Origin of the sequence: Pseudoalteromonas sp. AS71 (assembly GCF_038900275.1) — a bacterium.
Taxonomy (GTDB): domain Bacteria; phylum Pseudomonadota; class Gammaproteobacteria; order Enterobacterales; family Alteromonadaceae; genus Pseudoalteromonas.
In genome coordinates, this window is sequence record NZ_JBBMQZ010000007.1 from 115,343 (window position 1) to 173,013 (window position 57,671).

Sequence of the window (57,671 nt, forward strand, 5' to 3'; positions counted from 1 at the left end):
CGCTATGGCTTGGAGTAACAGGCATTATCGGCCCTTTAAAGCCGCCTTGAAGCAAATTGCGCATAACCACAAAACCAGCACGAGTTGATATATTAGAGGCACCAATAACGGCCACTGAGCTTGGGTTAAAAAACTGGGTAATGCGCTTAAGGCTCATGGTTTTTCCTAGGCTGATTAAATTTTGCGTTATTTATAGTCTCAATGTACCCTGTTTACTGTGTTATTTCGAGCGTCTAGATGCTTATTATTGATATCAATCAAGGAGATTATTGTGAATAAAACCCCCGGTTTTTACATTGTTATAGCGGCTATTTGTTTAAGTATAGGCTTAATTAGCTTAGGGTTTATTTTAAAGAGTACAGCTTTGAGTGTAAAAGAGATGGAACGTACTGTGCAGGTTAAGGGGTTGGCCGAGCGAGAAGTAATAGCCGATACAGTAATTTGGCCTCTGCAATTTAGTGATGCCGACAATAATCTTGAAAAATTAGTCAGCCGAGTTGAGAAAAAAAATGATGCTGTAACTGCTTTTTTAAAACTGCATGGTTTTGACGACGATGAAATAACAATAGGCAGCCAGTCAGTTATTGATAAACAAGCACGTGAATATAGTAACGAAAATCAGCAATTTAGATACATAGTGCGCTCAAATATTATTGTTTATTCTGCTGCGCCAGATAAAGTACAAAACGCGCTGAGTAAAGTAAGCCAGCTTGCTAAACAAGATATCGCAATAGTGCAGGACAGCTACGAAACAAAAGTTGAATACATTTTTACAGGCCTCAATGATGTAAAACCTGCGATGGTGCAAGAAGCAACTGAAAAAGCGCGTGAAGTCGCTAATAAATTTGCTAAAGACTCTAATTCAAAATTAGGCAAAATAAAAACAGCTCGCCAAGGGCAATTTAGTATCAGTAATCGAGATTCAAATACACCGCAAATAAAAAATATAAGAGTGGTAACCAGTGTTGAATATTATTTAAATGACTAGGGCCTGTTGACCTTTCAGGATTAAAATTTGTTCAATCTAGGGGCGATTTAATCGCGGCGTGAGGTTTGTAACCTAGCGGGCTAAGTAAAAACCGAGCAAAGCTTCCGCGTCCTGCTCACGCCCCTTACCTACATCCATGTAGGCAACAAAGAGTAAATTGCCCCTAGGCAGAAACCTTCGGGCAGCGCATGTTTGGCATTTATTCCACGTTATCGCCTATTTATGGGGAATAACCACACTGCATAGGCTCTGCCTTGCCTAAATACCAAACATACTGCTGCAAATTTAACCTCGAAAGATAAACAGGCCCTAGGAAATAATATGTCAGAGTCTAAATATGGCCAGTTTGTACTGGCGCCCCGTTCGTATTTTTTTACTGCTATAGCGAGCGTAGTATTTGCGTTTATAGGCTTTAGTTATAATGCATGGCGAATGGAGGCAAGTGAAGAAAATAACAATACACGTATTGCTAGCTTTCAAATACTACAAGAACTAGCCGAGCTTGAGCTTATTGTATTTGCCGCACATTACGACAATAACAAAATAGATGGCAGCCCTAGAAAAGGCTGGGTTAAAGTTAACTTAATTCATGACTTAAGTTACTTAGCCGTTGATAAAGTACATTTAAAAACAAAAGACTTACAAAAGGTCTGGCAAACAAATTGGCCAAACATGGTTGATCACGAAAGTGCTGCGCAATCTATTACACATGCCATAGATAGTGTGCGTACAGAAGTTGTGAGTGAATTAAAGCGCCTTGATTAAGTGAGCAACTTGCACCGTCGAACGTTGCAAGTAAGCGGCGCTCAGTAAAATTGTGGTCTCGTTAACTTTTTGCCCTTTTAGTACGTTGGCAAGCTGCTGTTTTGCGTTCGGATTTTGTTTTTGTTCAATTTCCATTAACGCTAACAGGGCTGAAAATTCATGCTTTACCGGTGTGCTTGGTTTATTTGCGTAGGCAATGTAGCAGGCAACAGGTGTTAACCCCTCTGAGTTGGGCTGCGCAAGCGCTTTAACTAAGTCATCATTTGATTCAAACAACATTAAAGAACGCACATAGTTAAATGGCAGCTTTGTAGCATCAGCATGTTTAAATACATTGTGCAGTACGTTATTTCCTTGGGTATCTTGTGCTAAAAAGCCTTTATTTACTTTAAGCGCTGGGGTAAAAAAACTTAATGCATCAATATTAGTAAGTTGATTAATAAATGGTGTAGGTGCTGTATTAGTACCTAATATACGTGTAGCAATGTTTTGCATAAAATCATACTTAACACTCAATCGTTGAGCGCTTTCATATAAATGGTTTAGTTGCAAAGTTTGCTGAGCAGTGCTTAGCTTTTTAAAGTCGTTATCGAGCTCATTTAACTGATGCTTTGAAATGCGCGCGTTAAGTAGCTGTATGCTTAAATCCATTATTATTCTCAAAGATTTTTTATCACTATAAAACAAAAAAGGTCGCAAATGCGACCTTTTCAATTTAAACAATTGCTTTAAATGATATTAAGCTTTTTTGCTTGCTACCCATTCGTTAACAAAGTTTTCTAGTACATTAAGTGGCACCGGGCCATTTTTAAGTACTACGTCGTGGAACTGGCGAATATCAAATTTATCACCAAGTTGCTTTTTAGCGTCTTCACGAAGTTCTAAAATCTTAAGCATACCCACTTTATAAGCCGTTGCTTGAGAAGGCATTACAATGTGACGCTCAACCATTTTAACACCGTCAGATGTTGCATTAGGCGTGTTATTTACGTAGTAATCAATACCTTCTTGGCGAGTCCACTTCATCGCGTGAATACCCGTATCAACAACTAGACGACATGCGCGCCATAGCTCCATTGAAAGGCGACCAAAATCTGAGTAAGGGTCTGAGTACATGCCCATTTCTTTAGGAATGAACTCTGAGTATAAACCCCAGCCTTCAATATACGCTGTGTAGCCACCAAACTTACGGAACTTAGGAATACCTTCTAGCTCTTGTGAAATGGCTATTTGCATGTGGTGACCCGGAATACCTTCGTGGTAGGCAAGTGCTTCCATTTGGTACGTTGGCATTGCTTCCATGTCGTAAAGGTTTGCGTAGTAAACACCTGGGCGTGAACCATCTGGCGCCGGCTGTTGGTAAAATGCTTTACCTGCCGCTTTTTCACGGAACCCTTCAACTGCTTTTACTTTTAAATCAGCTTTTGGCTTAACAATGAATAGCTCATCTAAACGTGTTTTCATTGTATCAATAAGCCCAGTGGCTTCATCAAGATAGCGTTGTTTACCTTGTGCATCATTAGGGTAGTAAAATTGCTTGTCAGTTTTCATAAACTGCATAAACGCTTTTAAGTCGCCTTTAAAGCCAACTTTATCTTTAATTTCACGCATTTCATCATGAATACGTGTCACTTCAGATAGGCCAATTGCATGAATTTCTTTAGCGGTTAAATCAGTTGTAGTTGTGCGCTTAAGTGCGTTGTTATAAAACGCTTCGCCATCAGGTAATTTCCATGCGCCATCGCGATCATCAGCACGTTTTTCAAGCTGTGCAAGGTAATTAATTAGTTTAGAGTAAGATGGTTTAACAGCTGATTTTAATGCATCTGATGCATCGCTAATTAACGAGTCTTTTTCGTCTTGGCTAATTTCAAGCGCCGTTACTTTACGTTTAAAGTCAGCAAGCAATGTAGAATCATTGCCTTTTTCAAACGGTGCACCATGAATAATATTTTTGCTTGAATCAATAACATGTGGGAACACAAATTTAGGGGCAATGATGCCTTTTTCTGCACGTACAGTTAAATCAACGATAAGCTGATCAATAACACCAGTTACACCATTTAAACGAGAAATGTAGTCTTTAGCTTCTTTTACATTACTAATTTGATGCTGGTTAATTAAAAATGCAGGGATCATAGAATGCGTACCAAACATTTGGTTCACAGGGTAGTTATGGTAGCGCCATTTAAAGTCAGCAATTGAGCTTTCAAGATCTTGTTTTTTTAAGTCGTAACTCACTTTTGTCGCGTTATCTAATAAATCACGATTAATTGCTTTTAGTGTAACTAGATCCGCTTTTGTTTGTGCTAAATCTTTAAGCTTTCTTTCTTCGCTACCATCGTCCCATTTATCGTAATCTTGCTTAATTCCCATGTATGTTTGATATACAGGGCTGCTCATTACATCGCGGTTAAATGTATCTTCAAAAAATGCATTCGCTTTGTCTATTTCACTTTGTTGTGATTGAACTGCTTGTGCAACAGGAGCTGAAGTAGCTTGTTGTGTTGTTTGCTGGCAGCCAGCAAGTAGTGCAACGCTTACTGCGGCCGCAATAAAAGTGAGTTTACGCATTGTTTTCCCTTTTGTTGTTAGAAACCCATTAGGGTGATTTATATTTATTAGTTTTATATTGTTGTGCAGTGCCTTAGCGCTACACAAACAATTCTAGCAGGTCATTTAAAAAGCGATGACCTTTTAAGGTTACCTGCCAATGGCTGTCTGTTTGAGTCAATAAACCTTTATTTATTGCTTGGTTTAATGCACTTTGCTGACTTTGCAGCGGCAGTGTTGTTAGTTTATTAAAATCATTAATTGGGCAAGGCTCAACAAGGCGAAAGCGATTCATAAAAAATTCAAACGCTAAATCGTCCTGCTCTACATGCCAGCTTTTATACATATATGGTTTAATTAAATCCATATAGCCGCGTGGATGTTTAACCTTTTCGGTACGCGTTATAAGCCCTGTATTTGCATCAGTAACCTTACCATGTGCGCCGCAGCCAATACCGAGATAATCGCCAAAACGCCAATAATTTAAGTTATGTTGGCATTGATAGCCCGGTTTTGCATAGCCCGATATTTCGTATTGCACGTAACCTGCTTGCGCGAGTAACTCAACCCCTTGTTCTTGAATGTCCCACAGTGTTTCATCTTGTGGCAAGGTAGGGGGCTTTGAAGCAAACTGAGTATTGGGTTCAATAGTTAGTTGATACCAAGATATATGCGGAGGATCTAGCGCTATTATTTGCTTTAAATCACTCAGTGCATCGTCAAGTGTTTGCCCCGGTAAGCCGTGCATTAAATCAAGGTTAAAGCTGTTTAAACCGGCTTCTTTAGCTTGCTGCGCAGCATAATTAGCCTCGTCGCTGCCATGAATCCGACCAAGTGCTTTTAACTTGTCGTTTTGCATGCTTTGCACGCCAATAGAAATACGGTTAATACCTGCTTTTACGTAATCTTTAAAACGACCTGTTTCTACTGTGCCAGGGTTGGCTTCAAGGGTAATTTCGCAGTTGTCTTCAAGTCCAATTAGGCTATCGACTTCTTTAAGTAAGCGGGTGTAAGCTGCACCAGTTAATAAGCTTGGAGTGCCGCCACCAATAAAAATACTGTGAATTTTACGCCCTTGCACTAAGTGCAAATCAGCTTTTAAATCATCAATTAAATGCTGAACATATTCAGCTTCAGGTATTTCACCTTTTTGTCCGTGGCTATTAAAATCGCAGTACGGGCATTTTTGCACGCACCAAGGCACGTGCACATATAAGCTCAGTGGTGGAAGGTTCACAGGCCGCCTTTTTGCTTTAGCTCTAGCAATAATTTTTGTAGCGCTTGTCCGCGATGACTCACTGCATTTTTTTGCTCTTTTGTAAGCTCAGCACTCGTACAATTTTTCTCTGCTACAAAAAACACCGGATCGTAACCAAAGCCACCGTTGCCATTTTGAGTGAGCGTAATTTCGCCTTCCCAGCTTGCACTGCAAATAAGTGGAGTAGGGTCATCTGCGTGGCGCATTAATACCAGTACACACCAAAAACGTGCACTACGGATAGGGTTATTACCCAAATCAACGAGTAACTTATCAATGTTATCTTGATCGCTGGCACCTAGGCCTGCAAAGCGGGCTGAGTAAACACCGGGTGCGCCATTTAAGCCATCAACTTCTAAACCAGAGTCATCGGCAATAGCTGCCATGCCAGTAATTTTAGCGGCATGGCGTGCTTTAATAATGGCATTTTCAACAAAGGTAGTGCCGGTTTCGGCAACTTCACCTACATTAAAATCGCTCTGTGGGACTACATTAATATTCAGAGAGCTTAGCATGTTAGCTAGCTCTTTTACTTTGCCAGGATTACCTGTAGCAAGTACTAAAGTTTTGGTCATGTTATTAATCTACGTAAAATTTTTGCTGAAACTGTAATTTTTGAAATTGATTACTTTGTTGTATTTCAATCTCAAAGCGTAAAATCTCTTCGTTGGTGTAATCAACTTGGGCAAGGTAATAAATTGACTCACCTTCTTTTACTTCTTTAAAAGTAAGCGTTTGCTTGTTGCCAAGTAGGTTTTTAGCTGTGCCTGTAAGCTTTGCCGTTTGGGCTGTGTTTTCGGCATCATTTTTTAAAACAGAAATATTCACAATGCCTTTGTATCCGCTTCGCTCAAGGCCATACGCTTTCGCTATTTTTGGCTGAATAAAAGTAGAAGGAAAAGCGATGTAATGCACTTGCCAAGGGCCAAGCTCTTTGTATTGTGCGCCTTGCATTTCTTCGCTTTGCGCGTTAAATGCAAATGCTAAACAAGCAATAAAACAAAACTTAATTAAACGGTTCATCATGTATTCCTCAAAACATATAAAAAAGAGGCCTTTGGGCCTCTTTTACTCAAAAATTAAGTGCTTAGACTAAAAAGTCCATAAGCAACATTTGCAAAAACTGAATACCAATAATAAGCACTAAAACTGATAAATCTAAGCCACCCATTGATGGTAATATTTTACGAATTGGTTTTAGCATTGGTTCAGTAAGCTGATGGAAAACGGCTTCTATAGGGTTATAACCTTGGCTAACCCAACTTAAAATAGCGCGAATAATAAGTACCCAAAAAACTAAGTTAAGGCCTTCTTTTAGTACCGTTATAAGTGCTTGAATAAGTACAGGCTGTATTGCCCACGCATTATATATAACAAGCATTAAAGTACTAATTTTGGCTACAGCCACTATAAATGCCAGCAACAAAGATGCTAAATCAAGTCCGCCAAACCCCGGAATAATTTTACGCAGTGGTTTTACCGCAAACGACGTGGCTTTAACCACAAACTGGCTCATTGGATTATAAAAGTCGGCTTTTGCCCACTGCAGCCAAAAGCGCAGTAATACCACCATTAAAAACAAATCAAACAGGGTACTGATCAAAAATTGCATGGCATTCATAGTGTAACCTTCAATAAAAAAGTGGTTTTAAAGTTCTTTTTCCATTTGCATCGCACGCGCAATACACGCATCCATTGCATCGCCAACGGTTTTAGTTAAGCCTTCATCTTTTAAGTGCTCAACAGCTGCGTGAGTCGTACCGCCTTTAGATGTTACGTTTGAACGTAGTTGCGAAATAGTAATATCAGGTTGGCTAAGTGCCATTTCGGCGGCGCCAAGGGCTGTTTGTTGTACCAGGCGACGAGCGTCTTCATCATTAAAGCCCAGCGCTTTGGCTTTTTCTTCTATGGCTTCCATAAATAAGAAAAAGTAAGCAGGCGAAGAGCCAGTCACAGCAATAATGTCGTTAATTTGTGATTCTTTTTCAACCCATACAACAATGCCAGTGCATTCAAAAACTTGTTGTACAAACTCGTGTTCGCTTTGTGTTTCGCCCGCGCCATATAAACCTGATACACCACGGCCTAATAAAGACGGTGTGTTTGGCATACAGCGTACCATTTTAACGTCTTGACCTAGCATTTCGCGAAGGCGTTTTACAGTTAAGCCCGCAGCAACCGAAATGAACAGTTTGTCGCTAAAATCTACGCCCGAATCTTGAAACGATTTACATAAATCGCCCATCATTTGTGGTTTAACAGACAAAACAATTACATCAGCATCGCGCAGGGCTTCGTTATTGTCACGGGTGGTTTGCACCTTGAAATCGGCTGCTACCTTTGCAAGCTTTTCTTGGTTGCGGTTAGTCGCAATAATGTTACTTGCGTTAAAACCGTTTTTTACCATGCCACCAATAATGGCGTAGCTCATATTACCTGTGCCTATAAATGCGATTTTTTTATCTGACATAAATCTGTTATCACCTTTTAAGTTCGTGTTCCAAAAATGTCTGTGCCGACTCTTACCATGGTTGAACCCGCACTAATGGCAGCTTCAACATCACCGCTCATACCCATCGACAAAGTATCTACTTGAGGATATTGGGTCTTTAGTTTATCAAAGCAAGTTTGTAATTGCTCAAAAGATTGAATTTGCGTATCCAGATCGTCACTTTTAGCCGGAATTGCCATTAAACCGCGAAGTGTTAAGTGCTTACATTGGTTAATAAAATCGGCAAGTTCAGAAATTTGCCCAACACTACAACCCGATTTGGCTTCTTCTTCGCTTATATTTACTTGAATAAGTATATTAAGAGGCGATTTATCGTCTGGGCGCTGGGAATCTAATCGTTTGGCTATTTTTATACGATCAACACTTTGCACCCAATCAAAGTTGGCAGCCACTAAAGCACTTTTATTTGATTGAATAGGTCCAATGAAATGCCAAATGATATCGCTATATGACTGTAGTTGAGCTATTTTATCTATAGCCTCTTGAACATAAGATTCACCAAATTCGCGCTGGCCATGCTCATAAGCTGCAATAACATCTTCGCTTGGTTTAGTTTTAGACACTGCCAGTAAAGTGACTTCGTTAGTGTTTCGCTGTGCGTTTTTTGCCGCGTCTGCAATTCTAGCGTAGGCGGATGTGAGTCGTTCTGCTATTGTAACCATATATTTATCAGTTAGTTGTGGAGTCATAAATGGATATTACCGAATTATTAGCGTTTAGTGTGCAACACAAAGCATCCGATTTACATTTATCATCGGGTGTTTCACCTATGATACGCGTAGACGGTGATGTTCGCCGCATTAATATACCAGCCCTTGCAGATAAAGACGTAAACAGTCTGGTTTACGATATTATGAACGATAATCAACGCAAGGACTACGAACAAAATCTCGAAGTGGATTTTTCGTTTGAAGTGCCTAATTTAGCACGTTTTCGTGTGAATGCATTTAACTCTAATCGCGGGCCTGCTGCGGTATTTCGTACCATACCAAGTGAAGTGTTAACGCTTGATGATTTAGGTGCGCCAGATATTTTTAAAACAATCTCCGATACCCCACGTGGACTCGTGTTAGTGACAGGCCCAACGGGCTCTGGTAAATCAACAACACTTGCCGCTATGGTCGATTATATAAATCAAAATAAACATCACCATATTCTAACAATCGAAGATCCAATCGAGTTTGTTCACGATAATAAATTAAGCCTTATTAATCAACGTGAAGTACATCGCGATACACATAGCTTTTCAAACGCGCTACGTAGTGCACTGCGTGAAGATCCCGATGTAATATTAGTTGGTGAGTTACGTGATTTAGAAACAATTCGTCTTGCAATGACCGCAGCCGAAACAGGCCACTTAGTGTTTGGCACGCTACATACTACGTCTGCACCAAAAACCATTGACCGTATTATCGATGTATTCCCAGGTGAGGAAAAGTCAATGGTACGTTCAATGTTATCTGAATCTTTGCGTGCTGTTATTTCGCAAACACTGCTTAAAAAGATTGGCGGCGGGCGAGTTGCGGCACACGAAATTATGATTGCAGTACCTGCTATTCGTAACTTGATTCGTGAAGATAAAATTGCACAAATGTACTCGTCTATTCAAACAGGTGCGTCTGTGGGCATGCAAACAATGGATCAATGTTTAACTAATTTAGTTAATCACGGCATTGTTACAAATGCTGCAGCGAAAGAAAAAGCACAAGACAAAACACAATTTGGTGGGTAAGAAACTATTATGGCTTTATCTTTAAACGACTTTTTACTTATCATGATTGAGAAAAAAGGATCTGACTTATTTGTATCGAGTCAGCTACCTGTAAGCGCAAAAATAAACGGTGAGTTAATAGCTCTAAGCGATGATAGGCTTACTGATGAGCAATCGCTTGAGCTAGTTGAATCTGCAATGAGCGAAAAACAAAAAGCAGAGTTTCATACAACAAAAGAATGTAACTTTGCGATTGCCACCGACGAAGGACGTTTCCGTATTTCTGCTTTTTGGCAACGCGATAAAGCAGGTATGGTTATTCGTCGTATTGTGACGCAAATACCTGATGTGAGTGAGCTAGGTCTACCTTCAATTCTTACCGATGTAATTATGTCTAAGCGTGGCCTAGTATTGTTTGTCGGTGGTACTGGCACCGGTAAATCAACCTCACTAGCTGCACTTATTGGCTACAGAAACCGTAACCAACGTGGTCATATACTGACTATTGAAGATCCGATTGAATTTGTTCATGAGCATCGTAAAAGCATTATTACTCAACGCGAAGTAGGGCTTGATACCGAAAGCTTTGAGTCAGCACTTAAAAGCTCATTGCGCCAAGCGCCCGATGTAATTTTGATTGGTGAAATTCGCTCTCAAGAAACTATGGAATACGCACTAAGCTTTGCCGAAACAGGTCACCTGTGTGTTGCAACACTGCATGCTAATAATGCCAACCAAGCAATTGACCGTATTATGCATTTAGTCCCCAAAGAAAAACACGATAAGCTTAAGTACGATTTAGCACTTAACTTACGCGCCATTGTAGCTCAGCAATTAGTACCGACTGCTGATGGTGAAAGTCGTGTTGCAGCTATTGAAATATTGCTTAACTCACCAATGGTTGCTGAACTGATTAAAAACGGTGATATTGGTGGTATTAAAGAGGCAATGGCTAAATCGAAAGAGATGGGCATGCAAACCTTTGACCAAGCGCTATTTGAGTTATACAGACAGCAGCGAATTAATTACGCCGATGCACTGCATCATGCTGATTCGCCGAATGATTTACGCTTAATGATTAAACTGCGCAATAACGAACAGCAAGGTGCGGGCTTTTTACAAGGCGTTACTATTGATGGCCTTGACGATAAAAATAGCGATCAATAAACCAACGAATTTTCTATTAAGTATTAATACAAAAAAAGCGCCAATTGGCGCTTTTTTTGTATATAACGAGTTGTTTATATAGCAGGCTTATTCACCGTAACTAGACTCAAAAAAACTTTCTAAAATAATAACCGCAGACATATTATCTACGTTACCTTTGCCTAAGTTTTTATAGCCGCCACTTTCAAAAAGTCGCGCTTTAGCATCCGCGGTCGTTAAACGCTCGTCTTGTGTTTGCACAGGAATGCCATAATGATTATGCAATCTGTTGGCAAACTTTTTTGCTTTAAAGGTAACCTCTTGTGACGTTCCATCCATATTTAGTGGTAAGCCAACAACCATTAAGTCAGGCTGCCATTCGGCCACTTGCACAGCAATATGGTCCCAATTAGGAATACCATCTTGTGCTTTTACAGCCTTAAGGCTAGACGCGCTGCCTGTTAGCTCTTGCCCAATAGCAATACCAATACTTTTGGTGCCAAAGTCAAAGCCCATTACAGTGCGTTCGCCTTGCGGCTTAAGCGATTTTTTTGTCATGTGTATCTTGTTTAAATTTTAAGTTGTTATGCGTGACCAGCTTCAAGGCTGAGTTGGCTAATATCAAAGCCCAACATTGAAACTGCTTTTTCCCACCGTTTTTCAACGGGGGTATTAAAAATGATCTTTGGATCTGCTTCTATGATCAACCAGCTGTTATCAAGTAACTCTTGTTCGAGTTGTCCTTGCTCCCACCCTGAATAACCCAGTGTAATAATAAATTGCTCAGGTGCTTGTGCTGTGGTTAAGCTTGCCAAAACGTCTTTTGAGGTAGTGATCATAATATCGCTACTGAGCTTTTGACTTGCTGAATAACCCGGTTGAGGAGAGTGCAGTACAAAACCACGGTCAGTTTTAACGGGTCCGCCTGCAAACACACTTACTTTTGCTGCGTTTTGAGTTTTGTCGTTATCAATTTCTATTTTATCTAAAAGTTCGCCAACAGTAACATCAATAGGTTGGTTTATTACCAAGCCCATAGCCCCATCTTCATTGTGCTCACAAATATAGGTAACAGCACGTTTAAAAAAAGGGTCTTGCATCGACGGCATTGCGATTAAAAAATGATTTTCTAATGACTGCATAGACTTCACCCTTTTTAGTTAATGAACTTTGAGTATGGCACATACCTTTGTTTTTAAAACTAAAAAAGCACTCTCATACGGTTTAAAGATTAATAGTTAACAACTATATTAAAATTCATGACACGAAAGTGCTTTTAATAACGACAGGTAGATGTTTATTTATCTAACTTTCTTTCAATTGCATCAAACAAAATACCTGTAATAGAGATATCATAAGCAGCTTCAATTTCGCGCACGCACGTTGGTGCAGTTACGTTAATTTCAGTTAATTTATCGCCAATAATATCTAAACCTACAAATATTAAGCCTTTTTCTTTAAGCGTTGGCGCAACTGCTTGCGCAATTTTTAAATCAGATTCACTAAGTGGGCGCGCTTCGCCTCGACCGCCAACAGCTAAATTACCGCGTGTCTCACCATTTTGTGGAATACGCGCTAAACAATACGGAATAACCTCGCCATCAATAACCAATACGCGCTTGTCGCCTTGTTTGATCTCTGGGATGTAATTTTGCACCATAGCAAAGCGGCTGCCGTGCTCGGTTAGCGTTTCACAAATTACACCAATGTTGGCATCGTCTTCTCTAAGGCGGAAGATAGATGCGCCGCCCATGCCATCAAGGGGTTTTAAAATAACGTCTTTATGCTCGGCTAAAAACTCACGAATTTGTCTTTGACTGCGTGTAACCAGGGTATCTGGCGTATGTTCGCTAAACCATGCTGTAAATAGCTTTTCGTTAGCATCGCGAAGGCTTTGTGGCTTGTTAATTATTAACGTACCTTCTTGTTCTGCACGTTCTAAAATATAAGTCGCGTAAATGTATTCAGTATCAAAAGGAGGATCTTTACGCATTAAAATCACATCAAGATCGGCAAGCGCTATAGTGGCTTTTTCTTCAAGCTCGTACCATTTTTCTGCATTATTAAACACTTGCGCTTTAGACGCTGTAGCGTACGACTTCCCTTTACGAAGAGATAAATCATCCATCTCCATATAATAAATTTCGTAGCCGCGTTCTTGCGCTTGCATCATCATTGCAAAACCGGTGTCTTTTTTGATGTTAAATCCACTAATAGGATCTGAAATAATACCTAACTTAATTGCCATGCGCTGTGCCTTACTATAAATGTTACTGTTTATATGAGGGTGCTTTTAGTTATTTCAATTAGCTAAATCGCCAAATTGAAGTTGTAATGCACTTAAGACCGTTAAAGCGGCTGTTTCCGTTCGTAAAACGCGCGGGCCTAAGCGAATATCTACAAATTCTAGTTGTTTAGTTAGTGCCATTTCATCGTCGGTAAAGCCGCCTTCTGGGCCGACTAAAAAGCGTACGCCATCTTTAGGTACCGTAATGGTTTTAATGCTGTGCTCAGCACGGGGGTGGAGAGTGAGCTTAATTGCATTGGTTTGTTGTGCAAGCCATTGTTTTAAATCGACAGGAGGATGAATAATTGGCACAAAATTACGCCCAGATTGCTCTGCCGCTGCAATTGCAATTTTTTGCCATTGTTGGTGTTTTTTCTCAAGGCGATCGCCCATTAGTTTCACGCCACAGCGCTGACTAAAAAGTGGGGTGATTTCGGTAATGCCCAGTTCAACTGACTTTTGAATTGTAAAGTCCATTTTATCACCACGGGATACACACTGGCCTAAATGAATTTTAAGCGGAGATTCTACATCGTGGGGATTAAGCTCTAATGGCATTACGACGACTGTTTTTTTTGTTACTTCAATTATTTCACTAAGGTATTCGCCGCCTTCGCCATTAAAAATAGATACATGCTCGCCTACTTTCATGCGCAGCACTCTGCCAATATGCCCTGCAGCATCCTCATCTAAGGTTACAGGGGTGTTTAGGGCAATACTCGATGTTTGATAAATATGAGGAACTCGCATAGTGCGTCACTTACTACTTAGCATAAAAATATATACTGCTATGGTAAGTAAGCTGGGAGCTGTGCGCAATTATTTATTTTTATTAAGTTGCTCGGCGAGATCTATTAAATCTTGTGGTGTGTGTGCTATATCATGGTGATTTTGCGAAGGTTCGGTTAATGTTTCGTCAGTAACTCGGCTTAGTGTATAGCCTGTATCATCAAGGTTTATTAAAAAGCGTTTTTCATGTAAGGAGTTATAAATAAAGCGTTGTTTATCACTTGCGAGTAAGTAATCGGTATTATTAAAAAGTACTCCGTGTAAATCGTGATGCTCTTTGAGATAGTTAATTAATTCAGAAACGCTGATTTCGTTCTCAAGATCGCAATAACTATAGTCTTTAATAAGCTCGTCAAACATCATTTTTACTAACTGACGGGTATTATTGCCTGCTGCAATAAGCGTACTCGCTTTGGTTTTGCCATTATTAACATAGAATTCGGCAAATGCACGGCTAAATTCGTTGTCTATGTCAATTAACAAATAGTTAGTAGCTTCAAGTGGCATAGAGCTCGGGCCTTGTTACATTTAAGTAATTACCATTATTACTTAAATGCAGACGTTTTAATTGCTGTATTTTTAGTAAAAAGGTCTAAAGAGAAAACATGCTAATAAGTAAATAACCTATAGCACAAAAAACAGCAAACTCTATACATGCTACGCCAATATTATCTTGATGGTCTATTTCAAGAGCTGTATCAATATTTGGTAAAGAGATAACTTTTATAACATACGTTAAGCTGTAGAGTAGTATCCACATTACACCGCAATGCATAACGAGTGTAAATATGTTTTCTACCATTTTACCGTTTTGAAATGCTGCGCTAGATAAACCAGCGTATACAGATAATGCTAAACCGATTGATTTTCCAGCATATCTTATACCTATAGAGGTGTTTTCTAAGTTGAAGTTACTTTGTAGCGAAGCGCCTTGGTTTGCTTTGGCAAAACGATATTCTCGTATTTTACTATCCAGTGCAAACATTCCCTGAAGTGTAAAAAAGCTAACGCAAGCAATAAGTAAGTTACTAAACCCTTGGGTATGTGTCCACGTGTATAAACCAAGTGCAATAATACAGTTGGCGATTAACATGCCCGAATCCACCAGTGCAGCACATACATTTTGCTTTAATATTGCAGCTTCTTCATTAAACCTGTGCAATATCCATTTACGATGAATTAAGTGACCTACCTTAATAAATGTAAATAATAAAATAATAATGACCAAAACTTTTAATGGATTGGATTGCGCGGTGCTTATGCTTATTTCATCAAATAAGAAGGCCATAGTGGCTATGACAACTGATATTTCAGATGCGAAGCTAATACCCATGGCAAAGTTATCGTGCTGCGCAAGTTCATCTTTAAGCGCTTGTTTTGCCTTGATTTGAGTGACAACTCGTAAACTAAAAATAGTTATACAAATAACCGCAAAACTAATAGCAATCGCAATAAAACTAGTGTTAGATAAAGACAAATATGACATGGTGATCCTAATTAAGTGAACTTTTCTAGGTTTTAGTCATTCTAGTACGGTTATTGATGATATAAAAGAGAGGATTGATGAGTAACGTAAAGCAACTTCCTATTCAATTACAAAAACTTGGCTTAGAGCGCTTCGAACAATTATATCCACAGCAAAGTAATGAAAGCGAAGTTATACGATTACTCGCCTTGAGCGACTTTGCCTGGCGCTGTTTAGAATCACAACCAACGTTAAAAGACTGGCTGCTGTGCAAAGATGAAATTCAAAACAGGCATGTTACCTCTCCCTTTGATAGCATTGAACTTAGTGATATTGACGATGCTAAGTGTAATCAAATCTTACGAAAGTACCGCGAAAAATACTGGCTTAAAGTCGCCTTTTTAGATTTATGTTGTAATAACCCTATTGCCGATAGCATTAATTACATAAGCCAACTGGCTGATATGCTAATTGATAGCGCTAACCAATGGGCGCATGCGCAGGTGGCAAAAGTAAATGGTGAGCCGCTTGATGAGCAAAGCCAAGCAATGCCATTAATGGTTCTAGGGATGGGGAAGCTCGGCGGGCAAGAGCTAAATTACTCCTCTGATATTGATCTCATTTTTGCGTATCCGCGCAGTACAAAAACCCAAGGTGGTTGCAGAAGCCTTGAGGCCCAAGTATTTTATACCAAAGTTGCACAAAAGCTCATTGCATCACTTAACCAAGCCACCGGTGACGGGCAGGTATTTAGAGTTGATATGCGCCTACGCCCGTTTGGCGAAAGTGGCCCTTTGGTCATGAGCTTTAATGCTATTGAAGATTACTATCAGGAGCAAGGGCGCGACTGGGAACGCTACGCAATGTTAAAAGGGCGCCTAATTGGCACCCCTAATAAATATTGGGATGAATTTATTAAGCTTTTAAAGCCGTTTGTTTATCGCCGGTATATTGATTTTTCGGTAATTGAATCTTTGCGTAAAATGAAGTTAATGATTGCACAAGAGGTTCGCCGTAAACGCTTAACTAATAATATAAAATTAGGCGCTGGTGGTATTCGTGAAGTTGAATTTATAGTGCAAGCCCTGCAAATGGTACGAGGTGGCCGAGAGGCTAATTTACAAACTCAATCATTACTTAAAGCATTAAATGAGTTGGCACTTAGCCAAGTTATAGATGAGCAAGAAGCAAGTGAGCTTAAGCGCAATTATCTTTATTTGCGAAAAGTTGAGCAGTACTTACAAATATTTGATGATCAACAAACGCAAACACTTCCTGATGATGAATTGAATCAGCAGCGCTTAAATTTATTATTAGAACAAGCGGATTTTGCTGCTACTTTAAGCTCTATTGAAAAAGTGATGAAGCAAGTTAACGGTGAGTTTGCACTGGTCATTGGCGAGGAAACCGCACCACTTGATACTTGTGAAGGCGCATTTATTAGTGCTTGGGATCATGGTGATGTGGGGTTTTTAAAAGAGGCTAGAGATGAATGGCAAACTCCTCTTAACGATTTTAAATTAAGGCTGTCTAAGGTAAACATCGGTAACCGAGGGCGCGACACCCTTGATAAATTAATGCCTGTTTTATTAAGTCAGTTAAATGACTTTAATGCCAGCGAAGCTGCTTTTACGATGGTTTGCCAAATTTTTAATAAAATAATTTCACGCACTGCTTATTTAGAATTACTGTACGAAAACCAAGGTGCGTTAAAGCAACTCGTTTTACTTTGTTGTCATAGCAAATGGATAGGTGAGCATATTTCTCGCTACCCTATATTACTTGATGAGCTAATAGACCCAGCGGTTCTTTATAAACCGACACCATTAACGGCTTATAAAGATGAAATAAGACAGTATTTTTTACGAATAGAGCATGACGATTTAGAACTGCAAATGGAGTCGCTTAGGCAATTTAAGCAAACGCATCAATTACGAATTGCAGCTGCAGATGCAACCGGCGTTCTCGATGTAATGAAAGTAAGCGATCACTTAACCGTACTCGCTGAGGCGATTGTTGATCAAGCTGTTAATATTGCATGGCATAACACTGTTAAGCGTTTTGGTATGCCACCTGGCACTGATGATGAAAACAAAGGCTTTGCTGTTATTGCATATGGTAAAACGGGCGGCTTGGAAGTGGGGTATGATTCAGATTTAGATTTGGTGTTTGTGCATAATCATGATGGCTCAAGCCAAACCAATGGTGAAAAACCGATAGATTCTCGCCAGTTTTATTTAAAACTCGCTCAGCGCTTAATGCATTTATTTAATACTCGTACTGCATCGGGTATTTTGTATGAGCTTGATACGCGATTACGCCCTGAAGGTGCATCAGGTTTACTGGCTATCAATCTAGAGAGCTTTAATCACTATCAGCAAACTCAAGCGTGGACGTGGGAACATCAAGCACTTGTGCGGGCACGGTTGATTTTGGGCCAAAACGATCTCATAGATCGTTTTTCACAAATTCGTAAAAATATACTTTGCCAACAGCGCGATCATACAGTCTTAAAAGCAGATGTAATAAAAATGCGCGAAAAAATGCGCGACCATTTAGCGAAAGGAAATACTGAACAATTTGATTTAAAACAAGATGTTGGCGGTATGGCTGATATTGAGTTTATTACGCAATATTTAGTACTTAAACACGCAAACGAGTTTGAACAGCTTACAGTTTACTCAGATAACGTAAGAATATTAACGGATGCGGCAAATATAGGTTGTATTACTAAAGAGCAAAAGCAGCAGTTGATAAAAGCGTATATTGATTACCGCTCGTGTTATCACGTGTTGAGCTTGGAGCAAAAAGGCAAATTGATCCCGCGAGAAACGTTTTTACAAGATATTACTAACGTAACTAATATTTGGAATAGTATTTTTGAATTGAATTGAATTGAATTGAATTGAATTGAATTGAATTGAATTGAATTGAACTGAAAAACCCAAGCGCTTGCTTGGGTTTTTGTATGTGTAAACCCTTAAACCTTTAGTTTTAAACAGTTTGTACGTACAAATTCTGATGGTAACTCGGTAATAACCGCTGCTCTTTGTTTATGGCAAAAGTAAGTATAAACCTCATGCTCAAAGTCATCATTTATAGCGCGCCCAATTTGGTACAGTGCTGAAGTAAAGTTACTGTCTACTCTAAAATGATCTTTAACTACGTAATCTTTACTTAAGTACCAGTAGAGCTCAATCCCCTCGTTTTTAGCATATTGATTAAGTACATCTTTAAGAGTTGTGCCATTTTCAAAGCGCCTAGGTTCAACTTCTCCAGTCCAATTTGTAGGCATTGGATCTACTGTTCGCGCACGTTCAGCCAATACTCTATCCAAGGTTTGTTCTGGTGTTTTAAGTTTTAAAACAAATTGATCTCGTTCTTTATTACTTTTTACTTGGTTACGAATGGAGGAGTAAAAGCGTGATAATCCTTCGGCGGCTGCATTTTTAGATTTTTTAATATCAAATACAGAACCATCACCCACTAAGAAGTATACGGCGAGTGCTATTAGCACGGCTGCAAATGATAAATGTCTAATCCAAAACCACATGATTATTACCCACCTTATTTGTTCCTATTATTGTTATACCATTACTTTTTGTAAAAAGAAGGGGTATTTTTATCAGGTCGAGTTTTAAAGCGACGGTGTAGCCACATGTATTGCTCTGGTGCTGCATTAACAGATTGTTCCATTCGTTGATTCACACGCGTTACATCAGCCTTATCATCACCACTTGGGAAGTTTTCAAGCTCAGGTACTACCTCTAAATGATACTTTCCATTTTCGTCACGACGCGAGATTAAGCTCATAGTTTCGCAGTTTTTACTGCCAGCAAACATAAGAGTACCTGTTGTCGTTGCTGTGTCAGGGACGGCGTAAAATGGCACAAACTCACAGCGGTTACGGCCGTAATCTTGGTCAGGTAAGTAATAGCATACTTTTTTGTTTTTTAATGATTTTAGTAAACCTTTTACATCTTTTCGGCCAATTAGGTATTCGTTAGAACGAAGGCGGCCATTAGTTGTAAAGTATTCCATTAGAGCGTTGTTGTGAGGGCGGTAAAAGCCTAAACCTTGGCATTTTAATCCCATTACACGACTCGCCATTTCAAGATGCAGAATATGAGGTACAAGTAATAAAACACCTTTACCAGATGCCTGTACGCGCTCAAAGTGTTCCAAACCTTTGATTGAGCCATATACACTTTTTACTCGCCACTGCGGCCACCACCAAGCCATGCCGGTTTCAACCATTGCAATGCCGGTGTTTTCCATATTTTTGAGTACAAGGTCTTTTTGATCTGCTTCGCTCATATCAGGAAAACACAGCTTAATATTTACTTCTGCAATATGGCGACGGCGTTTCATAAATTTATGAACTAAGCGACCAAGCTGTTTACCCATTGCCAATTGTAGTTTTTGCGGTAACCAAGAAATTAAATATAAAAATAGAACGCCAATCCACGTTAACCAGTATCGAGGGCCTAAAAAAGATGCTTTAAAAGGAGATGAGGTGACCACAAAAATATCTCTGAGAATAAAAACGATAGTTTAACGCTAAGCGCTGTAAAATACAAAAAGCCAGCATTTAGCTGGCTTCCAATGTTTTTAACTACATGAATTATGCGATTTAAGCGGCTTTTAAACCTTGGTTTATAGCCACTAAATCTTCACTTGTTAATGTACCCGCAGCTTGCTTTAAGCGAAGGGTAGATAGCACATAACGGTAACGTACATCAGCAAGGTTACGCTTTGCATCGTATAAATTTTGCGTACTTACTAGTACGTCAACAATTGTACGCGTACCTACTTCAAAACCGGCTTCAGTTGCTTTAAGCGCACTTTGAGCTGAAACAACGGCTTGCTCTAGTGCTTTATAAGTAGCGATGTCTGAAACAACTTGATTATATGATGTAATCACTGTGCGAGTTACTGCGCGGTAATTTGTTTCATAGTCTTGGCTAGCACCTACGTAAAACGCACGGGCTTGATTTGTTGCAGCAACCGTTGCGCCACCTGAATATAAAGGTACGCTAAAGTTAAGCCCAACAGAGCTTGAGTCTGAACGTGGCTGATCATCAAAGTTAGCGCCATTTATTTGATTGTCTGTAAGAGAATCACCATAACTTGCACTTAGAGTTAGTTTTGGATAATGTCCCGCTTTCGCTAATTCAATTTGATCTTTTGCAATATCAACTGTTACTTTAGACACTTGTAGGTTTATGTTTTTATCTTCAGCTACTTTAACAAAGTCGCTTGAGCGCTTAGTTGGTCTAGTTGTTGAGAAAGTATCTGTATTTAAAAAATCTAATTTTTCGTGATATTTACCTGTAATCTCACGAAGTTGCTCGCGTGCTGTTTCTACAGCATTACCTGCAATAATTTCTTGAGCTACAGAGTTATCGAACTGAGCTTGTGCTTCGTGTACGTCTGTAATTGCTGTTAAGCCTACCGCATAACGTTGTTTTGTTTGTTCTAGTTGACGTTCAATTGCACGTTTTTCCGCTTCAACAAATTCAAGGTTATCGCTTGCGCTTAATACGTTAAAATAACCTTCAGCAACGCGTACAATTAAGTTTTGTTTAGCTGCATCGTATAGGCCGCTTGCTTGAAGCGCTTGCTTGTCGGCAATATCTAACGTGTTCCAGGCACCTAGATCAAATAATGTTTGGCTTAAGCTTACACCACGAGAGAATTGGTCTGAGTCACTTTCAACTTTCACTTGGTTAGATAAGTCGCCAACGCTTTGATAAGACGTTGCATCGCTTTTTGTATAACTCATAGTCAAACCAATTTGAGGCAGTAGTGTGCTCATCGCCAAATCGCTTTGATAAGACTGTGCATCGGCTTGGGCTTTTGCTTTTAAAACAGTAGGATCGTTAGCTGTCGCTATTTCAAAAACTTGTAGTAAATCTTCAGCTTTCACTGCTGTTGCACCTAGTGCGCATGATAAACTAACTAGCGCCGCAAGAATGTTCTTTTTCATGTGGGGTTCGGTCCTTAGACAATTTTTGTACTAAAAGCATGTTAACCTGTTTTACTGCATAACAAAAAAAATAATTAGTAAAACAGTATGTTCAAGTGTAACAGAATATATTAACGCATTTTAAAGATTTAGATAAGTAGGAGCTAGGTACGTGGTTGATAAAAAACTCGTTCAATTTACACATGAAGATGTAAATTTAAAGCCAATAAAAAACCTCTATAAAGGTTTTTTTCAGGTTGATTTGTACCAGTTTGAACATGCACTATTTGCAGGTGGAAAATCTAAAATAATTAGCCGCGAAATATTAGAGCGTGGTGATGCAATTGCAGTACTCCCTTACGACCCAATATCAGATACTGTTCTTTTAATTGAGCAAATACGTATTGGCGCTATTAAAAGCAAGCATTCGCCGTGGCTGCTAGAATGTATAGCCGGAATGACAGACGGCAGCAAAGATTACGAATCAGTTGTTAAAAAAGAAGCGTATGAAGAAGCTGGACTTGAATTAACTGAACTTGAATTTATGCTTTCATACTTATCAAGCCCCGGTGGTACAACTGAGCGCTTACATTTATATTTAGCGCGTACTGACTTAAGCCAAGTGAAATCAGGTGTATATGGTCTTGAAACTGAAGGAGAGGATATAAAAACTCACATTTTATCAGTTGATGATGCGCTAATGCGCCTCAATAACGGTGAAATGGATAATGCGGCAACGGTTATTTGTATGCAGTGGCTTGCGCTTAATCGCGAAAAAATGGCAAACAAATGGGCATAAACTCTTACTAAAATTATGGCGGTACCTTGACAGCACAATTAGCAACAAAGCGATATATTCAGAGCCTCCCAAAGTATTTAACACTTTGTGAGCATAACTATGTGCGACTATTAAAGTTATTACCGAGCGAGCGCAATTTAGGAAGCATTCGTGAAGTAAAACTTGGCAACAGTGAATTTGCTACAAAAATTGATGGCAGCGCAAAATATACTATGGATATTTCAATTAAGCAGCTAACAGGAATGGTTAAAGGAATAACACCGCTGTATTTAACGGTGCGCTTATATCACGATGCGAAAGTGGCAGAGATTGTTCACCACGATTACCATCAACGCATAAAACCATCATATGGTTACCCTAACCCTAAAATGCATCAAAAAGATGAAAAGTATCAACTTAATGCTTTTTTATACGACTGGTTAGTAGCCTGTGTAGAGCATGGACAAGCGACATTAAATTGGGATGTAAATAATGGCTTGGTTTGATGATTCGTACACATTTGATAAATCATCTTTGTGCATTGCGCATATTACTGACAGCCATTTATTTGCAGACAAAAGCGGTAAATACTTTGATATAAATACCGCAGCTCACTTTGAACAAGCCTTAGCACACATTGCTGAGCAGCCAATAGACTGCATTATTTTTGGTGGCGATTTAACGCAAGATCATAGCTTTGAATCGTACTTACTATTTAGTGAACTTATAAATGCCAGTGACATAACTTGCCCTGTGTTTTGGGTACCAGGTAATCATGATGAACTCGCGATGCTTAATCGCATAAGTGGTGGGCAAATAAGTCCGGCTAAACATATTATTGCTAATGGGGTTGAGCTACTTCTAGTTAATTCTAAAGGACCTACGCCTGCAGGATGGGTTACTGGTGCGCACTTAGATGAAATAACGGACGTTTTAGTCGACTCTAATAATAGTAAGGTTATATTTTGTCATCATAATCCGCTGCCAATAAATGGCTACCTTGATAAGCACTTATTAGAAAATGGTCCACAGCTTTTAAATATTTTAGTAAACAGTAACAACACATCAGCGCTTTTCCATGGTCATGTTCATAATGATTACCAGCAAAGCTTTAGAGGATTGCCCATATATGCGACCCCAGCCAGCTCAATACAGTTTGTAAAGCATACTTCACAGTGGGAGCAAAAAAATGCGGGCCCAGCTTACAGAATTCTCAATATAAACAGTAAAAAAGATAAAGTAGAAGTAAAAACGGAAGTGGTATGGCCAAACGCGTAATTTATATTCATGGCTTTAATAGTTCACAAAAATCATATAAAGCTGTGCGCTTTGGTGAGCTTATGGCAAACTATGACGTTGATTATTGTGTACCGAGCTTAAACCACGAGCCCCTACAAGCTATAATTGAGCTTGAGCAATTACTAACGCCAAATACCGTTTTATTAGGTAGCTCGTTAGGTGGTTTTTTTGCCACGTATTTATCGCAGCGTTATCAAATTCCTGCAGTGGTCATTAATCCCGCGGTCGCACCCTATAATTTATTACAGTCGTTACTTGGGCCTAATTATAATCCGTATCAAGATTATCATTACGACTTAAATAACAGTCATATTGAGGCACTTAAATTACTCGCCGTAGATAAATTAGCACACCCTGAGTTACTGTACTTATTACAGCAAACAGGCGATGAAGTGTTGAACTTTCAACACGCAGTAAAATATTATTCACAATGTAAGCAATTGATAGAATTTGGTGGCGATCATAGCTACGTTGAATTTGAACGCACCTTTGCAAGTATTGTAGATTTTCTTAAAATCACGTAAAACTAGTTAACCTGAACAAAGGTTAGTTACTATATTAACGCTTTAGCGCATATAACAATAAAACTAGTAAAACGTATTAGAGCCTTAGCGGATATAAAGACAAAAACTATGAGTGATCAAAATTATAACGCCGAAGCCATTGAAGTACTTAATGGATTAGATCCGGTAAAAAGACGTCCAGGGATGTACACCGATACCGTACGTCCAAATCATTTAGGTCAAGAGGTTATCGACAACAGTGTCGATGAAGCTATGGCTGGTCATGCTACTCGTATCGACGTAATACTCCACGAAGACAATTCGCTTGAAGTAAGCGATGATGGGCGCGGTATGCCTATTGATATTCACCCAGAAGAAGGTATCCCTGGGGTTGAATTGATCTTCACTAAGCTACACGCCGGTGGTAAGTTTTCCAACAAAAACTATCAGTTTTCGGGCGGTTTACACGGCGTAGGTATTTCGGTAGTAAATGCGTTATCTACGCGTGTAGAAGTAACAGTAAGACGCGATGCTCAACAATACAGAATGGCATTTGAAAGCGGCGATAAAGTAGAAGACTTAAATGTAATTGGTACAGTGGGTAAACGTAACACTGGTACTACGGTTCGTTTTTGGGCTGATGTCAGCTACTTTGATTCACCAAACTACTCAATTACCAAACTTAATCATTTATTAAAAGCCAAAGCAGTTTTGTGTCCAGGACTGCGAATTAAGTTTGTTAATAAGCAAACAAAAGAAACCAAAGAATGGTTTTACGAAACTGGCTTAAAAGATTACCTAATTGAAGCCGTTAAAGGGTTTGAAACATTACCGCAAGACCCATTTGTAGGTGAATTTAAAAGCTCAATTGAAGGCGCTGATTGGGCTGTTGTATGGCTACCTGAAGGTGGCGAATCAATAGCGGAAAGCTACGTAAACTTAATTCCTACCGCGCAAGGTGGTACACATGTAAATGGTCTGCGCCAAGGCTTACTTGAAGCAATGCGAGAGTTTTGTGAGTTTAGAAATTTACTACCTCGTGGCGTAAAGCTAACACCGGATGATATTTGGGAGCGTTGTAGTTACGTATTGTCGGTTAAAATGCAAGATCCACAATTTGCCGGGCAAACCAAAGAAAAACTTTCATCACGTTCATGTGCCGCATTTGTATCGGGTGTTGTAAAAGATTCGTTTAGTTTATGGCTAAATGAACATACCGATACCGCAGAATTATTAGCTGAGTTATGTATTTCAAACGCGCAAAGCCGTTTGCGTGCAGCTAAAAAAGTTGTACGTAAACGAGTTACTGCAGGGCCTGCATTACCAGGTAAATTGACCGATTGTAGTGCTGCCGATAATGACCGAACCGAGCTGTTTTTAGTGGAAGGTGATTCTGCTGGTGGTTCTGCTAAACAAGCGCGAGACCGTGAATTTCAGGCAATTATGCCGCTACGTGGTAAAATTTTAAATACTTGGGAAGTTGAGTCAGGCCAAATACTCGCATCACAAGAAGTGCACGATATTTCAGTGGCATTGGGTATTGATCCCGAGTCAACGGATATGTCGGGACTGCGCTACAATAAAATTTGTATATTGGCCGATGCTGACTCGGATGGACTACACATCGCGACGTTATTATGTGCACTGTTTGTTCGTCATTTTCCAGAGTTAGTAAAAACAGGGCATGTGTATGTAGCAATGCCGCCATTATTTAGAATAGATATTGGTAAAGAAGTTTATTACGCACTTGATGAAGAAGAAAAAACCGCTATTTTGGCACGTATAGAAGCCGAGAAAAAACGCGGTAAAGTAAATGTACAACGATTCAAAGGTCTGGGTGAAATGAACCCGTTACAACTTCGTGAAACTACGATGGATCCAAATACCCGACGTTTAGTGCAGCTTACGCTTGATGAAGAAGTAGAAACCATGGAAATGATGGATATGCTACTTGCTAAAAAACGATCGCCTGATCGTCGTCAATGGTTAGAAGATCATGGTAACAAGGCGCTCGTTTAATTGCTTGTGCCTAACACTAGGAGAGACGAATGAAAAAATTACTAGGAAGTTTGCTGTTACTTGGGCTGACTAGCGCTCCTGCAATGGCTAAAAATATACTTGATAAGCTCACCGTAGCACCTGGGTTTGAAATTAGTTTATTTGCAAATGATGTAGAAAATGCACGTCAAATAGCCGTTTCAAAAAAAGGTATTGTGTATGTTGGCTCTCGTAAAGCGGGCAACGTATATGCGCTTATTGATCACAATAGCGACGGCGTAGCAGATAAAAAAATTGTTGTGGCTAAAGGCTTAAACATGCCCTCTGGCATAGCAATTAAAGATGGCGATTTATATGTAGGCGAAGTGCATCGTATTATTCGCTTTAAAAATATTGATACCCAATTAAAAGATCCAAAATTTGATGTGGTCTATAACAAACTACCGAGTGAGCGTCATCATGGTTGGAAATTTTTACGTTTTGCACCAACGGGAGAATTAATCATTCCGGTGGGTGTACCGTGTAATATTTGTGCTGAGGATGAGCGTTTTGGTCGTATTTTTGCCCTTAATGTAGAAACAAAACAAATAAAAACAATAGCTAAAGGCGTTAGAAACACAGTGGGTTTTGATTTTCATCCTGCTACTCAAGCTTTATGGTTTAGTGATAACGGTCGCGATATGATGGGCGATGATATTCCGCCTGATGAGTTAAACCGTGCAACGCAAGAAGGTGAGCATTTTGGCTTTCCATATGTTCATGCCGGCGCAATTATTGACCCTGAGTTTGGGGAAGGTAAAAACATTGCCGATTACACATCGCCAGCACTTGCACTTCCAGCGCATGTAGCGCCACTAGGTATTCATTTTTATAACGGTAAGCAATTTCCAGCAAGTTATAAGCAACAATTATTTGTTGCTGAACATGGCTCATGGAACCGTTCTAAAAAGTCAGGCTATAAAGTAGGCCTAGCAACAATCGAAGTAGGTCGCGTAACTAAATATACGCCATTTATTACTGGCTTTATGAAAGACGAAACAACATTTGGACGCCCTGTTGCATTTGCAGAATTAGGTGACGGCAGTCTGTTAGTAAGCGATGATTACGCCAATGTAATCTACCGTGTAAGCTATAAGAAAAACTAGGTAAGCTTTAATGAGTGATACAGATACCTTGCTAATGCAAGGAATTGAGCAACAAACAATGGGGCGTTTTACCGAAGACGCCTATTTAAATTATTCCATGTACGTAATCATGGATCGTGCCCTACCGCATGTAGGTGACGGCTTAAAACCAGTGCAGCGTCGTATTATTTATGCGATGAGCGAACTGGGTTTGTCGGCTAATGCCAAGTACAAAAAATCAGCCCGTACAGTGGGTGACGTACTCGGTAAGTACCATCCTCACGGCGATAGTGCATGTTACGAAGCGATGGTATTAATGGCGCAGCCGTTTTCTTACCGCTACCCTTTGGTAGATGGACAAGGAAACTGGGGGGCGGCAGATGACCCTAAATCGTTTGCAGCAATGCGTTATACCGAAGCGCGTTTATCTAAGTTTTCAGAAGTACTGCTTAAAGAGCTTGGTCAAGGCACCGTCGACTGGACACCAAACTTTGATGGCACAATGGATGAACCTGTTGTACTGCCTTCTCGTTTACCGCATATTTTACTCAACGGTATAACGGGTATTGCCGTAGGTATGGCAACTGATATTCCGCCACATAACGTACGTGAAGTGGCTAGCGCATGTTGTTTATTACTTGATAAACCAAAAACAGAGCTTGAAGAATTACTTGAGCTTGTACATGCACCAGATTACCCAACAGATGCTGAAATAATTACCCCAAAAGCCGATATTCATAAAATATATAAAACCGGTCGTGGGTCTATCAAAATGCGTGCGGTTTACACCGAAGAGCATGGCGATATTGTCATTACAGCACTGCCGCATCAATGTTCTGGTGGTAAAGTGCTTGAGCAAATTGCAGCGCAAATGAACGCTAAAAAATTACCTATGATTGCCGATTTACGTGACGAGTCAGATCACGAAAATCCGACACGCATTGTAATTATCCCGCGCTCAAACCGCATTAAAGCTGAGCCATTAATGGCTCATTTATTTGCAACTACCGACCTTGAAAAAAACTATCGCGTAAACTTAAACATGTTAGGCCTAGATGGTCGCCCGCAAGTTAAAGACTTACGCTGTATTTTAAGTGAGTGGCTAACATTTAGACGCGAAACAGTGCGTCGTCGTTTACAGTATCGTTTAGATAAAGTATTAGCGCGCCTACATATTTTAGAGGGTTTATTAGCCGCCTTTTTAAATATTGATGAAGTAATTGAAATCATCCGCAGCGAAGATAAACCAAAGCCTGTATTAATGGAGCGCTTTGATTTAACCGATACGCAAGCAGAAGCAATTTTAGAATTAAAACTTCGTCATTTAGCTAAACTTGAAGAGTTTAAAATTCGTGGTGAGCAAGATGAACTAGCCAAAGAGCGTGATAAATTAGCGCAAATTTTGGGTTCTGAGCGTCGTATGTCGACACTGCTTAAAAAAGAAATTCAAGAAGCCGCTGAAATGTATGGTGACGATCGCCGCTCACCAGTGATTGAGCGCTCAGAAGCAAAAGCACTTAACGAAAAAGATTTAATTCCATCAGAGTCAGTTACTGTTGTGCTATCAGACAAAGGCTGGGCACGCGTTGGTAAAGGTCATGACTTAGATGTACAAGGCTTAAATTATCGCTCAGGTGATGGCTTTAGAGCCTCGGCTCGTGGTAAGAGTAATCAACCTGCAGTATTTTTAGATTCAGCAGGGCGGGCGTTTGCAACCGATGCACACAGTCTACCTTCGGCGCGTAGCCAAGGCGAGCCAATGACAGGTCGCTTTAACTTAACACCAGGTGCTAATTTTGAGCACGTGGTAATGAGTGAAGATGAGCAAGTATTGCTTATGGCGTCAGATGCGGGCTACGGCTTTATCACCGACTTTAAAGACTTAGTTAGTAAAAATAAAAATGGTAAAGCGCTGGTAAGTGTCCCTAAAGGTGGAATATTACTTTCTCCTATTAGAGTGAACGATGTTGCTAGCGATTACTGTATGGCTATTTCTAACGAAGGTCGAATGCTTTTATTCCCGCTGCGAGACTTACCAAAATTAGGTAAGGGTAAAGGTAATAAAATCATTTCTATACCGGGTGCTAAAGTACAAGCCCGTGAAGAGTTTGTAAAAGTGCTTGCTGTTGTGCCACTAGGTAGCAGTGTTACGCTTCATGCTGGTAAGCGAAAACTAACACTTAAACCAAGTGACTTAGAGCATTATCATGGTGAGCGAGGGCGTAGGGGTAATAAATTACCACGTGGCTTACAGCGTGTTGACGAAGCGGTTGTTGAGTTAACACCTCAAGATGATGAACCAAAAGAAGTTATTAGCGAAGAGTAGCGAATGACTTCTTTTGTACAAATAAAAACGGTCTGCATTTGCAGGCCGTTTTTGTTTTAAAACCACTTTAAAGCAATATTAAAACAAGCAGCTTAAATATTTCAGCGTACACTTGTGCGCTATTGACTCGTTTGTGTCACAAAATAACGCTATAATAATCATAATTGATTTTTGGAGAAGCCCATTTGCTAGCTGTCATACGCGTTTTTATTATGCTGCTGTTTATATTATTCAGTTGTATTTTTGGTTTATTACTTTCGATTGTAAGACCATTTCATCCTAATAATGTACATATAATAGCGGGTTGGTTTGGCTCAATGGCTAAAATGATTGGCGTTGAGTTAGTTTTAACACGTCATAAAGATGCCGTTGATCCAGGTCCTGCGGTTTATGTTGCTAATCATCAAAATAGCTACGACTTATTTACAGTGCCAGCAATGGTGCCAAAAAATTGCGTAAGTTTAGGTAAAAAAAGCTTAAAGTGGATTCCGTTTTTTGGTCAGCTTTACTGGTTGTCGGGTAATATATTAATAGACAGATCTAATCGCTCCAAAGCGGCGGGAACTATTTCAAAAGCAGCCGAAAAAATTAAAAAGAATGGCTTATCTGTATGGATGTTTCCTGAAGGTACACGAAGTTACGGAAGAGGTTTATTGCCGTTTAAAACTGGCGCGTTTCACACCGCAATGAGCGCAGATGTACCCATGATTCCAGTATGTATGAATACAACACATAAAACCATTAAGCTAAATCGTTGGGATAATGGTACAATTCACATCGAAATGTTAGCACCTATATCGCTTGATAAAAACACTAGCGCGCGTGAGCATGCTAAAAGCGTGCATAGCATTATGGCTGCTAAAATAACTGAATTAGATGCTCAAGTGAGAGATAAATAATGGAAAACTGGCGTGAAATAAGTGAAGACATCGTAAGTTCACTACTTGAAGATGGATCAGATCCTGAAATACTTTATGAAGTAGAACACCATTTTGTATGTGAAGACTTCCCTAAGCTAGAGCAAGCAGCATTGGCTGCTTTTAAACTAGGCTACGATGTTGAAGAGCCAGCAGAGCTTGAGCTTGAAGACGGCAGCAAAATTTGGAGCTTCGACATAGTAGTAGAAGCTGAGCTAGACGTAGACGTAATTATGGAAGACGTTGATAAGCTAGCGCAACTAGCCGTAGAATGCGAAGTTGAGTACGACGGTTGGGGCACTTACTTTCAAGAGTAATGCAGCTAACTAGAGTCTAGATTTATTAATTTGAAAGCGAGTATTGTAAAAGTACTCGCTTTTTTGTGTCTCGAATTAGGGAGTGCTAATTTTACATGATTCAAACTTGCTTAATTTAGAGGCGGATTTATTAGTCAAAAAAGTGCCCTAGGGTCTGTTGACCTTTCAGGATTAAAATTTTTTCAAGCCAGGAAAATTTAATAGCAGCATTAGGTTTGTAGCCTAGTGGGCTCCATAACTGATCCTGAGTTATTCTACTTGCTTACATCCATGTAAGAATAAGTTAACCGAGCGCAGCTTCCGCGTTCTGCTCACGCCCCTCACCTTTATCCATGTAGACAATAAAGTGTTACTCACTCCAAAGAAATCTCAAAATTAGTACCTGTTTAGCATTTCAATTTCATCATCACCTATTAATTTGAAAGGTTAATCTCACATATAAAATTTACTTTTAATTATTTATTTGCACTAATATTTTGAAATTTTAAATTATATAAGCGCGTATTTTTAAATTTTAGTCATTCAAATTTATCTTTATAACTAAAGTTAAATTAAGTTTAACAGGTATTACCAGTCTGTTTTGGTAACAATTTTATCATGAAATAACTGCGTTTATTCATAAGGTATTAAGTTTTGTGTTAAATATTGGTAATAGTGGTTTTTGTTTTAGGTACTACTATTTTCTTAAATTTAAAAATTATTACATAGTGTAAATAGAAATCACTACGTTTTTATCATTCTGTTTTTAAAGCGTTTTTTTGTATTTTAAATATATCCATTTAGCGGTTTTATAGTTTTCATGGTAACAATTAACTTGTTGACATATTGGTAACAAAAAATATAGCCTTGTTTTGCCGATTAGGTGATGGTTTTGGTAATACCAATTTAAAGGTTCTTTCTTTTCAAATTCTTTCTTTGTTGTTACCAATTTTTTGGGTTTAAAAGTCTGTTTACATGATGCGATCTAGGTTTGGTTTTTATCGCCAAGCTAAGCTGTAAGGTTGCTTATTATTCAGGTTTAAAGGAATAAAAATAATGGTTAAATTTAAAAAGTTACTTATTTGCTCTGCAGTTGCTGCAAGTACTTCTTTTGCGCACGCTGCCTCGATTGAAAATTCAGGTTTTGAAGGTGGCTGGAGTAATTGGAATGAAACAGAGCCTGCAGCGCTATCTTCAGATTCGTATAAAGGCTCTAAATCACTGAAAATACAAGGTAGCCCAGGGCGTGTTTATCAAAATGTAGATGTAGATCGAAATACTCAGTACACGTTAAGTGCCTATGTACTCGGTAAGGGGCAAATCGGGATCAATGATCTTAATGGTTTGTTTAAAAGTGAGAAATTCAATGTTTCTTCATGGACAAAAGTATCTAAAACTTTCACCACGGCTAACACTGGTTCACTACAAGTATTTGCTAAGCATGATAAGAGTTCAAGCGATGTTCGTTTTGATGACTTTTCGTTAACTAAGGGTAGTTCTTTTGGCGGTGGAGACACAGGTGGTGATACTGGCGGCGGTGATACGGGTAGTGGCTCTGGTATAGCGAGTAACATCACCAACGGTAGTATTTTTGATCTTGAAGGTAATGATCCTCATCCATTAGTAAATAGCGATACTTTGGAGTTTGTTCCTTTAGAAGCGCGTCATATCACTCCAAACGGGAATGGCTGGCGTCATGAATATAAAGTTAAAGAAAGTGCACGTGTTGCAATGACCGAAACCTATGAGGTTTTTGAGGCAACTGTAAAAGTTGAAATGTCAGATGGTGGTAAAACAATTATCTCTCAGCACCATGCTAGCGATACCGGGACAATTTCTAAAGTGTATGTTTCAGATACAGATGAATCTGGATTTGATGATAGTGTAGCTGGAAATGGCATTTTTGACGTTTATGTTCGTCTGCGAAATACAAGCGGTAACGAAGAAAAATTTGCCCTTGGTACTATTACTAGTGGTGGCTCGTTTACTCTACGTGTTGAAAATAATTATGGCGATGTTGATGTTAGCGCACTAGGTCGCTCATTTGGTATACCTGTAGAAGATGACTCAGAGTCATACTTTAAATTTGGTAATTACCTACAATCACAAGACCCTGATACATTGGATGAGTGTGGGGAATCGGGTAATTCGGATTCTTTCAAAGAGTGCTTTGAAGATTTAGGGATTACAGAATCTAAAGTAACGATGACAAATGTTAGTTATACCCGAGAAACTAACTAATTAGCTACTCAATCATGGCCACTCAATTGAGTGGCCATACTAAAATTGCTTTAATTTATAGCCATTTTTTATTTTTAAAATACACACCAATACCGCCAGTAAGCACAATTAAAAATATGACAAAAGCACTAAATGCATAAGGGCTTTCGGTACCCGGAATACCCCCTACGTTTACACCTAACAGGCCAGTTAAAAAGCCTAACGGTAAAAAAAGTGCCGCTACTACTGACATAACATACATTCGCTGGTTTAACTGTTCAGAGACTTGGTTAGTGATTGTCTGCTGAATGATTTGCGCACGCTCAATCGAGCTATCAAGCTCCTCTAAATAACGAATAAGTAAGTTAGTCGTTTCATTAAGTTTTGCTTTATCGTCATCCAACAGCCAGGAGTAGTGATTATTTACCATTGAGCTAAGGGCTTCTTTTTGCGGTTTTAAATAGCGTTTTAAGGCAATTGTTTGACGGCGTAACTGTGATAAACCTTGGTTATCAAACCTTTTACTAGGTTCATCTATTTCTTCTTCAAACTCATCGAGTGTTTCATCGAGTGAATCAATAACGCTTTGCATGCGAGAGGTTAGTTTTTGTGTAATGGAGCATACTAGCTCAGAAATATTACATGGACCTTTGTTTTCATTTAAACACGCAAGCGTATCTTGCACCGATAATAAACGGCGCTTACGGGTGGTAATAAGGATATTTTCACTAATAAATAAACGAATTGAAACCATGTCTTCAGGGCTTTGTGCTGGGTTTAAATTTACACCACGTAAAAATAACATGTGCCCATTAGTTGTTGCTGTAATACGTGGTCGTGTTTCATCAGCAATTAAAGAGTCTAACTCGTAATCGTTTAAATGAGGCTGTGCCTTGAGCCACTCAACCGCCTCACTTTGGCTATAGTCCATGTGCACCCAAAGTTTCCCTTGGCTTGGTTGCCAGCTATTTAGCTCATTCGTGCTTTCAATAGGGCGAGCGCCGCCTTGTCCATCAAGTACAAGTGCATGTAGTAAACCATTAATCATAATTATTTCTCATAATAGTGTATTTTTAATACCGTTAACTATAGTGTATCTACTTAAGTATTTTAAACTTACCTTTATTTTTAATAAGTTAAGTTTGAACAACCAAATAAATGCAGAGCCTAGGGGCTGAGCAAAGTAGCATAAAGTACTGTTCAGTAAGGCGTGCATTGTGTGACTAGTTGTTCAAAAAGATCAATTTAATTTACTAATCGACTAGATAAATTTATTTCGTTGGTGTTTTTTTACCTGTAGCGTATAAGTCACTTTTTTATTAAGGGCACATTTATGACAGCAAAGATTACAGTTGGTTGGCGTGAGTGGTTAAGTTTACCTGAGCTTGGTATTAACGATATAAAAGCAAAAATTGATACAGGCGCTCGCACTTCATGTATTCATGCAATTAACATTGAAGAATACGAAGTTGACTCAGAGAAATGGGTTAAATTTACGGCCCAACCATTGCAGGATGATGAGCAAACGCAAGTCACTTGCAAGGCAAAAGTTAAAAAAATGAAGTACGTAACCAGCTCAAGTGGGCAAAAAGAGTTACGCTATTTTATAGAAACGACATTGCATGCAGGCGAGCATAGTTGGCCGATAGAGCTTACTTTAACAAGCCGTGCAACAATGAAGTTTAGAATGTTATTAGGGCGTACAGCCATGGAAAATCGTATAGTCGTTGACCCGGCTTTATCTCAACTATTAGGTCGTAAGGTTTAACTATGAAAATCGGTATTTTATCTCGCAACAGAAAATTATATTCAACACGTCGCTTAATTGAGGCGGCAGAAGCACGCGGTCACGAAGTTAAGGTGATTGATGCATTACGCTGCTATATGAATATAAACTCGGAGCAACCAGAAATTCACTATCGCGGTGAAAACTTAAAAGAATTTGACGCAATCGTCCCGCGTATTGGTGCATCGGTTACATTTTATGGCTGTTCGGTACTTCGTCAGTTTGAAATGATGGGTGTTTACCCAGTAAACGAATCAGTCGCTATTTCTCGTTCGCGCGATAAATTACGCTCACTTCAGTTACTTTCGCGCAAAGGCGTTGGTATGCCAGTAACAGGTTTTGCGAGCAAACCAGATGATGTAAAAGACTTACTAGAGATGGTAGGCGGTGCACCTGTTGTAATTAAATTACTTGAAGGCACACAAGGCATTGGTGTTGTACTTGCTGAAACACGCAAAGCGGCAGAAAGTGTTATTGAAGCATTTATGGGCTTAAAAGCTAATATTATGGTTCAGGAATACATTAAAGAAGCAGGTGGCGCGGATATACGTTGTTTTGTACTAGGCGATAAAGTAATAGCAGCAATGAAACGTCAAGCACAAGAAGGTGAGTTCCGCTCTAACCTTCACCGTGGTGGTAGCGCTACGTTAGTTCGCATTACTCCAGAAGAACGTAAAACGGCAGTAGCGGCGGCTAAATCAATGGGCTTGAACGTAGCGGGAGTTGATTTACTTCGCTCATCTCGTGGACCACTTGTGATGGAAGTAAACTCATCACCAGGTTTAGAGGGCATTGAAATAGCAACAGGTAAAGACATTGCAGGCATGGTAATTGATTTCATCGAAAAAAATGCTTCAAGTAAAGGAACAGCAACACGTGGCAAAGGTTAAAATTAACCGTCCTTTTACCTTATTAGGTGAAAGTGTAGGCGTAGGCGAGCGTAAAACACTTGCCTTAGAGGCAGCTAAACTTTATACCCATTCACCACTTAATATTCCTATTGAAGTGGTTAACGGTGTAATGGAAGGTCCTGTGCTTATGGTGTGTGCGGCGATCCATGGCGATGAGCTAAATGGCGTAGAAGTTGTGCGTCAGTTAATTGCTAAAATAGACCCAAGCCAACTGCGCGGTACGATAATAGCTGTGCCTATTGTGAATGTGTTTGGCTTTATTCATAAATCGCGTTATTTACCAGACCGACGCGATATGAACCGTAGTTTCCCAGGTTCTGAGCGTGGCTCACTTGCTGGGCGTATGGCTTATATGTTTTTTAATCAAGTGGCAGTACATTGTACTCACATTATTGATTTACATACTGGCGCTATTCATCGAACTAACTTACCGCAAATTCGCGCTAATTTAGAAGATGAAGCAACGGCTGATATGGCTAAAGCATTTGGTACACCAGCGGTAATAAATGCATCATTGCGTAATGGTTCATTACGAAGTGAAGCTGCAAACCTAGGTATACCAGTTATAACCTATGAAGCAGGTGAAGCACTGCGTTTTGATCCTATAGCTATTGCGGCAGGTGTGCAGGGTGTTGATTATGTTATGCGTCATTTAAAAATGATCCGTGGCAAGCGTCCTAAAAAGTTACCAGATCCTATCATTGCCGGTTCGACTAGTTGGATACGTGCAGAGGTTGATGGCATTGTGCGTGCACAAGTATCACTAGGTGAGCATGTGACTAAAGGGCAAGTACTTGCTTATATTAGTAGCCCATTAGGCGACTCTGAGCTTGAACTTTTAGCGCCCAAAGGCGGGATTGTTATTGGTCAGCAAACTATGCCATTAGTAAATGAAGGTGACGCGGTATTCCACCTTGCTTACTTTGCAAATGACAATAGTTTAGTAGAGCAGCAACTAGAGAACTTTATTGATGAAATAAATGATTTAGATGACGAGCTTAAAACAGCTGAACTAAATAACTAATAGCTAAACTAAATTCTGTTTAGCTAAGCATTAAAAAGCCGCAGTAGGTAATTACTTACTGCGGCTTTTTTGTGGATATTGCTTTATCAACGATGCTTTTTAAACTATGTTTTTTTAGGACCAATAATACGCTTTATAACGGGCGTTTTTGTTGGCTTTGGTTCTTTATTTAAAACCATGACAGGGCGTGTCACAAATAAATTATTAGGATAAATTACACGGTGCCCATCAATGTGTTCAAGCACTACATTCATCAAGCCCATTTCTACTATTCGACCTTCAACATGATTAGCACCGTCAATAATTCGTACCCAATTGCCAACTCTGCAGTCATTTTGAATAAACATCAGTAAAAATGCGGTTAGGTTACTCAGTAATGACCAAGCGGCAAAAAGCGCTACGCCTAACATGGCAAATAAAGAGGAGCCTAAAACCAATAAGCCACGCAGCTCTATACCCCAAAATACTAAAACTAAACACAGCACTACAAAGGCGAGTATTATTTTTAGTAAGAGCTCTGCACGGTACTTTCGGTGTAAATCTACCTTCCCCTTAATGGCTTTTTCGAGTAATTTTTTGGTTATTTTTAATAGCAGAGGGAAAACCAAAATAGCGATTACAGTGACAATTAACTTATATTGTGATGCAAACAATTCTAAAACTTCTATTATTTTCACTTTAGGCCCTGAGCTTTTATAAAAATTTAATTTAATGCAATTGATATTAGTTTAACGCGTTTGTATTATTTAAAAAGTGTTTTTAACGCTCACGAGCCACTGTACTGAGTCTACATCATCGTAGCTATCAACTGGGGCTGCAATATCAATGTGGATCATGGTGCCTGAGTTTGCACGACTCGGTGCTAAACGAAGACCCACGCCTATATTTTTTAATACATGTGCGTTTTCACCGTTATCTTTATCGTTAAACCATGCTCTGCCTACATCTACAAAAGCTGCGCCACCCACTTTAAATAATTGCAGTAAATCGTATTCCCAGTAATAACGCTTTTCTAAATTAACTAAAAAACTACGGTCGCCATGTTGATAATCCATAGGGTAACCACGTAGGCCTGTTTCGCCGCCTAAAGTAAGTTGTTGATCAGCAGTAAGGTTTTTGGCGTACTGCACGCGGGCTTTAACATACCAAGATTGGTCTTCACTGGTATTTAAATAATATTGTATTTGGCTGGTGGCCATAAGGTTTTCAAGCTTTTTCTGCTCTTTATTCCAATAGCCATCAATATCTGCGCTAAAGCGCCATAAAGTATTATCGTTAGTAAAGTGGGCTTTTTTGAAGTTAAATGAATACACTGCGCGGCTGTCGTCATTACTTAATGACTCGTCTGAATAGCCAATTAAGCTTTTAATATTCCAGCCTAAATTTAAATCTTCTGTGCGAGATATGCTGTCAAAATTGCGTACTTTTATATAGTTATCTTCAAACCAATGGCCGCTTATAAAGGGATAACTTAAGCTTCTGTCATCGGCAAGTGGTGCAAAGGTCGTGTCTATTGCTTCAAAGGTATGTTGCTCGTCGGTGTAACCTAAGGTTAAGCGTTGGGTCCAATTATTATTAAGTGCTTTTGAGTGCCCTATAAATGCACGGTTTAAATCGGTAGTTTGATCAAATTCGCTAAACTCTTCACCGCGTTTATATAGCGACTCTTCGCGCTGCTCAGAATAGCTTAAAATACCATAACTAAAAGGGGTGTCTATTGCGTAAAATGGGTAGGTAAGCTCAAGTAAGTGGCGCTTGCCATCGCTATTATCGGCATATTCTAAACGGCCGCGGTAGCGGGTAGATAAAATATTAGGATCGTCGTAAACAAATAAATAGCCACTACGATCGCTGTCGGTCGTGCGTGACAAAGAAAGGCGCTTACCCCAACCAAGCAGGTTTGATTCTCTAAAACCTATACTCGATTTGTTTTCTCCACCGCTACGGCTAAAGTTTACTTCTGGTAAAAGTGTCCATAAGTCGCGGGTAACCACTTCTACATTAACATTGCCGTCGCAATTTTCGGTTGCACTAATTTGTGCATCATATAAATAGCTTTCTTTACGAAGTAAACGCTCAGATTCAGCAAGCTTTTTAGCGTCGTACTTGTCACCAGGGGAGAATAATAAAAGGTTATTGATTACATCGGGCTCTGTTTGAATATGAGCACGGTTAGCAAATCGAAATAGTGCATTATTTTCCTCTTCAAGCTCAGTATTAAATACATTAAGTTGCTTGAGCTTTATTGAGGCTATTTTTGCGTTACTGTTACTATTTGTGAGGGATGTTTTGTCTTGGACTTCTCGGCGTAAGTTTTTATCTGTGCTTAAATCTGTCTGTTCTACAAGGCAGTTATCTGTTTTCATTGAAGATTGTTGTGCGAATGCATTAGGCACATAAGAGCTTAAAACCGTTAAGCTAATACAACACTGTGCTATCCATTTCTTGTTCACCATTAAACCTCTTTACTGCTACGTAGCAAATGACTACCGTAATATCAGCTTACATCATTGTTATTATAATGTAAGTAAAAGGTATGGATTTTGAAACTAATTAATTGTTACTCATATTCACTTTTGTTAATAACCAACCTGGTTTAGAACCGCCTGTGCGCGAGGTATTAAAAGCTAACTTAAATAAAATGCTAAAGCGGCTAATAAGTGCTCAGGTTCACGGCCTTCGGCATTAATCCAAATACTTTGGCTATAATGCTCATAGTTTAAATTAAAGGTTTGCTGATGATAGGTAAAGCGAACTTGATGGCGATCGGCACCTGCAGAATACTCGTTAAGTGTTACATCATCTGAGTGTAAAAATAGGGTACTCCACAGCTCAAAGTCTTCATCGTTTGGCGGCTCGACTGGTGTAATTAAAATGTATTTATGGGCGTGGTCATATTCTATTTGAGTCATAACTTTCTTAATTTGTAGCTAGGTAATTACGAATTGCAGTTAAGAATTCGCCGCCGTATTTATTTAATTTGGTAAAACCTACCCCCGACACTTTTAAAAATTCGCTGTCGTTTGTTGGCATAAGCTGCGCCATTTCGGCTAGCGTTTTATCATTAAATACCACATAAGGTGGTACATCATCGGCATCAGCAAGTTCTTTACGTAGTGCGCGCAGGCGAGCAAACAGTTTTTTGTCGTAATTAAATTGCGCTAATTTATCTTGATAAACGTGTTTGGCTTGCAGGCGTGGTTCGGCTAATTGCAGTGCGTACTCGCCTTTTAAAATTGCACGCGCGGCTTCGGTTAATCTAAGTGACGCACCTTGCGTTATATCTTGGCTAAGTAAGCCTTGATGAATAAGCTGGCGTAAAATACTGAGCCAAAATTCACTGCTTTTGTCTTTACCTATGCCGTAAGTACTTAGCTCATGATGATTGTTATCGCGTATGCGGCTAGTATTTGCACCACGTAGTAATTCAACAATGTAGCCAAGACCAAAGCGTTGGTCAGCTCTATATACACACGAAAGTGCTTGCTGGGCGACTAAGGTACCATCAAAGCTTTTTGGCGGGTTTAAGCAAATATCGCAGTTGCCGCAAGGCTCGCGTTGATATTCACTAAAGTAATTAAGTAATATTTGCCTACGACACGTTTGTGCTTCTGCAAAGCTTGCCATTGCGTTAAAGCGTTGTTCTTCTACGCGGCGGCGTTGTTCGTCGTCTATGTCTTCAAAAAAGCGTCTTACGCGGCCAATATCAGCTGGATCAAAGTACATTATGGCCTCAGCTGCGAGTCCATCTCGCCCAGCTCGACCTGTTTCTTGATAGTAAGACTCTATACTTTTTGGAATATCGTAATGCAGTACAAAACGCACGTTAGGCTTATTTATACCCATACCAAAGGCAACGGTTGCGACCACTATTTGAATATCGTCACGGGCAAAACCAGTTTGAACAAACTGTCGTTGCTCATTACTCATACCAGCATGGTAAGCGGCAGCGTTTAACCCTGCATCAGCCAATTTTTCGGCAATGTCGTCTACACGTTTACGGCTGGTGCAATAAATAATACCACTTTGGCTTTTTTGCTCTTTTAAGTAACGAAGCAATTGCACCATAGGTTTAAATTTTTCTTCTATGGTGTAGCGAATATTAGGGCGATCAAAGCTGCCAGTATGAATATAAGGCTGTTGTAGTTTTAGTTGTTCAACTATATCAAAACGGGTGGCTTTATCGGCAGTTGCAGTTAGCGCCATCATGGGGACGTGTGCAAACCGCTGCTTTAATTCATTTAATCTAAAGTAATGAGGCCTAAAGTCGTGACCCCAATGCGACACACAATGCGCTTCGTCAATGGCAAATAAACTCACATTTAAATGCGATAAACGTTCTAAAAATTCGCGTTGTAATACTTTTTCAGGTGCCACATATAAAAGCTTAATTTGCCCCTGATGAAGCTGTTGATACACTAATTGCTGCTCTTCTCGCGCTAAGCTGTTATTAACGTAAGCTGCTTTTACCCCAAGTGCTTGCAGTTGTGTTACCTGATCTTGCATAAGCGATATAAGTGGAGAAATAACAATAGTTACACCCTCAAGCACTAAAGCAGGAATTTGATAGCATACTGATTTTCCGCCGCCGGTAGGTAGTAATACCAGAGAGTCTTGACCATTAATAGCAGCGTCAATAACTGCTTTTTGACCGTCGCGAAATTCACTGTAGCCAAACACTTGTTTGAGGACAGTTTCGGGTTTACGCACTAGTGTGCTCGAAGAGGGAGTTGATGTATTCATTGGCGGGTATTTTAGTGGTTTTTTAGTGAGATGTCTTTAGCTGAGTTACTTAACCTTACCCCTATTGTAAGTAAATTTAACTCTGCTAGGGTCTGTTGATCTTTGCGGATTAAAATTTGTTCAGGCTAGGGGTTATTTAATCGCGGCGCGAGGTTTGTAACCTAGTGGGCTAAGTAAAAACCGAGCAACAAAGAGTAAATAGCCCCTAGGAAGAACCCTTTGGGCAGCGCCTGTTTGTCATTAATGCTACGTTATCGCCCATTTATGGGGAATAACCACACTACATAGGCTCTGCCTTGCCTAAATACCAAACAGACTGCTGTAAATTTAACCTTGAAAGATCAACAGACCCTAGTGTTGAAATAGCTTTTTAATATCAGGCTTATTTAAAATGACTTAACGAGAGCCTCGTAGTTTTGCTTAAGTTATGCTTTACTCATCGTACCAGTTTAAACATAGAGAATAATAATGAATAAAGAAATGTTAATTGAACAAGTGGGCGCATTGTTTGTAAATGGCATGCCATTTAATCAGTTTTTAAATATCTCGGTTGAGTCACTTACTCCAGAGCAAGCAAAAATAAGTTTTCCTTGGCAAGACGTATTTATAGGAAACCCTGCGCAAAAAATATTACATGGTGGCGTTATTTCAGCCGTTCTCGACAACGTAGGAGGTATGCTCGCGGCAGCGAGTGTAATTGATAAGCTAACCGATATAGACATTAAGAGTGTACAGCAAAAGCTAGCAACCCTTGGCACTATCGATTTACGAACTGATTATTTGCGCCCAGGAAAAGGGGAGAGCTTTATAGCAAGTGCCACACTTATTCGCTCAGGCAATAAAGTATGTGTGTGTAGAATGGAATTGCATAACGAACAATCTGTTCAAATTGCTTTTGGAACTGGTACGTATTTAGTTGGATAAAACGCGCGTGGCAAGTAAACTAGCGGCCTTTTAAATCACTAAGTGTTTATTATGTCGATTGATACCGAGCAGCGTAAAGGTGCTATTTTTGCTTGTCTTGCTTTTTTTATGTGGGGTCTTGCGCCAATATACTTTAAGTTAATTCAGCATGTTACTGCCTTTGAAATTTTAATGCATCGGGTTGTTTGGTCGGTTGTATTTTTAGTACTGGTAGTAAGTGTTTTAAAGTATTGGGACAAAGTAAAACGCATCATTGTTCAGCCTAAGCTTTTGCTTATGCTTGTCATTACCTCTGCACTGCTTGGGTTTAACTGGGGTTTATTTATATGGGCTATAAATAATAACCATATGCTTGATGCGAGTTTGGGCTATTACATAAACCCTCTTTTAAATGTATTGCTGGGAATGCTCTTTTTAGGTGAACGCCTGCGTAAGTTTCAAGGCGTAGCAGTGGCACTTGCCTTTAGTGGTGTTGTACTGCAGCTAATTAGTTTTGGCTCGTTTCCGGTAGTTGCATTTTCATTGGCTATATCGTTTGCGCTTTATGGTTTAATACGTAAAAAGTTACCTGTTGAAGCTCTGCCTGGTATTTTACTTGAAGCACTTATATTACTGCCTGTTGCACTGATTTATTGGTGGTTAATGGTGCCGACACCAACTTCAAGCCTCCCAGCTAACGATTGGCATACAAATGCATTACTCATTAGTGCCGGTATTATAACTACATTACCATTACTGTGTTTTACCGGTGCAGCTAAGCGCTTGCAATACACTACACTTGGCTTTTTTCAGTACATTGGACCAAGCCTAATGTTTATATTAGCAGTGGTGTTTTACGGTGAAATTTTTGATGCTGAGCGTGTAGTAACGTTTGCATGTATTTGGAGTGCATTAGCTATTTTTAGTTGGGATTCTTATCATCAATCACGTAAACGTAAAAAAGCGGCGATTACAGCCGCAGAAGTATAATTAACTAATAAAATGGTTAACTAACTACTTTATTACGACCAGATTCTTTAGCATCGTAAAGTTTTAAATCGGCCTGTTTTAATAATTCATCAATTTGATAAACAGGCCCGTTTGCAAAACCAATAGAAATGGTGAATTTTATTTTAGCTTTACTAAACTCCTGGCTATTCATTTCTATAAAGTACCTAAAACCTTCAAGTCTTTTTAGTGCTTCTTGTTTATCCGCATTTGCAAAGTAAACGGCAAACTCTTCACCACCTAAGCGGGCTACTAAATACTTTTTAAAATATTTACTAAAGCAAATAGAGAGTCCTTTTAATACTTCGTCGCCAACATCGTGCCCGTATGTATCGTTAATTGATTTAAAGTGATCAATATCAAGCATAGCTAAAGCACCATCACCTTTAGTATGTTTTATTTGCTTTAATGATTTTTCAGCTTCTTCAAAAAAGTAACGACGATTTGGTAAATTGGTTAAATAATCCGTGTTGGCTTGTCGCCTTATAGTGGCTATAAGTTCTAACATATCGACGTTTTGACTAAGCCTGCAGTAAAACTCTTCGCTATTAAAAGGTTTATGCAAATAATCGTTTGCGCCATTTTTTAAAAATAAACTAGAAAGCCCTACAGAGTCAGAACCCGAAATACCAATAATAGCTTTTTCATCATTGCTATATAAGCGGCGAATCTCGCTACATAGTTCATCGCCATTCATGTTGGGCATTTCATTATCAGTAATGATGACTGAAATGTCGGGTGAATTTTCGAGCATCTTTAATGCTTCTTGTCCGTCTTGTGCTTCAATAATTTGATATTTGTGACGAACTAACAAGCTGCAAATGTATCGTCGAGTCGATTTAGAATCATCAACAACCAGTACTTTTACATTTTCGTTGCGAGGTAAGCGGTGTAATTGTTTTTCTAGGTATTGGTAAGCTTGTTTGTTTTCTTTAATGATGTAATCGATGATTGGGTATTTTTCGACGGTGTCGCGGGTTTTTTTATCAATATTGCCCGTCATTACAATAGTTGGAATGTCAGCCTTAACAGTACACGGTACTGCTTCACCTGATGGGGCATCAGGTAATATAAAGTCGACTACAGCGCAAAAATAGCTATTTTTACTTATAAGCTCTTTTGTTTGTGCTAATGACTCTGCTATATCAACTTCATAGCCTGCTTTAAGCGCGATGTGCTTTTGCACTCGCGCCATTGCAGGTGTATCTTCAACTATTAGTATTTTTCGCGTCACGGAACAACCCTATTTATATTTTGCAAAAATATTTGCTTATACAAGTTGTAACTGTTAAAACGCAAAAAAGCAAATAACTTAAGTACTTACAGATTATCCGCTTCTGAATAATACTCTTGGCTAATCGGTGCTGGCCCTGACATTTTTGAGCGGCCAAATAAAGTATGAAACTTAGTTTTACAGGTCGTTAGCTTTAAGTATTTTACCCAAGCACGTTCGATTGGGTTAGTAGGTTCTTGTGAGCCAGTTACTACTGCTACAAACTGTTCTTGGTGTTCGTTTTGCGGCTCAATTGTTTTGCTATATAAGCCTTTTAAAACAACTCCGTGTTGTTCAAGTATGCTGGCTTCTAATAAGGTGAAGTTTCCGCTGCGGCTAAAACCACGTGGAAAATTCTGATCATCATAAAATTGACGTTGGCTAACAAATGCTTGGCGTAGTAATGAAATGTTATTGCTCATAGCTTTATCCTCATACCCTATTAATTAGCTGGAGTATGATGCAAGTTTGGCAATTTATTAAACAAATTATTTTTATCGTGAGGATAAAAAATTGGATATCGATTTATTAAAAACATTTGTTGAAGTAGTACGTACGCGTCACTTTGGTAAAGCGGCCGAAAACCTTTATATTACGCAGTCTGCAGTGAGCTTTAGAATTCGCCAATTAGAGCAAGGGCTTGGTGTTAATTTGTTTATTCGCCAGCGTAATAATATTCAACTTACAGCACCTGGCGAGCGCTTATTACCGCACGCACAAATGATTATTACGGGCATGCAGCGGGCCAAAGTAGATGTTGCGCTTGCCGATAATATGCATAAGCAAATTAGCTTAGCAGGAACGCCTAATATTTGGGATGCTTTTTTACAGTTTGGTATAACAAATATTGTATCGGCGATGCCGGGCGTGTCGTTGGTTGCAGAAGTTAAAGCACAACAAGAAAGCACTCGACTATTATTAGAGCGCACGCTTGATTTGGCAATATTGTTTGATCCACCAAAAGTAGACGAGTTAGTAGTAGAGCGAATTTGTGAGTTGCCAATCATTCCTGTAAGCGGATATGACACAGCAACCAACGAAAACTTTTTTGATAATCAATATGTGTATGTTGATTGGGGAACTACTTTTTCTCTTTGGCATGCACGCCAGTTTACAGGAAAAACGCCACCTTACTTTAGAACTAGCACAGGACGTATTGCACTTGATTTAATACTGCAATGTGGTGGTAGTGCATTTATACCTCAAGTATTGGTTGAAGGGCATTTAGAAAAAGGTGAGTTGTTTCATGTTAAAGGGGTAGAAAACACCTCAAGGGACGTATTTATTGCGTACCACAGAGACAACGAGCAAAAAGAACTAATAGAAACCTTAGTTAATTTACTTTCGCAAATGACGCCAAGCTTGTCTTTAAAGCAAAGTAAGTAAGAGAGACCATTTATTAAACTTTCATGTTATTTTGATTTCACATTTAATGCATTTTTATTAATAAAAAAAGACATTAATATTTCCATTGTAATATTACTGTCATTTAGCGATGACAAAATGCAGCAGTTTTAAAAATTAGTCTTTTGTGATTATCCAAGGAAATAACATGAAATTTGTAAAATCGAGCTTATGCTTAGCACTATTAAGTGGTTTATCTTTTAATGCACTTGCCGACGTAGACATTTACGGTAAAGCGAATGTAACAGTGCAATCATCAGATGATGGCGAAGGGTCTTTTACTGAGATAAAAAGTAATGCATCTCGTCTTGGTGTTAAAGGTTCTGAAAAAATAAATGATAGTTTAGAAGCGGTATATAAGTTTGAGTTTCAAGTTGATGTGTCTGATGCTGATTCAAAAGGCGATAACGACGACAATATTTCTGCGCGTAACCAATACGTTGGTTTAAAAGGTGCGTTTGGCCAAGTAGTTATTGGTCGTAACGATACTGCGCTTAAGCAATCTCAAGGCAAGTTGGATTTATTTAACGACCTTGAAGGCGACATTAAAAATGTATTTAAAGGTGAAAACCGCTTAGGAAATACAGTTAGTTATTCATCAAACTCATACGAAGGCTTTAAAGTACTTGCTACTTTTGTAGCTGAAGACGATGTAGACGCTGATAACGGTTACTCAATGGCAGTGACCTACGGTGACGTTGCACTTAAAAAGAGCGCGGTATACGCCTCTATTGCAGCCGATAGCGAAGTAAATGGCTACGATGTAGTGCGTGCATCAATCCAGGGTAAAGTTGAAAACTTTAAATTGGGCGCAATGTACCAAACACAAGAAGCAGTAGATGGCAGCGCAGAAGCGGATGGTTACTTGCTAAATGCTGCTTACAGCATGGGTAACAACACATTTAAAGTGCAATATCAAGATATGGACTTTGACGACAGCGACGATAAGTCAGCAATTTCAGTTGGTCTTGATCACAAATTAAATAAAAACATTAAAGTATTTGGTTTTTACTCAAGCTTTGATATGGACAACAACGTTGACCAAGACTACGTAGGCTTAGGTATTGAATACAAGTTTTAACGGCAGGGCGTGTTTATCTTTGGTGGTTGAATTTGCAGCAGTGTGTTTGGTTTTTAGGCAAGGCAGAGTCTGTGAAATGTGGTATTCCCCATAAATAGGCGATAACGTAGCATAAATACCAAACATGCGCTGCCCTCAGGGTTCTTTCTAGGGATGATTTACTCTTTGTTGCTCGGTTTTTACTTAGCCCACTAGGTTACAAACCTCGCGCCGCGATTTAATCGCCCCTAGATTGAACAAATTTAAATCCACAAGGGTCAACACGCCCTAGTTAAAACACTCCCTTTTTAACCGCGCTCTTTTGAGTGCGGTTTTTTTTGCTTTAAATTATTTACTTAGCCGCCCATAATAGAGCTTCATTTGGAATGAGGTGCGAGTCCTCGACTGTTCCCGCAACTGTAATCAGCTAAGCTGTAAGTCAGATACAAATGGTATAATACCAATTTTATTAAAAACATGATCTTTCTAGCGAATTAAATAACTTACTAACTTTGTTAAAAATTATTCATATATAACAACTATATGCCATAATTTCGCCTTGTTATTAAGCTATTTATTTGTCGCTATAATAGCTCACTAATTTAATGCAACTGGTATGAATTTTTTAACGAGCGGGTTTACTCATTTTTTCTTGTAGTGCATTAGTATTTTTATCGCATTTTAAGTGAGTTTAACCTAGCCTAGGACTGACTATTGCACACTCAAACGCCATTAAATACACCATTGCTAAACGTTAAAAACGTATCGTGGGATATTGGCAATAAAACGATTCTCAAAAAAATAAACCTTAAAATAACCACAGGTAAATTTGTTGGTTTGATTGGTCCCAATGGCGCAGGTAAATCGAGCTTATTGCGTTGTCTATATCGTTTTAATAAACCAAGTAATGGCGTTGTAGAATTTAACAGCACAGATATTTGGCAGCTAAAAAGCGATGAGTACGCAAAAAAAGTAGCGGTTGTTTTACAAGAAACCCCGTCGCAATTTAACTTAAGCGTATTTGATGTTATTGCGCTTGGGCTAACGCCTCATAAATCGCTATTTAGCTCAGTAACTAACACTGATAAACAAAAAGTTATTCAAGCTATCAATACCGTTGGGTTGGTAGATCATAGTGATCAAAGCTTTGAATCACTCTCAGGCGGTGAAAAGCAACGTGCCTTGATAGCCCGCGCCATAGTTCAGCAACCTCAACTGTTAATAATGGACGAGCCAACTAGCCATTTAGATGTTAAATACCAAATACAGGTAATGGAGCTTGCTAAATCGTTGGGTGTAACGGTGTTTGCATCGTTTCATGATTTAAACTTAGCCTCTGCAATGTGCGATGAACTAGTGGTTATTAAAAATGGTGAAATTACGCATTCAGGCGCGCCAAGTGAGGTATTAACCGAAAACATGCTAGGTGAGGTTTTTGGTGTCTGCGCTCAAGTAAATAACCACCCGCAAATATCGAAGTCGGGAAATAACATTCCTCATATCACTTACTTTTATGGTTACAAATAATATGAGCACAGTTAATACTCGCCAATCACTTGCGCTATTTATAAGTGCTGCAGCTGCTTTATTTAGCTTATTTGCAGCACTTAGTTTTGGCGCAGCAGATACCTCACTACAAGATGTACTTAATAGTTTTTTGCTCTCAAATGATGCCTCTTTTAATACGCGTATTATTTTTGAACTAAGAATGCCACGCACATTACTCGCTTTTTTAGCAGGCTCTGGCTTAGCCATTGCGGGGCTTATTTTGCAAACGGTAACGCGCAACCCCCTAGCCGACCCTTACTTATTTGGTATATCGTCGGGTGCCTCATTTGGCGTGGTGTTACTTATGGCGCTAGCAGGTATTAGTGCAGGTTTTATGTTATCGGCAGCAGCGTTATTAGGTAGCTTACTCGCTATGAGTTTATTAATTCTTATTGCAGGTAGGCAGCAAAGTGCACAGGTAGAATCAATGCTATTAGCTGGCGTTGCTCTGTCGTTTTTATTTAGTGCGTTTACCAGTTTGTTGCTTTATTGGAGTGACCCTCAGGCGGTAGCCGCTATTTTATTTTGGACACTGGGCAGCTTTGCTCGTGCGCAGTGGGCTACGCTTTGGTTGCCTTTATTGGTAATTACATTGTGTACGTTTGTAATGCTGAGCTTTAGAAGACAACTCAATGCCATGTTACTTGGCGATGAAAGCGCAATTACATTAGGTGTCAGGGTCCAGCGCTTTAGAATACTTATGCTAGTTTTAAGCTCATTAATTACCGCTGTGCTGGTGGCTATGTGTGGTGGTATTGGGTTTGTAGGATTAATGGTACCGCATATTGTGCGCTTTTTTATCTCCCAAGGCACGATCGCGGGATTGCTTGTAACCAGCTTAGTGGGCGGTACATTTATGGTGTGGGTTGATGTACTTTCGCGCTCCTTACTAAAAAACCAAGAATTGCCTGTAGGCGTTATTACCGCTGCTATTGGTAGCGTGTTTTTTTTAAGTTTATTGTTTTTTAGAAAGCGAAAGGTGTAAAGCACTATGAAAACCCTAATGGTTCAAGGCACTACATCAGATGCTGGTAAAAGCACCCTAGTTGCAGCTCTTTGCAGAGTGTTTGCTAAGCGTGGAGTAAAGGTTGCGCCTTTTAAACCACAAAATATGGCACTTAATAGCGCGGTAACAAAAGATGGCGGAGAAATTGGCCGTGCGCAAGCCTTGCAAGCAATAGCCGCTAAAGTCGAGCCCGAAATAGATTTTAATCCCATATTGCTTAAACCTAATAGCGATACGGGCGCGCAAGTTATTATTCATGGAAAAGCCATTAGTAATATGGAAGCGGGCAAATATCACGACTATAAAAAAGTGGCGATGGATGCGGTAATTACCTCTCATAACCGCTTAGCTAAACGCTTTGATTTACTCCTTGTTGAAGGGGCAGGGAGTCCTGCTGAAATAAACCTGCGTGAAAACGATATTGCCAATATGGGTTACGCCGAAGAGGTAGATTGCCCTGTTATTATAATTGCTGATATCGACAAAGGCGGTGTGTTTGCACATTTGGTAGGTACACTTGCTTTGCTAAGCGAATCAGAACAGGCACGAGTAAAAGGCTTTGTTATAAACCGCTTTCGAGGCGATATAAGTTTGCTGCAAGGTGGGCTTGATTGGCTTGAACAATACACAAACAAACCCGTACTTGGCGTATTACCTTATTTGCACGACCTCGCGCTTGATGCTGAAGACGCCGTCGCAATTGATAATAATGTAACCAACGCCACAATTAATATTGTAGTGCTGCTTGTACCACACATTAGTAACCATACTGATTTTGATGCACTGCGTTTGCACCCCAATATTAATATAAATTATGTGCGCCACACGCAAACTATCCCAGACGTTGATCTGATAATTCTCCCTGGCAGTAAAAATGTACTGGGCGATTTAACCTTTTTGAAAAATGAAGGCTGGGACACTCAAGTTAAGCGCCACTTACGCTATGGCGGCAAAGTACTTGGTATTTGTGGCGGCATGCAAATGCTGGGTAATACAATCAACGATCCCGATGGTATTGAATCGTCATTAAAGCAAGTAAATGGGCTTGCTCTATGCGACTTTGAAACCACGCTGACAACGCAAAAAGTATTAACTAAAATAACCGCTACACTACTTTTAAATAACCAACAAACACCGTGTAGTGGTTACGAAATACATGCAGGAATTAGCCAAGGTGCAGCGCTTAATAAGCCATTTATAACCTTTAATAAAAACCACCCAAATGGCTTTAAAACAGATGGCTTTATTAGCGATGATAATGCCATTGCAGGCACCTATTTACATGGCTTGTTTGATGAAGCCGATGCTACATCGCAAATTTTAAAATGGGTAAAACCAAGCGCCTCAATTAATCCAATTAGTATTGCCACTCATCGCGAGCAGCAGTTAGAACGATTAGCAACCATGTGCGAAACGCATTTAAATATACAGCAAATTATCTCGATTTATGAAGGGCACAATAATGACTGAACAAAACAACGATAAACACCAAAAACGCCAACAAAAAGTAAAAGAACAAGTGGATGCGCGTGTTGCTGCAGCGCAAGATGTAAAAGGTATTTTTCAGGTAATTACCGGTAACGGTAAAGGTAAATCAACTTCGGGCTTTGGCGTTGTAGCACGTTGCGTAGGGCATGGTAAAAAAGCGGCTGTTTGCCAATATATTAAAGGTACGTGGGAATGTGGCGAGCGTAATTTATTACAAGGTGCAGGTGTTGAGTTTGTTGTAATGAACACCGGTTTTACCTGGGATACGCAAAATAAAGAAGCCGATACCGCAGCCGCCCAAGCAACATGGCAAGAGTCAAAACGTATGCTTGCTGATAGCAGTATTGATTTAGTATTACTCGATGAGCTTACGTATATGGTGACCTACGGCTACGTTGATTTAGATGAAGTGGTAACAGCGCTTAATAACCGCCCACCTATGCAGTCAGTTATTATTACCGGGCGTGCAGCGCATCGTACTTTAACCGACCTTGCCGACACAGTAAGCGAAGTGCGTAATGTAAAACACGCATTCGACTCAGGCATAAAAGCGCTCGAAGGGTTTGATTACTAATGTTTAAAGCGTTTTTTATTGGGCTACTGCTTTTTAGTGTATCGGGCAGTGCACTTGCAGAGCAGGTTAATGATTCTAAAAAACTGCGAATAATCGCGCTTGCACCACATATAGTCGAAAATCTATTTGCCATAGGGGCGGGCGATAATATTGTGGGCACGGTTGATTACGCCGACTACCCAAGTGAAGCCCAAAGTATTGAGCGCATAGGGGGTTATTACGGCATCTCGCTTGAAAAAGTATTGGCGCTTAAACCCGACTTAGTAATTGCGTGGAAAAGCGGAAATCAAAGCGAAGATTTAGCCCAAATAGAGCGCCTTGGCATAAAAGTATATTTAAGTAACCCGACCACAATCGCTGGTGTAGCCGACGAGTTACTTACTTTTGGTGAATTTACAGGGAACATTAAGCAAAGCCAGCAAGCGGCAAATGCATTTAAACATAAGCTAAATGGTATTGTTAAAAGCCAGCAAGATAAAAAAAATATTACCGGGTTTTATCAGTTATGGGCTGAGCCCATGATGACAGTAAGTAAAAATACATGGATAAGCCAACTGATTGAAACATGCCATGTAAGCAATGTATTTGCACAGAGCGTTACAGATTACCCGCAAATTAGTATCGAAAATGTCATTGTTACTAAGCCACAAGTTATTATTATCCCTGATGAAAAATCAAAAACACCACAGCCGGTTGTTAATTGGCAAAAATGGCCAGAAGTGCCCGCTGTTAAAAATGATCAATTTATTAGCGTAAATGCTGATTTATTACATCGTTTTACTCCGCGGATGCTAGATGGACTCGCGGATATGTGTGATAAAATAGACGCATCACGTAAACAGATTAAGAGTACACAATGAGCGATTGGGCTACATTTTTAGAAAGTGAATTACAGCAACCTTACATGCAGCAAACGTTAGAGTATGTGGCTAATCGCCGCAATGAAGGTGTTGCTGTTTATCCGCCTGAACCTCAAGTATTTAGCGCTTTTGATGCCACAGCGCTAAATGACATCCGCGTTGTAATTTTAGGACAAGACCCATACCACGGAGAAGGGCAAGCGCATGGCTTGTGTTTTTCGGTATTGCCTGATGTAAAAAAGCTGCCGCCGTCGCTTAAAAATATGTATAAAGAGTTAGCTACCGATATTAGCGGGTTTATTACTCCTGAGCATGGTTACCTGCAAAGTTGGGCAGATCAGGGTGTATTTCTACTCAATACAGTATTGACCGTTGAGCAAGGGCAAGCGCATTCTCATAAGCATTTAGGATGGGAGCAATTTACCGATAATGTAATAGCGCATATTAATAAACACTGCGAAGGTGTGGTATTTATTTTATGGGGTGCACATGCACAAAAAAAAGGTAAAGGCATAGATAGCGCTCGCCATCATATTTTAAAAGGGCCACACCCATCGCCGCTTTCGGCGCATAGAGGCTTTTTTGGCTGTCAGCATTTTTCAAAAACGAATGAGCTATTACAAGCCCAAGATGAAAAACCGATTAACTGGCAGGTGTAAATAACCTGGGCTCTGAATAATAAATTTATCTCATGCAGCTATTTTCAGCGCATTAAAAAAGGCTTCCATATATCGGAAGCCTTTTTGTTTAGTTGGGGCGTATTGAATTAAAAATCGAGCTCTTCAATCGCAATACTGTCTGTAAAGTAGTCTAGTTCTTGTAGTTCTTTACGTAGGCGTTGTTTGTCTTTTATTGCTTCTATTTCACGCCATTTTCTTTTTTTATTTTTCTGAGAGGTTTTCCTTGTTGTATCTGGTCCTTCTAATATCTCTAATATATCGTTTAGGCTATCCATGAACTTCTCCTATTGATTTTATTGACCTCAAGAATACCTATACCACAGGCATAACTAAAATAGAATAAAAAAGTGACAGTTATGTTACGAGGATGTGATGAGTTGATGAAGGTTTATACGAAGATTATATAGAGGAGTAGCGTATTTTAGGCATAAAAAAACGCCGCTATTGCGACGTTTTTTAAAACACGATTATAGCAAATTACATTGCTTTAAAGCGCGCTTCTAGTTGTTCTTGTGCATCAGCAAAAGAGCGAATACCTTCAGCTAGTTTTTCAGTAGCCATAGCATCTTGGTTATGTAACCAACGGAACTGTGCTTCTGTAAGTGGCTCTGGTTTTGGCTCTTGTGGAACATCGCTTTCAAGCAAATATTCTTGTGCGCCTTCAAGGTTACCTAAATCTTCTAAAAGATTAGGGCTAATAGTTAGCTTGTCACAACCTGTAAGTGCAATAATTTCGCCTGTATTACGGAAACTTGCACCCATCACAACTGTTTTGTAGTCATGGCGTTTGTAAAATTCAAAAATGCTGCGTACAGACTGAACACCTGGATCTTGTAGCGGATCGGTTGGTTTTTCCATACCGTTAGCAACGTGCCAATCTAAAATACGGCCAACAAATGGCGAAATTAGAAATACGTTTGCATCAGCACAAGCACGGGCTTGGGCATCGCTAAATAATAAAGTAAGGTTACATTTAGTGCCTTCTTTTTCTAGCTGCTCAGCGGCTTTAATACCTTCCCATGTAGACGCTACTTTAATTAAAATTTTGTCTTTGCTTACACCTTCTTTTTCGTAAAGGCTAAGTAGGGTATGTGCTTTATCAATTGTAGCTTGTGTATTAAACGAAAGGCGTGCATCTACTTCAGTAGAAATATAACCAGGTACAATCTCGCTAATTTCTTTACCAAGTAATACGGCAAAGTAATCACAAGCTAGTTCAAGTTGTTTAGCAGGCTCTTGCTCGGTTTCTTTTGCGTAGCTCCAAGCTTTATCTAGGTAAGGCTTATATGCTTCAATCTCGCTCGCTTTTAATAAAAGTGATGGGTTTGTAGTTGCATCTTCTGGTTGATGCTTTTTAATAGCTTCAATATCACCAGTGTCGGCCACAATAGATGAATGTTGTTTTAGCCTTTGTAGAGCTGAAGTCATTTGCTTTCCTCATTCCAAGCAAGTTAAAAGAAAAATCTGATCACTCTTAATATATACAATCCATACTGCAACAGTGTGACAATGCTTGATAGGTCTTATGTCCTGATCAATAAAAAAACGGCAATGCATGGGTTATTAAGAGAGGATTTATTTAAACAAAACGTGCTTTTCGTTTCATTTAATGTTGAAATTGACACTAAATAAATTACAAGTCAATAGCTAACTATGATCACTGTTATTTCACCTGCAAAAAATCTTGATTACGAAACGCCACCCGCAACAGACAAGTTCACTCAGCCTGAATTACTAGAGCACAGCGAAGAGCTCATGAAAGTATGCCGTGAACTAACACCAGCGCAAATTGGCAGTTTAATGAAAATTAGCGATAAGCTTTCTGGACTTAACGCTGCGCGCTTTAGCGAGTGGGCACAACCGTTTACACAAAATAATGCTAAACAAGCCGCACTTGCCTTTAATGGCGATGTATATGGCGGTTTAGATGCAAGTACGCTTAAAGCTAGCGAGCTTGATTACGCACAAAACCATTTGCGTATTCTCTCGGGTTTATACGGGTTATTAAAACCACTTGATCTAATGCAAGCTTACCGTCTTGAAATGGGCACCAAGCTTGAAAACTCGCGTGGCAAAAACTTATACGAGTTTTGGGGTAGCGTTATAGCGAATAAACTAAACGACGTATTAAAAGCGCAAGACGCACAATACTTAGTTAACCTTGCTTCAAATGAATACTTTAAAGCGGTTGATAAAAAAGCGCTTAATGCACAAATTATTACCCCACACTTTAAAGACTGTAAAAACGGTCAATATAAAGTTATTAGCTTTTACGCTAAAAAAGCACGCGGCATGATGGCGCGCTACATTATCGAAAATAAAGTAACGCAATTAAGTCAACTTAAAGAGTTTACTGTGGCGGGTTATTACTTTAGCCCAGAGGCAACAGCTAAAGAGCTTGAGCCGGTATTTATGCGTGACGAACAAAATTAAACTGAGCGTAAAGTTCACTTAATTAAATAGTTAAAAAGCCATGCACCGCATGGCTTTTTTGATGCTGGCGTTATATTTGCAACCCCATCTAATATTAATGAGATTATTGATTACAGAGGTGCAAATAAAATGATCAGCATTCCGTCAGTTGGCGAAGCCGAAAAACTAATAGAGGAAAAGCTTGGAGGGTGGTTTGATGTTGTTATCAGCCATATCCCTAATTTTATAGTGGCAATTTTAATTGCCATAGTATTTTCAATATTGGCGCGCTTTGCTGGCAAGCTGATGAAAAATGTATTACGCCGTTCACTCGACTCAAAACAAATTGCCGACTTAATGGCGTCAATTTTTAAAGTTATTGTGTTGTGCATAGGTTTATTTATAGCGCTCGATTTTGTTGGGCTAAAAGGCACCGTAACTTCGTTACTTGCTGGTGCGGGTATTGTGGGTTTGGCAATTGGTTTTGCGTTTCAAGACATGACCGAGAACCTAATAGCTGGTATAGCAATGGGCGTACGTAAGCCATTTAAAACAGGTGACGTAATAGAAACCGATGATGTGTTTGGTTCAATACATTCTATAAACCTACGTAACACGCTAATAGAGAGCTTTTATGGGCAGTTAATACTGGTACCAAACAAAGTATTATTTAGAAACGTACTAAAAAATTACACCACGCTAGGTGTTAGACGCATAGAAGTACCCGTAGGTATTTCGTACGGCGACGATATAGAAAAAGCAAAAGACGTCATCGTCGAAAAAATTAACGAATTTGACTTTGTAATACGCAAAGATGAAACCGCAGTATACGCCGAAGGTTTTGGTGACAGCAGCATTAACTTACTGGTATGGTTTTGGATTAAATACCCAGGCGAGCCTGACTTTATGACGGTACGCCACAAAGGTGTTGTTGCCGTTAAGCAGGCACTTGATGAAGCTGATATTAGTATTCCATTCCCAATTCGTACTTTAGATTTTGGTATTAAAGGCGGCGAAAAACTCGATGCCATGATAAGTGATAAAATAAGTCAGCAGTCATCAAATAAAGACGGTACTGACTCTGACCAAAGTGAGTAATTTAGTTAAAACTCACTAGGCAAAAGCATTGGGAAATAGTTACCTACCAACAGCGCGTTTTTACAGAGTAAAACGCGCTTTTTAGACATTTTATAAAATAAAGGATATTTCTAATTTTAAAGTTAAGTCCCTTCATATAAGTATAAATTATCATTTTCCCATAATAGCGCAATAAATAAACTTGTAACCATTACAAATACATAAACAACGAGGTGTTTGGATAATAAATGCATTTTAGTGGTTTTATGTTCCTGTTTTGTTTGTTCCCCCCTGTAAATTCGGGTTTTTTGAATAAATAAATTCATTTTTAGCTTTTGGTAGGCTAGGTTTAACTTAACTGCTCTTTATTTAGTAAATACAAATGCCAAGCAAGAAAGAAAGTTCAGCTTTTCAAACGAGTCATTGGAGTTTAAAAACTAAGCTAACATTAATTTTCCTACTCGTAGGGATAATACCCGCCCTCATAATTACTACAATTTCTACATTACAATCAAAATCACGCGTCGAATACAATATATCTCAGTCGCTTGAGGCGATTAATCAAATAAAAAAAACTCAGATCGAAAATTATTTTAATCAAAAAAGGGCAGATATTGAGCTTTTGGCTTTAATTGTTCCGCAGCTTGAGGAAGACAACTATGATCGCTTTTTTACAGAATATATACAGAAGTATGACTATTACGATGTGTTTTTAATTAATAACAATGGGCTTATTTATTACACTCAAGCTAGAGAATCTGATTATCAAACAAACATATTAAAAGGGAAATATGCGAGTTCAAATTTAGGAGATTTAATTAAAGAGGTTAAACAATCTAAAAGTTTTAGTATTGCTGATTACAAACCGTATGCACCAAGTAATGGAGAACCCGCTGCGTTTATTGCTATACCTGTTGATGGTAGCGATACAATAGTTGCTTTACAGCTTTCGAGCAAAGGGACTAATCAAATAATGGGTGTTCGCGAAGGGATGGGAGAAACTGGTGAGAG

General features: G+C 39.3%; 58 protein-coding genes and 1 riboswitch (2 of these 59 running past the window's edge). Of the genes, 31 read left to right on the plus strand and 27 right to left on the minus strand.

Annotation, left to right across the window (positions count from 1 at the left end; all coding sequences use genetic code 11):
* On the minus strand, nucleotides 1–157 hold the 5' end (the start) of the coding sequence (locus WNY98_RS07225; RefSeq protein WP_342875333.1) for a bifunctional acetate--CoA ligase family protein/GNAT family N-acetyltransferase. Its footprint begins 2,513 nt before the window's first position; the window shows 157 of its 2,670 coding nt (coding positions 1–157); the start codon lies at nucleotides 155–157; its stop codon lies beyond the left edge, outside the window.
* 114 nt (nucleotides 158–271) lie between these two features.
* Between WNY98_RS07225 and WNY98_RS07230 the strand changes: the two genes are divergently transcribed.
* Nucleotides 272–988, plus strand: coding sequence for an SIMPL domain-containing protein (locus WNY98_RS07230; protein ID WP_024598900.1), 717 nt, complete (start codon nucleotides 272–274; stop codon nucleotides 986–988).
* A gap of 321 nt (nucleotides 989–1,309) precedes the next feature.
* A complete protein-coding gene (locus tag WNY98_RS07235) occupies nucleotides 1,310–1,753 on the plus strand; it encodes a hypothetical protein (protein WP_024598899.1) in 444 nt (147 codons plus the stop codon).
* On the opposite strand, the gene WNY98_RS07240 is transcribed toward WNY98_RS07235, so the two are convergent.
* The 8 genes from WNY98_RS07240 to WNY98_RS07275 all read right to left on the minus strand — a co-directional run bounded on the left by WNY98_RS07240 (nucleotide 1,736) and on the right by WNY98_RS07275 (nucleotide 8,765).
* On the minus strand, nucleotides 1,736–2,404 hold the full coding sequence (locus WNY98_RS07240) for a hypothetical protein (RefSeq protein WP_342877513.1): 669 nt from the start codon (nucleotides 2,402–2,404) through the stop codon (nucleotides 1,736–1,738). The two genes, WNY98_RS07235 and WNY98_RS07240, sit on opposite strands and share 18 nt — an antisense overlap.
* 87 nt (nucleotides 2,405–2,491) lie before the next feature.
* Nucleotides 2,492–4,327 (minus strand): DUF885 domain-containing protein, encoded by a 1,836-nt coding sequence (locus tag WNY98_RS07245; RefSeq protein ID WP_342877514.1) that lies wholly within the window; start codon nucleotides 4,325–4,327, stop codon nucleotides 2,492–2,494.
* Nucleotides 4,328–4,406: 79 nt separating this feature from the next.
* Nucleotides 4,407–5,543, minus strand: coding sequence for a radical SAM family heme chaperone HemW (hemW, locus tag WNY98_RS07250; protein WP_182196830.1), 1,137 nt, complete (start codon nucleotides 5,541–5,543; stop codon nucleotides 4,407–4,409).
* Entirely contained in the window at nucleotides 5,540–6,139 is a 600-nt protein-coding gene (gene rdgB, locus WNY98_RS07255) for an RdgB/HAM1 family non-canonical purine NTP pyrophosphatase (protein ID WP_024598895.1), read from the minus strand. The genes hemW and rdgB overlap by 4 nt, the downstream gene beginning before the upstream one ends.
* Before the next feature lie 4 nt (nucleotides 6,140–6,143).
* Nucleotides 6,144–6,587, minus strand: a complete 444-nt coding sequence (locus WNY98_RS07260) for a DUF4426 domain-containing protein (RefSeq protein ID WP_024596215.1) — start codon at nucleotides 6,585–6,587, stop codon at nucleotides 6,144–6,146.
* 64 nt (nucleotides 6,588–6,651) lie between these two features.
* Nucleotides 6,652–7,185 carry a YggT family protein gene (locus tag WNY98_RS07265; RefSeq protein WP_002962568.1) on the minus strand — a complete coding sequence of 178 codons (534 nt, stop codon included), beginning with the start codon at nucleotides 7,183–7,185 and terminating at the stop codon, nucleotides 6,652–6,654.
* Between the two features lie 27 nt (nucleotides 7,186–7,212).
* Nucleotides 7,213–8,034 carry a pyrroline-5-carboxylate reductase gene (gene proC / locus WNY98_RS07270; protein ID WP_342877515.1) on the minus strand — a complete coding sequence of 274 codons (822 nt, stop codon included), beginning with the start codon at nucleotides 8,032–8,034 and terminating at the stop codon, nucleotides 7,213–7,215.
* A gap of 17 nt (nucleotides 8,035–8,051) precedes the next feature.
* Nucleotides 8,052–8,765: a YggS family pyridoxal phosphate-dependent enzyme gene (locus WNY98_RS07275; protein WP_024598893.1), complete on the minus strand. Its 714-nt coding sequence runs from the start codon at nucleotides 8,763–8,765 to the stop codon at nucleotides 8,052–8,054.
* Nucleotides 8,766–8,767: 2 nt separating this feature from the next.
* Between WNY98_RS07275 and WNY98_RS07280 the strand changes: the two genes are divergently transcribed.
* Together WNY98_RS07280 and WNY98_RS07285 are read left to right on the plus strand one after the other, a co-directional pair.
* Nucleotides 8,768–9,808, plus strand: coding sequence for a type IV pilus twitching motility protein PilT (locus WNY98_RS07280; RefSeq protein ID WP_007585408.1), 1,041 nt, complete (start codon nucleotides 8,768–8,770; stop codon nucleotides 9,806–9,808).
* Between the two features lie 9 nt (nucleotides 9,809–9,817).
* Entirely contained in the window at nucleotides 9,818–10,954 is a 1,137-nt protein-coding gene (locus WNY98_RS07285) for a PilT/PilU family type 4a pilus ATPase (RefSeq protein WP_076925076.1), read from the plus strand.
* Nucleotides 10,955–11,041: 87 nt separating this feature from the next.
* Here WNY98_RS07285 and ruvX read toward each other — a convergent pair whose 3' ends face one another.
* The 6 genes from ruvX to WNY98_RS07315 all read right to left on the minus strand — a co-directional run bounded on the left by ruvX (nucleotide 11,042) and on the right by WNY98_RS07315 (nucleotide 15,495).
* Nucleotides 11,042–11,491, minus strand: a complete 450-nt coding sequence (gene ruvX / locus WNY98_RS07290; protein WP_002961947.1) for a Holliday junction resolvase RuvX — start codon at nucleotides 11,489–11,491, stop codon at nucleotides 11,042–11,044.
* Between the two features lie 26 nt (nucleotides 11,492–11,517).
* A complete protein-coding gene (locus tag WNY98_RS07295; protein ID WP_024598891.1) occupies nucleotides 11,518–12,075 on the minus strand; it encodes a YqgE/AlgH family protein in 558 nt (185 codons plus the stop codon).
* A 155-nt stretch (nucleotides 12,076–12,230) separates the two neighbouring features.
* Nucleotides 12,231–13,181, minus strand: coding sequence for a glutathione synthase (gene gshB / locus WNY98_RS07300; protein WP_342877516.1), 951 nt, complete (start codon nucleotides 13,179–13,181; stop codon nucleotides 12,231–12,233).
* A gap of 54 nt (nucleotides 13,182–13,235) precedes the next feature.
* Nucleotides 13,236–13,970: a 16S rRNA (uracil(1498)-N(3))-methyltransferase gene (gene rsmE / locus WNY98_RS07305; protein ID WP_197185499.1), complete on the minus strand. Its 735-nt coding sequence runs from the start codon at nucleotides 13,968–13,970 to the stop codon at nucleotides 13,236–13,238.
* Between the two features lie 69 nt (nucleotides 13,971–14,039).
* The gene (locus tag WNY98_RS07310) at nucleotides 14,040–14,516 is read right to left on the minus strand and encodes a hypothetical protein (RefSeq protein ID WP_024596223.1); all 477 of its coding nucleotides are present in this window, start codon (nucleotides 14,514–14,516) and stop codon (nucleotides 14,040–14,042) included.
* Between the two features lie 85 nt (nucleotides 14,517–14,601).
* Nucleotides 14,602–15,495 carry a hypothetical protein gene (locus tag WNY98_RS07315; RefSeq protein WP_024596224.1) on the minus strand — a complete coding sequence of 298 codons (894 nt, stop codon included), beginning with the start codon at nucleotides 15,493–15,495 and terminating at the stop codon, nucleotides 14,602–14,604.
* 77 nt (nucleotides 15,496–15,572) lie between these two features.
* On the opposite strand from WNY98_RS07315, the gene glnE reads away from it, so the two are divergent.
* A complete protein-coding gene (glnE, locus tag WNY98_RS07320; protein WP_342877517.1) occupies nucleotides 15,573–18,368 on the plus strand; it encodes a bifunctional [glutamate--ammonia ligase]-adenylyl-L-tyrosine phosphorylase/[glutamate--ammonia-ligase] adenylyltransferase in 2,796 nt (931 codons plus the stop codon).
* An 86-nt stretch (nucleotides 18,369–18,454) separates the two neighbouring features.
* On the opposite strand, the gene WNY98_RS07325 is transcribed toward glnE, so the two are convergent.
* The 3 genes from WNY98_RS07325 to tolC all read right to left on the minus strand — a co-directional run bounded on the left by WNY98_RS07325 (nucleotide 18,455) and on the right by tolC (nucleotide 21,463).
* A complete protein-coding gene (locus WNY98_RS07325; protein ID WP_002961954.1) occupies nucleotides 18,455–19,027 on the minus strand; it encodes a toxin co-regulated pilus biosynthesis Q family protein in 573 nt (190 codons plus the stop codon).
* 41 nt (nucleotides 19,028–19,068) lie between these two features.
* A complete protein-coding gene (gene lpxL, locus WNY98_RS07330) occupies nucleotides 19,069–19,998 on the minus strand; it encodes an LpxL/LpxP family Kdo(2)-lipid IV(A) lauroyl/palmitoleoyl acyltransferase (protein WP_342877518.1) in 930 nt (309 codons plus the stop codon).
* 109 nt (nucleotides 19,999–20,107) lie between these two features.
* Nucleotides 20,108–21,463 (minus strand): outer membrane channel protein TolC, encoded by a 1,356-nt coding sequence (gene tolC, locus WNY98_RS07335; RefSeq protein ID WP_342877519.1) that lies wholly within the window; start codon nucleotides 21,461–21,463, stop codon nucleotides 20,108–20,110.
* A 151-nt stretch (nucleotides 21,464–21,614) separates the two neighbouring features.
* Between tolC and WNY98_RS07340 the strand changes: the two genes are divergently transcribed.
* The 10 genes from WNY98_RS07340 (at nucleotide 21,615) to WNY98_RS07385 (ending at nucleotide 32,924) form a co-directional block, all read left to right on the plus strand.
* Nucleotides 21,615–22,241, plus strand: a complete 627-nt coding sequence (locus WNY98_RS07340) for an NUDIX domain-containing protein (protein WP_024598884.1) — start codon at nucleotides 21,615–21,617, stop codon at nucleotides 22,239–22,241.
* Nucleotides 22,242–22,267: 26 nt separating this feature from the next.
* Entirely contained in the window at nucleotides 22,268–22,726 is a 459-nt protein-coding gene (locus tag WNY98_RS07345) for a DUF1249 domain-containing protein (protein ID WP_024598883.1), read from the plus strand.
* Complete coding sequence (locus WNY98_RS07350; protein ID WP_342877520.1) at nucleotides 22,713–23,498, plus strand: metallophosphoesterase; 786 nt, start codon at nucleotides 22,713–22,715, stop codon at nucleotides 23,496–23,498. The genes WNY98_RS07345 and WNY98_RS07350 overlap by 14 nt, the downstream gene beginning before the upstream one ends.
* Nucleotides 23,483–24,043, plus strand: a complete 561-nt coding sequence (locus tag WNY98_RS07355; RefSeq protein WP_024598881.1) for a YqiA/YcfP family alpha/beta fold hydrolase — start codon at nucleotides 23,483–23,485, stop codon at nucleotides 24,041–24,043. Before WNY98_RS07350 ends, WNY98_RS07355 begins: the two co-directional genes overlap by 16 nt.
* Nucleotides 24,044–24,151: 108 nt before the next feature.
* Nucleotides 24,152–26,041: a DNA topoisomerase IV subunit B gene (gene parE / locus WNY98_RS07360; RefSeq protein WP_290192791.1), complete on the plus strand. Its 1,890-nt coding sequence runs from the start codon at nucleotides 24,152–24,154 to the stop codon at nucleotides 26,039–26,041.
* Nucleotides 26,042–26,070: 29 nt separating this feature from the next.
* On the plus strand, nucleotides 26,071–27,165 hold the full coding sequence (locus tag WNY98_RS07365; RefSeq protein WP_024605067.1) for a PQQ-dependent sugar dehydrogenase: 1,095 nt from the start codon (nucleotides 26,071–26,073) through the stop codon (nucleotides 27,163–27,165).
* Nucleotides 27,166–27,175: 10 nt separating this feature from the next.
* Entirely contained in the window at nucleotides 27,176–29,470 is a 2,295-nt protein-coding gene (gene parC, locus WNY98_RS07370; protein ID WP_294119522.1) for a DNA topoisomerase IV subunit A, read from the plus strand.
* A 185-nt stretch (nucleotides 29,471–29,655) separates the two neighbouring features.
* Nucleotides 29,656–30,369, plus strand: a complete 714-nt coding sequence (locus WNY98_RS07375; RefSeq protein WP_024598877.1) for a 1-acylglycerol-3-phosphate O-acyltransferase — start codon at nucleotides 29,656–29,658, stop codon at nucleotides 30,367–30,369.
* Nucleotides 30,369–30,704 carry a ribonuclease E inhibitor RraB gene (gene rraB / locus WNY98_RS07380; RefSeq protein WP_007376503.1) on the plus strand — a complete coding sequence of 112 codons (336 nt, stop codon included), beginning with the start codon at nucleotides 30,369–30,371 and terminating at the stop codon, nucleotides 30,702–30,704. The genes WNY98_RS07375 and rraB overlap by 1 nt, the downstream gene beginning before the upstream one ends.
* 1,035 nt (nucleotides 30,705–31,739) lie before the next feature.
* A complete protein-coding gene (locus tag WNY98_RS07385) occupies nucleotides 31,740–32,924 on the plus strand; it encodes a polysaccharide lyase family 7 protein (RefSeq protein WP_342877521.1) in 1,185 nt (394 codons plus the stop codon).
* 55 nt (nucleotides 32,925–32,979) lie between these two features.
* On the opposite strand, the gene WNY98_RS07390 is transcribed toward WNY98_RS07385, so the two are convergent.
* Nucleotides 32,980–33,951: a zinc transporter ZntB gene (locus WNY98_RS07390; RefSeq protein ID WP_076925088.1), complete on the minus strand. Its 972-nt coding sequence runs from the start codon at nucleotides 33,949–33,951 to the stop codon at nucleotides 32,980–32,982.
* Between the two features lie 285 nt (nucleotides 33,952–34,236).
* Between WNY98_RS07390 and WNY98_RS07395 the strand changes: the two genes are divergently transcribed.
* The 3 genes from WNY98_RS07395 to WNY98_RS07405 are packed head-to-tail and all read left to right on the plus strand — an operon-like array spanning nucleotide 34,237 to nucleotide 36,624.
* Nucleotides 34,237–34,671 carry an ATP-dependent zinc protease gene (locus tag WNY98_RS07395; protein ID WP_024596236.1) on the plus strand — a complete coding sequence of 145 codons (435 nt, stop codon included), beginning with the start codon at nucleotides 34,237–34,239 and terminating at the stop codon, nucleotides 34,669–34,671.
* Between the two features lie 2 nt (nucleotides 34,672–34,673).
* Complete coding sequence (rimK, locus tag WNY98_RS07400; RefSeq protein ID WP_002961977.1) at nucleotides 34,674–35,579, plus strand: 30S ribosomal protein S6--L-glutamate ligase; 906 nt, start codon at nucleotides 34,674–34,676, stop codon at nucleotides 35,577–35,579.
* A complete protein-coding gene (locus WNY98_RS07405; protein WP_121953615.1) occupies nucleotides 35,566–36,624 on the plus strand; it encodes a succinylglutamate desuccinylase/aspartoacylase family protein in 1,059 nt (352 codons plus the stop codon). Before rimK ends, WNY98_RS07405 begins: the two co-directional genes overlap by 14 nt.
* A gap of 104 nt (nucleotides 36,625–36,728) precedes the next feature.
* Here WNY98_RS07405 and WNY98_RS07410 read toward each other — a convergent pair whose 3' ends face one another.
* The 4 genes from WNY98_RS07410 to recQ form a co-directional block, all read right to left on the minus strand.
* Nucleotides 36,729–37,301, minus strand: a complete 573-nt coding sequence (locus tag WNY98_RS07410) for a mechanosensitive ion channel domain-containing protein (RefSeq protein ID WP_076925091.1) — start codon at nucleotides 37,299–37,301, stop codon at nucleotides 36,729–36,731.
* A gap of 69 nt (nucleotides 37,302–37,370) precedes the next feature.
* A complete protein-coding gene (locus WNY98_RS07415) occupies nucleotides 37,371–39,080 on the minus strand; it encodes a BamA/TamA family outer membrane protein (RefSeq protein WP_342877522.1) in 1,710 nt (569 codons plus the stop codon).
* 171 nt (nucleotides 39,081–39,251) lie between these two features.
* On the minus strand, nucleotides 39,252–39,536 hold the full coding sequence (locus WNY98_RS07420; protein ID WP_342877523.1) for a DUF3630 family protein: 285 nt from the start codon (nucleotides 39,534–39,536) through the stop codon (nucleotides 39,252–39,254).
* A gap of 7 nt (nucleotides 39,537–39,543) precedes the next feature.
* Entirely contained in the window at nucleotides 39,544–41,367 is a 1,824-nt protein-coding gene (gene recQ, locus WNY98_RS07425) for a DNA helicase RecQ (protein WP_166421311.1), read from the minus strand.
* A 468-nt stretch (nucleotides 41,368–41,835) separates the two neighbouring features.
* Between recQ and WNY98_RS07430 the strand changes: the two genes are divergently transcribed.
* Together WNY98_RS07430 and rarD are read left to right on the plus strand one after the other, a co-directional pair.
* Nucleotides 41,836–42,291, plus strand: coding sequence for a thioesterase family protein (locus tag WNY98_RS07430; protein WP_024599000.1), 456 nt, complete (start codon nucleotides 41,836–41,838; stop codon nucleotides 42,289–42,291).
* A 51-nt stretch (nucleotides 42,292–42,342) separates the two neighbouring features.
* Nucleotides 42,343–43,260 (plus strand): EamA family transporter RarD, encoded by a 918-nt coding sequence (gene rarD, locus WNY98_RS07435; protein WP_342877524.1) that lies wholly within the window; start codon nucleotides 42,343–42,345, stop codon nucleotides 43,258–43,260.
* A 16-nt stretch (nucleotides 43,261–43,276) separates the two neighbouring features.
* Here rarD and WNY98_RS07440 read toward each other — a convergent pair whose 3' ends face one another.
* Nucleotides 43,277–44,512 carry a diguanylate cyclase gene (locus WNY98_RS07440; RefSeq protein WP_342877525.1) on the minus strand — a complete coding sequence of 412 codons (1,236 nt, stop codon included), beginning with the start codon at nucleotides 44,510–44,512 and terminating at the stop codon, nucleotides 43,277–43,279.
* Between the two features lie 86 nt (nucleotides 44,513–44,598).
* The gene (locus WNY98_RS07445; RefSeq protein ID WP_002961378.1) at nucleotides 44,599–44,973 is read right to left on the minus strand and encodes a DUF413 domain-containing protein; all 375 of its coding nucleotides are present in this window, start codon (nucleotides 44,971–44,973) and stop codon (nucleotides 44,599–44,601) included.
* A gap of 91 nt (nucleotides 44,974–45,064) precedes the next feature.
* On the opposite strand from WNY98_RS07445, the gene WNY98_RS07450 reads away from it, so the two are divergent.
* The 8 genes from WNY98_RS07450 to ung all read left to right on the plus strand — a co-directional run bounded on the left by WNY98_RS07450 (nucleotide 45,065) and on the right by ung (nucleotide 53,150).
* Entirely contained in the window at nucleotides 45,065–45,937 is an 873-nt protein-coding gene (locus tag WNY98_RS07450) for a LysR family transcriptional regulator (protein ID WP_024598997.1), read from the plus strand.
* Between the two features lie 166 nt (nucleotides 45,938–46,103).
* The gene (locus tag WNY98_RS07455; RefSeq protein WP_076925095.1) at nucleotides 46,104–47,036 is read left to right on the plus strand and encodes a porin; all 933 of its coding nucleotides are present in this window, start codon (nucleotides 46,104–46,106) and stop codon (nucleotides 47,034–47,036) included.
* A gap of 316 nt (nucleotides 47,037–47,352) precedes the next feature.
* Nucleotides 47,353–47,485, plus strand: a riboswitch (cobalamin riboswitch).
* Nucleotides 47,486–47,729: 244 nt separating this feature from the next.
* On the plus strand, nucleotides 47,730–48,542 hold the full coding sequence (locus WNY98_RS07460; RefSeq protein ID WP_290192896.1) for an ABC transporter ATP-binding protein: 813 nt from the start codon (nucleotides 47,730–47,732) through the stop codon (nucleotides 48,540–48,542).
* A gap of 1 nt (nucleotide 48,543) precedes the next feature.
* Nucleotides 48,544–49,548 (plus strand): iron ABC transporter permease, encoded by a 1,005-nt coding sequence (locus tag WNY98_RS07465; protein WP_197102206.1) that lies wholly within the window; start codon nucleotides 48,544–48,546, stop codon nucleotides 49,546–49,548.
* Between the two features lie 6 nt (nucleotides 49,549–49,554).
* Nucleotides 49,555–51,039, plus strand: coding sequence for a cobyric acid synthase (locus tag WNY98_RS07470; RefSeq protein WP_342877526.1), 1,485 nt, complete (start codon nucleotides 49,555–49,557; stop codon nucleotides 51,037–51,039).
* On the plus strand, nucleotides 51,032–51,631 hold the full coding sequence (gene cobO / locus WNY98_RS07475) for a cob(I)yrinic acid a,c-diamide adenosyltransferase (protein ID WP_170072474.1): 600 nt from the start codon (nucleotides 51,032–51,034) through the stop codon (nucleotides 51,629–51,631). The genes WNY98_RS07470 and cobO overlap by 8 nt, the downstream gene beginning before the upstream one ends.
* Complete coding sequence (locus WNY98_RS07480; RefSeq protein ID WP_024598992.1) at nucleotides 51,631–52,491, plus strand: cobalamin-binding protein; 861 nt, start codon at nucleotides 51,631–51,633, stop codon at nucleotides 52,489–52,491. The genes cobO and WNY98_RS07480 overlap by 1 nt, the downstream gene beginning before the upstream one ends.
* Nucleotides 52,488–53,150 carry a uracil-DNA glycosylase gene (gene ung, locus WNY98_RS07485; RefSeq protein ID WP_342877527.1) on the plus strand — a complete coding sequence of 221 codons (663 nt, stop codon included), beginning with the start codon at nucleotides 52,488–52,490 and terminating at the stop codon, nucleotides 53,148–53,150. The genes WNY98_RS07480 and ung overlap by 4 nt, the downstream gene beginning before the upstream one ends.
* Before the next feature lie 107 nt (nucleotides 53,151–53,257).
* Here the strand turns inward: ung and WNY98_RS07490 are convergent, their stop codons facing one another.
* Nucleotides 53,258–53,446 (minus strand): DUF3545 family protein, encoded by a 189-nt coding sequence (locus WNY98_RS07490; RefSeq protein WP_007583746.1) that lies wholly within the window; start codon nucleotides 53,444–53,446, stop codon nucleotides 53,258–53,260.
* Nucleotides 53,447–53,648: 202 nt separating this feature from the next.
* On the minus strand, nucleotides 53,649–54,599 hold the full coding sequence (tal, locus tag WNY98_RS07495) for a transaldolase (protein ID WP_024598990.1): 951 nt from the start codon (nucleotides 54,597–54,599) through the stop codon (nucleotides 53,649–53,651).
* A gap of 225 nt (nucleotides 54,600–54,824) precedes the next feature.
* On the opposite strand from tal, the gene yaaA reads away from it, so the two are divergent.
* The 3 genes from yaaA to WNY98_RS07510 form a co-directional block, all read left to right on the plus strand.
* Nucleotides 54,825–55,604: a peroxide stress protein YaaA gene (gene yaaA / locus WNY98_RS07500; RefSeq protein WP_170072478.1), complete on the plus strand. Its 780-nt coding sequence runs from the start codon at nucleotides 54,825–54,827 to the stop codon at nucleotides 55,602–55,604.
* Nucleotides 55,605–55,733: 129 nt separating this feature from the next.
* Nucleotides 55,734–56,681, plus strand: a complete 948-nt coding sequence (locus WNY98_RS07505; protein WP_342877528.1) for a mechanosensitive ion channel family protein — start codon at nucleotides 55,734–55,736, stop codon at nucleotides 56,679–56,681.
* A gap of 361 nt (nucleotides 56,682–57,042) precedes the next feature.
* Nucleotides 57,043–57,671, plus strand: the beginning of a protein-coding gene (locus WNY98_RS07510; RefSeq protein ID WP_342877529.1) for a methyl-accepting chemotaxis protein. The gene runs 1,342 nt beyond the window's last position; the window shows 629 of its 1,971 coding nt (coding positions 1–629); it begins with the start codon at nucleotides 57,043–57,045; its stop codon lies beyond the right edge, outside the window.

What these genes read in the sequence shown, in the direction of transcription:
- WNY98_RS07385 (WP_342877521.1), top strand. Translation starts at nt 31,740, where the DNA reads ATGGTTAAATTTAAAAAGTTACTTATTTGCTCTGCAGTTGCTGCAAGT.
- rsmE (WP_197185499.1), bottom strand. Translation starts at nt 13,970, where the DNA reads ATGCGAGTTCCTCATATTTATCAAACATCGAGTATTGCCCTAAACACC.
- cobO (WP_170072474.1), top strand. Translation starts at nt 51,032, where the DNA reads ATGACTGAACAAAACAACGATAAACACCAAAAACGCCAACAAAAAGTA.
- ung (WP_342877527.1), top strand. Translation starts at nt 52,488, where the DNA reads ATGAGCGATTGGGCTACATTTTTAGAAAGTGAATTACAGCAACCTTAC.
- WNY98_RS07430 (WP_024599000.1), top strand. Translation starts at nt 41,836, where the DNA reads ATGAATAAAGAAATGTTAATTGAACAAGTGGGCGCATTGTTTGTAAAT.
- WNY98_RS07505 (WP_342877528.1), top strand. Translation starts at nt 55,734, where the DNA reads ATGATCAGCATTCCGTCAGTTGGCGAAGCCGAAAAACTAATAGAGGAA.
- WNY98_RS07490 (WP_007583746.1), bottom strand. Translation starts at nt 53,446, where the DNA reads ATGGATAGCCTAAACGATATATTAGAGATATTAGAAGGACCAGATACA.
- rimK (WP_002961977.1), top strand. Translation starts at nt 34,674, where the DNA reads ATGAAAATCGGTATTTTATCTCGCAACAGAAAATTATATTCAACACGT.
- parE (WP_290192791.1), top strand. Translation starts at nt 24,152, where the DNA reads ATGAGTGATCAAAATTATAACGCCGAAGCCATTGAAGTACTTAATGGA.
- WNY98_RS07280 (WP_007585408.1), top strand. Translation starts at nt 8,768, where the DNA reads ATGGATATTACCGAATTATTAGCGTTTAGTGTGCAACACAAAGCATCC.
- WNY98_RS07390 (WP_076925088.1), bottom strand. Translation starts at nt 33,951, where the DNA reads ATGATTAATGGTTTACTACATGCACTTGTACTTGATGGACAAGGCGGC.
- WNY98_RS07240 (WP_342877513.1), bottom strand. Translation starts at nt 2,404, where the DNA reads ATGGATTTAAGCATACAGCTACTTAACGCGCGCATTTCAAAGCATCAG.
- WNY98_RS07315 (WP_024596224.1), bottom strand. Translation starts at nt 15,495, where the DNA reads ATGTCATATTTGTCTTTATCTAACACTAGTTTTATTGCGATTGCTATT.
- WNY98_RS07420 (WP_342877523.1), bottom strand. Translation starts at nt 39,536, where the DNA reads ATGACTCAAATAGAATATGACCACGCCCATAAATACATTTTAATTACA.
- tolC (WP_342877519.1), bottom strand. Translation starts at nt 21,463, where the DNA reads ATGAAAAAGAACATTCTTGCGGCGCTAGTTAGTTTATCATGCGCACTA.
- WNY98_RS07365 (WP_024605067.1), top strand. Translation starts at nt 26,071, where the DNA reads ATGAAAAAATTACTAGGAAGTTTGCTGTTACTTGGGCTGACTAGCGCT.
- gshB (WP_342877516.1), bottom strand. Translation starts at nt 13,181, where the DNA reads ATGGCAATTAAGTTAGGTATTATTTCAGATCCTATTAGTGGATTTAAC.
- ruvX (WP_002961947.1), bottom strand. Translation starts at nt 11,491, where the DNA reads ATGACAAAAAAATCGCTTAAGCCGCAAGGCGAACGCACTGTAATGGGC.
- WNY98_RS07465 (WP_197102206.1), top strand. Translation starts at nt 48,544, where the DNA reads ATGAGCACAGTTAATACTCGCCAATCACTTGCGCTATTTATAAGTGCT.
- WNY98_RS07415 (WP_342877522.1), bottom strand. Translation starts at nt 39,080, where the DNA reads ATGGTGAACAAGAAATGGATAGCACAGTGTTGTATTAGCTTAACGGTT.
- WNY98_RS07480 (WP_024598992.1), top strand. Translation starts at nt 51,631, where the DNA reads ATGTTTAAAGCGTTTTTTATTGGGCTACTGCTTTTTAGTGTATCGGGC.
- proC (WP_342877515.1), bottom strand. Translation starts at nt 8,034, where the DNA reads ATGTCAGATAAAAAAATCGCATTTATAGGCACAGGTAATATGAGCTAC.
- WNY98_RS07265 (WP_002962568.1), bottom strand. Translation starts at nt 7,185, where the DNA reads ATGAATGCCATGCAATTTTTGATCAGTACCCTGTTTGATTTGTTTTTA.
- parC (WP_294119522.1), top strand. Translation starts at nt 27,176, where the DNA reads ATGAGTGATACAGATACCTTGCTAATGCAAGGAATTGAGCAACAAACA.
- glnE (WP_342877517.1), top strand. Translation starts at nt 15,573, where the DNA reads ATGAGTAACGTAAAGCAACTTCCTATTCAATTACAAAAACTTGGCTTA.
- yaaA (WP_170072478.1), top strand. Translation starts at nt 54,825, where the DNA reads ATGATCACTGTTATTTCACCTGCAAAAAATCTTGATTACGAAACGCCA.
- WNY98_RS07235 (WP_024598899.1), top strand. Translation starts at nt 1,310, where the DNA reads ATGTCAGAGTCTAAATATGGCCAGTTTGTACTGGCGCCCCGTTCGTAT.
- rdgB (WP_024598895.1), bottom strand. Translation starts at nt 6,139, where the DNA reads ATGACCAAAACTTTAGTACTTGCTACAGGTAATCCTGGCAAAGTAAAA.
- WNY98_RS07455 (WP_076925095.1), top strand. Translation starts at nt 46,104, where the DNA reads ATGAAATTTGTAAAATCGAGCTTATGCTTAGCACTATTAAGTGGTTTA.
- rarD (WP_342877524.1), top strand. Translation starts at nt 42,343, where the DNA reads ATGTCGATTGATACCGAGCAGCGTAAAGGTGCTATTTTTGCTTGTCTT.
- WNY98_RS07295 (WP_024598891.1), bottom strand. Translation starts at nt 12,075, where the DNA reads ATGCAGTCATTAGAAAATCATTTTTTAATCGCAATGCCGTCGATGCAA.
- tal (WP_024598990.1), bottom strand. Translation starts at nt 54,599, where the DNA reads ATGACTTCAGCTCTACAAAGGCTAAAACAACATTCATCTATTGTGGCC.
- WNY98_RS07275 (WP_024598893.1), bottom strand. Translation starts at nt 8,765, where the DNA reads ATGACTCCACAACTAACTGATAAATATATGGTTACAATAGCAGAACGA.
- WNY98_RS07310 (WP_024596223.1), bottom strand. Translation starts at nt 14,516, where the DNA reads ATGCCACTTGAAGCTACTAACTATTTGTTAATTGACATAGACAACGAA.
- WNY98_RS07350 (WP_342877520.1), top strand. Translation starts at nt 22,713, where the DNA reads ATGGCTTGGTTTGATGATTCGTACACATTTGATAAATCATCTTTGTGC.
- WNY98_RS07325 (WP_002961954.1), bottom strand. Translation starts at nt 19,027, where the DNA reads ATGTGGTTTTGGATTAGACATTTATCATTTGCAGCCGTGCTAATAGCA.
- WNY98_RS07445 (WP_002961378.1), bottom strand. Translation starts at nt 44,973, where the DNA reads ATGAGCAATAACATTTCATTACTACGCCAAGCATTTGTTAGCCAACGT.
- WNY98_RS07285 (WP_076925076.1), top strand. Translation starts at nt 9,818, where the DNA reads ATGGCTTTATCTTTAAACGACTTTTTACTTATCATGATTGAGAAAAAA.
- rraB (WP_007376503.1), top strand. Translation starts at nt 30,369, where the DNA reads ATGGAAAACTGGCGTGAAATAAGTGAAGACATCGTAAGTTCACTACTT.
- WNY98_RS07260 (WP_024596215.1), bottom strand. Translation starts at nt 6,587, where the DNA reads ATGAACCGTTTAATTAAGTTTTGTTTTATTGCTTGTTTAGCATTTGCA.
- WNY98_RS07395 (WP_024596236.1), top strand. Translation starts at nt 34,237, where the DNA reads ATGACAGCAAAGATTACAGTTGGTTGGCGTGAGTGGTTAAGTTTACCT.
- WNY98_RS07470 (WP_342877526.1), top strand. Translation starts at nt 49,555, where the DNA reads ATGAAAACCCTAATGGTTCAAGGCACTACATCAGATGCTGGTAAAAGC.
- WNY98_RS07355 (WP_024598881.1), top strand. Translation starts at nt 23,483, where the DNA reads ATGGCCAAACGCGTAATTTATATTCATGGCTTTAATAGTTCACAAAAA.
- recQ (WP_166421311.1), bottom strand. Translation starts at nt 41,367, where the DNA reads ATGAATACATCAACTCCCTCTTCGAGCACACTAGTGCGTAAACCCGAA.
- WNY98_RS07245 (WP_342877514.1), bottom strand. Translation starts at nt 4,327, where the DNA reads ATGCGTAAACTCACTTTTATTGCGGCCGCAGTAAGCGTTGCACTACTT.